Origin of the sequence: Cupriavidus sp. YAF13 (assembly GCF_052113425.1) — a bacterium.
In the GTDB taxonomy this organism is placed as follows: domain Bacteria; phylum Pseudomonadota; class Gammaproteobacteria; order Burkholderiales; family Burkholderiaceae; genus Cupriavidus.
Genome location: NZ_JBFRDD010000019.1, coordinates 1 through 57,128 on the forward strand (window position 1 = coordinate 1; position 57,128 = coordinate 57,128).

51 protein-coding genes, 1 tRNA gene, 1 pseudogene and 2 riboswitches (1 of these 55 running past the window's edge) are annotated in these 57,128 nt (G+C 66.2%); of the genes and pseudogenes, 17 read left to right on the forward strand and 36 right to left on the reverse strand.

The genetic code is table 11. From position 1 onward, the window contains the following. Window positions 1-474 precede the first annotated feature (474 nt). The 3 genes from AB4061_RS16860 to AB4061_RS16870 are packed head-to-tail and all read right to left on the reverse strand — an operon-like array spanning window position 475 to window position 3,267. Complete coding sequence (locus AB4061_RS16860; RefSeq protein WP_174425798.1) at window positions 475-1,338, reverse strand: ABC transporter permease; 864 nt, start codon at window positions 1,336-1,338, stop codon at window positions 475-477. A 47-nt stretch (window positions 1,339-1,385) separates the two neighbouring features. Continuing rightward, complete coding sequence (locus AB4061_RS16865) at window positions 1,386-2,183, reverse strand: ABC transporter ATP-binding protein (protein ID WP_043350663.1); 798 nt, start codon at window positions 2,181-2,183, stop codon at window positions 1,386-1,388. Window positions 2,184-2,241: 58 nt separating this feature from the next. Then, a complete protein-coding gene (locus AB4061_RS16870) occupies window positions 2,242-3,267 on the reverse strand; it encodes an ABC transporter substrate-binding protein (protein ID WP_441635699.1) in 1,026 nt (341 codons plus the stop codon). 245 nt (window positions 3,268-3,512) lie between these two features. On the opposite strand from AB4061_RS16870, the gene AB4061_RS16875 reads away from it, so the two are divergent. Both AB4061_RS16875 and AB4061_RS16880 read left to right on the forward strand, forming a co-directional pair. Further along, window positions 3,513-4,181, forward strand: coding sequence for a response regulator (locus AB4061_RS16875; RefSeq protein ID WP_441635701.1), 669 nt, complete (start codon window positions 3,513-3,515; stop codon window positions 4,179-4,181). Then, complete coding sequence (locus AB4061_RS16880) at window positions 4,178-5,554, forward strand: sensor histidine kinase N-terminal domain-containing protein (protein WP_441635703.1); 1,377 nt, start codon at window positions 4,178-4,180, stop codon at window positions 5,552-5,554. The genes AB4061_RS16875 and AB4061_RS16880 overlap by 4 nt, the downstream gene beginning before the upstream one ends. 200 nt (window positions 5,555-5,754) lie before the next feature. On the opposite strand, the gene arfB is transcribed toward AB4061_RS16880, so the two are convergent. From arfB to AB4061_RS16910, 6 genes are all read right to left on the reverse strand, one after another. Further along, window positions 5,755-6,168 carry an alternative ribosome rescue aminoacyl-tRNA hydrolase ArfB gene (gene arfB, locus AB4061_RS16885; RefSeq protein WP_441635705.1) on the reverse strand — a complete coding sequence of 138 codons (414 nt, stop codon included), beginning with the start codon at window positions 6,166-6,168 and terminating at the stop codon, window positions 5,755-5,757. 55 nt (window positions 6,169-6,223) lie between these two features. Beyond that, window positions 6,224-6,703, reverse strand: coding sequence for a lytic transglycosylase domain-containing protein (locus AB4061_RS16890; RefSeq protein ID WP_441635861.1), 480 nt, complete (start codon window positions 6,701-6,703; stop codon window positions 6,224-6,226). 10 nt (window positions 6,704-6,713) lie between these two features. Further along, complete coding sequence (locus AB4061_RS16895; protein ID WP_441635707.1) at window positions 6,714-7,121, reverse strand: hypothetical protein; 408 nt, start codon at window positions 7,119-7,121, stop codon at window positions 6,714-6,716. A 32-nt stretch (window positions 7,122-7,153) separates the two neighbouring features. Further along, window positions 7,154-7,513, reverse strand: coding sequence for a hypothetical protein (locus tag AB4061_RS16900; protein ID WP_441635709.1), 360 nt, complete (start codon window positions 7,511-7,513; stop codon window positions 7,154-7,156). Window positions 7,514-7,942: 429 nt separating this feature from the next. Next, the gene (locus tag AB4061_RS16905) at window positions 7,943-8,851 is read right to left on the reverse strand and encodes a DMT family transporter (RefSeq protein ID WP_441635710.1); all 909 of its coding nucleotides are present in this window, start codon (window positions 8,849-8,851) and stop codon (window positions 7,943-7,945) included. Between the two features lie 71 nt (window positions 8,852-8,922). Continuing rightward, a complete protein-coding gene (locus AB4061_RS16910) occupies window positions 8,923-9,711 on the reverse strand; it encodes an AraC family ligand binding domain-containing protein (protein WP_441635712.1) in 789 nt (262 codons plus the stop codon). Window positions 9,712-9,806: 95 nt separating this feature from the next. Between AB4061_RS16910 and AB4061_RS16915 the strand changes: the two genes are divergently transcribed. After that, window positions 9,807-10,265, forward strand: coding sequence for a GNAT family N-acetyltransferase (locus tag AB4061_RS16915; protein WP_441635714.1), 459 nt, complete (start codon window positions 9,807-9,809; stop codon window positions 10,263-10,265). Between the two features lie 227 nt (window positions 10,266-10,492). Here the strand turns inward: AB4061_RS16915 and AB4061_RS16920 are convergent, their stop codons facing one another. Further along, window positions 10,493-10,768: a hypothetical protein gene (locus AB4061_RS16920; protein WP_441635716.1), complete on the reverse strand. Its 276-nt coding sequence runs from the start codon at window positions 10,766-10,768 to the stop codon at window positions 10,493-10,495. A gap of 58 nt (window positions 10,769-10,826) precedes the next feature. Beyond that, window positions 10,827-11,033 carry a hypothetical protein gene (locus tag AB4061_RS16925; protein ID WP_441635718.1) on the reverse strand — a complete coding sequence of 69 codons (207 nt, stop codon included), beginning with the start codon at window positions 11,031-11,033 and terminating at the stop codon, window positions 10,827-10,829. A 176-nt stretch (window positions 11,034-11,209) separates the two neighbouring features. On the opposite strand from AB4061_RS16925, the pseudogene AB4061_RS16930 reads away from it, so the two are divergent. Beyond that, window positions 11,210-11,377: pseudogene (locus tag AB4061_RS16930) on the forward strand (tyrosine-type recombinase/integrase); the annotation flags it as partial. A 54-nt stretch (window positions 11,378-11,431) separates the two neighbouring features. Here AB4061_RS16930 and AB4061_RS16935 read toward each other — a convergent pair. Next, a tRNA-Arg gene (locus AB4061_RS16935) sits at window positions 11,432-11,507 on the reverse strand. A 388-nt stretch (window positions 11,508-11,895) separates the two neighbouring features. On the opposite strand from AB4061_RS16935, the gene AB4061_RS16940 reads away from it, so the two are divergent. After that, window positions 11,896-12,765: a c-type cytochrome gene (locus AB4061_RS16940; RefSeq protein WP_441635720.1), complete on the forward strand. Its 870-nt coding sequence runs from the start codon at window positions 11,896-11,898 to the stop codon at window positions 12,763-12,765. A 63-nt stretch (window positions 12,766-12,828) separates the two neighbouring features. Here the strand turns inward: AB4061_RS16940 and hemN are convergent, their stop codons facing one another. Beyond that, window positions 12,829-14,259, reverse strand: coding sequence for an oxygen-independent coproporphyrinogen III oxidase (gene hemN / locus AB4061_RS16945; RefSeq protein WP_441635863.1), 1,431 nt, complete (start codon window positions 14,257-14,259; stop codon window positions 12,829-12,831). A 406-nt stretch (window positions 14,260-14,665) separates the two neighbouring features. On the opposite strand from hemN, the gene AB4061_RS16950 reads away from it, so the two are divergent. Continuing rightward, complete coding sequence (locus AB4061_RS16950; protein WP_441635722.1) at window positions 14,666-15,808, forward strand: ABC transporter substrate-binding protein; 1,143 nt, start codon at window positions 14,666-14,668, stop codon at window positions 15,806-15,808. Window positions 15,809-15,838: 30 nt separating this feature from the next. Here the strand turns inward: AB4061_RS16950 and AB4061_RS16955 are convergent, their stop codons facing one another. Both AB4061_RS16955 and AB4061_RS16960 read right to left on the reverse strand, forming a co-directional pair. Further along, window positions 15,839-17,020 carry an ATP-binding protein gene (locus tag AB4061_RS16955; RefSeq protein ID WP_441635723.1) on the reverse strand — a complete coding sequence of 394 codons (1,182 nt, stop codon included), beginning with the start codon at window positions 17,018-17,020 and terminating at the stop codon, window positions 15,839-15,841. Further along, entirely contained in the window at window positions 16,992-17,723 is a 732-nt protein-coding gene (locus AB4061_RS16960) for a response regulator (RefSeq protein ID WP_441635725.1), read from the reverse strand. Before AB4061_RS16960 ends, AB4061_RS16955 begins: the two co-directional genes overlap by 29 nt. Window positions 17,724-18,152: 429 nt before the next feature. On the opposite strand from AB4061_RS16960, the gene AB4061_RS16965 reads away from it, so the two are divergent. Both AB4061_RS16965 and AB4061_RS16970 read left to right on the forward strand, forming a co-directional pair. Continuing rightward, the gene (locus AB4061_RS16965) at window positions 18,153-18,785 is read left to right on the forward strand and encodes a hypothetical protein (RefSeq protein ID WP_441635726.1); all 633 of its coding nucleotides are present in this window, start codon (window positions 18,153-18,155) and stop codon (window positions 18,783-18,785) included. Continuing rightward, window positions 18,775-19,491 carry an intradiol ring-cleavage dioxygenase gene (locus tag AB4061_RS16970; protein WP_441635728.1) on the forward strand — a complete coding sequence of 239 codons (717 nt, stop codon included), beginning with the start codon at window positions 18,775-18,777 and terminating at the stop codon, window positions 19,489-19,491. Before AB4061_RS16965 ends, AB4061_RS16970 begins: the two co-directional genes overlap by 11 nt. Before the next feature lie 266 nt (window positions 19,492-19,757). On the opposite strand, the gene AB4061_RS16975 is transcribed toward AB4061_RS16970, so the two are convergent. Further along, window positions 19,758-21,854, reverse strand: a complete 2,097-nt coding sequence (locus tag AB4061_RS16975; RefSeq protein WP_441635730.1) for a UvrD-helicase domain-containing protein — start codon at window positions 21,852-21,854, stop codon at window positions 19,758-19,760. Between the two features lie 228 nt (window positions 21,855-22,082). Between AB4061_RS16975 and AB4061_RS16980 the strand changes: the two genes are divergently transcribed. The 9 genes from AB4061_RS16980 to AB4061_RS17020 all read left to right on the forward strand — a co-directional run bounded on the left by AB4061_RS16980 (window position 22,083) and on the right by AB4061_RS17020 (window position 31,224). Beyond that, window positions 22,083-22,313, forward strand: a complete 231-nt coding sequence (locus AB4061_RS16980; protein ID WP_441635732.1) for a glycine zipper 2TM domain-containing protein — start codon at window positions 22,083-22,085, stop codon at window positions 22,311-22,313. A gap of 88 nt (window positions 22,314-22,401) precedes the next feature. Then, window positions 22,402-22,489: riboswitch (glycine riboswitch) on the forward strand. A 21-nt stretch (window positions 22,490-22,510) separates the two neighbouring features. Then, a riboswitch (glycine riboswitch) is annotated at window positions 22,511-22,661 on the forward strand. A gap of 98 nt (window positions 22,662-22,759) precedes the next feature. Continuing rightward, window positions 22,760-23,887 (forward strand): glycine cleavage system aminomethyltransferase GcvT, encoded by a 1,128-nt coding sequence (gene gcvT, locus AB4061_RS16985; RefSeq protein ID WP_441635734.1) that lies wholly within the window; start codon window positions 22,760-22,762, stop codon window positions 23,885-23,887. A 100-nt stretch (window positions 23,888-23,987) separates the two neighbouring features. Next, window positions 23,988-24,368: a glycine cleavage system protein GcvH gene (gene gcvH, locus AB4061_RS16990; RefSeq protein WP_150987481.1), complete on the forward strand. Its 381-nt coding sequence runs from the start codon at window positions 23,988-23,990 to the stop codon at window positions 24,366-24,368. Between the two features lie 100 nt (window positions 24,369-24,468). Next, window positions 24,469-27,390 (forward strand): aminomethyl-transferring glycine dehydrogenase, encoded by a 2,922-nt coding sequence (gene gcvP, locus AB4061_RS16995; RefSeq protein ID WP_441635736.1) that lies wholly within the window; start codon window positions 24,469-24,471, stop codon window positions 27,388-27,390. Window positions 27,391-27,503: 113 nt separating this feature from the next. Then, a complete protein-coding gene (locus tag AB4061_RS17000; RefSeq protein WP_441635738.1) occupies window positions 27,504-28,046 on the forward strand; it encodes a DUF421 domain-containing protein in 543 nt (180 codons plus the stop codon). A 31-nt stretch (window positions 28,047-28,077) separates the two neighbouring features. Beyond that, window positions 28,078-29,454: an L-serine ammonia-lyase gene (locus tag AB4061_RS17005; RefSeq protein WP_441635740.1), complete on the forward strand. Its 1,377-nt coding sequence runs from the start codon at window positions 28,078-28,080 to the stop codon at window positions 29,452-29,454. Window positions 29,455-29,539: 85 nt separating this feature from the next. Next, window positions 29,540-29,863 carry an EthD family reductase gene (locus AB4061_RS17010; RefSeq protein ID WP_441635742.1) on the forward strand — a complete coding sequence of 108 codons (324 nt, stop codon included), beginning with the start codon at window positions 29,540-29,542 and terminating at the stop codon, window positions 29,861-29,863. A 54-nt stretch (window positions 29,864-29,917) separates the two neighbouring features. After that, the gene (locus tag AB4061_RS17015; RefSeq protein WP_441635744.1) at window positions 29,918-30,655 is read left to right on the forward strand and encodes an MBL fold metallo-hydrolase; all 738 of its coding nucleotides are present in this window, start codon (window positions 29,918-29,920) and stop codon (window positions 30,653-30,655) included. Window positions 30,656-30,744: 89 nt separating this feature from the next. Beyond that, window positions 30,745-31,224: an OsmC family protein gene (locus tag AB4061_RS17020; protein WP_441635746.1), complete on the forward strand. Its 480-nt coding sequence runs from the start codon at window positions 30,745-30,747 to the stop codon at window positions 31,222-31,224. On the opposite strand, the gene AB4061_RS17025 is transcribed toward AB4061_RS17020, so the two are convergent. The 20 genes from AB4061_RS17025 to AB4061_RS17120 all read right to left on the reverse strand — a co-directional run. Next, window positions 31,225-32,340: a YbdK family carboxylate-amine ligase gene (locus AB4061_RS17025; RefSeq protein ID WP_441635748.1), complete on the reverse strand. Its 1,116-nt coding sequence runs from the start codon at window positions 32,338-32,340 to the stop codon at window positions 31,225-31,227. Then, on the reverse strand, window positions 32,340-33,554 hold the full coding sequence (locus AB4061_RS17030) for a cation:proton antiporter (protein ID WP_441635750.1): 1,215 nt from the start codon (window positions 33,552-33,554) through the stop codon (window positions 32,340-32,342). Before AB4061_RS17030 ends, AB4061_RS17025 begins: the two co-directional genes overlap by 1 nt. Before the next feature lie 165 nt (window positions 33,555-33,719). Then, a complete protein-coding gene (locus AB4061_RS17035) occupies window positions 33,720-35,633 on the reverse strand; it encodes a tetratricopeptide repeat protein (RefSeq protein ID WP_441635752.1) in 1,914 nt (637 codons plus the stop codon). A gap of 408 nt (window positions 35,634-36,041) precedes the next feature. Continuing rightward, window positions 36,042-37,193 carry a branched-chain amino acid ABC transporter substrate-binding protein gene (locus AB4061_RS17040; protein WP_174426839.1) on the reverse strand — a complete coding sequence of 384 codons (1,152 nt, stop codon included), beginning with the start codon at window positions 37,191-37,193 and terminating at the stop codon, window positions 36,042-36,044. Window positions 37,194-37,338: 145 nt separating this feature from the next. Next, window positions 37,339-41,340 carry a trifunctional transcriptional regulator/proline dehydrogenase/L-glutamate gamma-semialdehyde dehydrogenase gene (gene putA, locus AB4061_RS17045; protein ID WP_441635754.1) on the reverse strand — a complete coding sequence of 1,334 codons (4,002 nt, stop codon included), beginning with the start codon at window positions 41,338-41,340 and terminating at the stop codon, window positions 37,339-37,341. A gap of 181 nt (window positions 41,341-41,521) precedes the next feature. Beyond that, window positions 41,522-43,813: a primosomal protein N' gene (locus AB4061_RS17050; RefSeq protein WP_441635865.1), complete on the reverse strand. Its 2,292-nt coding sequence runs from the start codon at window positions 43,811-43,813 to the stop codon at window positions 41,522-41,524. Between the two features lie 586 nt (window positions 43,814-44,399). Next, entirely contained in the window at window positions 44,400-45,497 is a 1,098-nt protein-coding gene (gene hemE, locus AB4061_RS17055) for a uroporphyrinogen decarboxylase (protein ID WP_043350749.1), read from the reverse strand. Window positions 45,498-45,544: 47 nt separating this feature from the next. After that, entirely contained in the window at window positions 45,545-46,501 is a 957-nt protein-coding gene (locus tag AB4061_RS17060; RefSeq protein ID WP_441635757.1) for an alpha/beta hydrolase, read from the reverse strand. A gap of 83 nt (window positions 46,502-46,584) precedes the next feature. Next, window positions 46,585-47,007 carry a CoA-binding protein gene (locus tag AB4061_RS17065; RefSeq protein ID WP_441635867.1) on the reverse strand — a complete coding sequence of 141 codons (423 nt, stop codon included), beginning with the start codon at window positions 47,005-47,007 and terminating at the stop codon, window positions 46,585-46,587. A gap of 5 nt (window positions 47,008-47,012) precedes the next feature. Beyond that, entirely contained in the window at window positions 47,013-48,128 is a 1,116-nt protein-coding gene (locus tag AB4061_RS17070; protein WP_441635759.1) for an RsiV family protein, read from the reverse strand. Window positions 48,129-48,792: 664 nt separating this feature from the next. Further along, complete coding sequence (locus AB4061_RS17075) at window positions 48,793-49,209, reverse strand: F0F1 ATP synthase subunit epsilon (protein ID WP_043350759.1); 417 nt, start codon at window positions 49,207-49,209, stop codon at window positions 48,793-48,795. Window positions 49,210-49,350: 141 nt separating this feature from the next. Further along, the gene (gene atpD / locus AB4061_RS17080) at window positions 49,351-50,754 is read right to left on the reverse strand and encodes a F0F1 ATP synthase subunit beta (protein WP_150987508.1); all 1,404 of its coding nucleotides are present in this window, start codon (window positions 50,752-50,754) and stop codon (window positions 49,351-49,353) included. A gap of 33 nt (window positions 50,755-50,787) precedes the next feature. After that, window positions 50,788-51,663: a F0F1 ATP synthase subunit gamma gene (atpG, locus tag AB4061_RS17085; protein WP_416049966.1), complete on the reverse strand. Its 876-nt coding sequence runs from the start codon at window positions 51,661-51,663 to the stop codon at window positions 50,788-50,790. Window positions 51,664-51,737: 74 nt separating this feature from the next. Further along, window positions 51,738-53,279 (reverse strand): F0F1 ATP synthase subunit alpha, encoded by a 1,542-nt coding sequence (gene atpA / locus AB4061_RS17090; protein WP_253929172.1) that lies wholly within the window; start codon window positions 53,277-53,279, stop codon window positions 51,738-51,740. 49 nt (window positions 53,280-53,328) lie between these two features. Beyond that, window positions 53,329-53,868: a F0F1 ATP synthase subunit delta gene (locus AB4061_RS17095; protein WP_441635762.1), complete on the reverse strand. Its 540-nt coding sequence runs from the start codon at window positions 53,866-53,868 to the stop codon at window positions 53,329-53,331. Window positions 53,869-53,870: 2 nt separating this feature from the next. Further along, entirely contained in the window at window positions 53,871-54,341 is a 471-nt protein-coding gene (locus AB4061_RS17100; protein WP_043350775.1) for a F0F1 ATP synthase subunit B, read from the reverse strand. Window positions 54,342-54,440: 99 nt separating this feature from the next. Further along, complete coding sequence (atpE, locus tag AB4061_RS17105) at window positions 54,441-54,707, reverse strand: F0F1 ATP synthase subunit C (protein WP_006157246.1); 267 nt, start codon at window positions 54,705-54,707, stop codon at window positions 54,441-54,443. Window positions 54,708-54,769: 62 nt separating this feature from the next. Beyond that, a complete protein-coding gene (gene atpB, locus AB4061_RS17110) occupies window positions 54,770-55,633 on the reverse strand; it encodes a F0F1 ATP synthase subunit A (protein WP_150987512.1) in 864 nt (287 codons plus the stop codon). Between the two features lie 244 nt (window positions 55,634-55,877). Next, window positions 55,878-56,378 (reverse strand): ATP synthase subunit I, encoded by a 501-nt coding sequence (locus AB4061_RS17115; protein ID WP_043350778.1) that lies wholly within the window; start codon window positions 56,376-56,378, stop codon window positions 55,878-55,880. A 377-nt stretch (window positions 56,379-56,755) separates the two neighbouring features. Next, window positions 56,756-57,128, reverse strand: the 3' portion of a protein-coding gene (locus AB4061_RS17120) for a ParB/RepB/Spo0J family partition protein (RefSeq protein WP_043350783.1). The gene runs 530 nt beyond the window's last position; the window shows 373 of its 903 coding nt (coding positions 531-903); the start codon falls outside the window, past its right edge; it ends in the stop codon at window positions 56,756-56,758.

Below are 57,128 nucleotides of genomic sequence, written 5' to 3' on the forward strand. Positions count from 1 at the left end.
TAGGCGACCGTGATCGAGTCCTTATGGACGTCAAGACCCACGTACAAAGTGCTATCGTGTTCCATGCTGGCCTCCGCGCTGGAAATCGCCGGGTGTGGCACTGTCCACACCATGCGGCTCTGGCAGTCATGCTAACCCGCGTTTGATTCYTCGCGGCGGGCCAGCCCTCTTTGCCCCAGGGGAGTCATATTGACTAAGCCCCCCCTCTCCCCGGCCCTCTCCCCCTGAGGGGCGAGGGAGCGACAGCCGTCGTCATGGCGTGCGGTGCTGGCCCATCCGTCGGCTCCGTTCATTGCCACTGATCTGCGCCCCTCTCCCACTTGTGGGAGCGGGGCCGGGGGAGAGGGCGGGCGCTCGCAGGAAGTCTGGCGAACCAAGCAAAAAGGCCCACGCCGACGGGAGTCGGCGTGGGCAAGGGAGATGGCTTCCCGGCGCGTGCGTAGCGCTATTGCGCTGTGCCGCCGCGACGTAAGCTCAGGCCAGGTTGCCCGGCTTCCATTTAAGCAGTCGGTTTTCCAGCGTGGTCAGCAAGAAATCCGCGGCAAGCGCCACCACCGCCAGCACGATCATGGCGGCGAACACGCCGCTGGCATTGAAGGCGCCCTGCGCCGTGGCGATCAGCAGGCCGATGCCCTGCTTGGAACCCAGGAACTCGCCCACCACGGCGCCGACCAGCGCGAAGCCGAAGCTGACGTGCAGGCTGGCCAGGATCCAGCTCAACGCCGACGGCACTACCACGGCGAAGGTCAGCTGCCGTTTGGAGGCGCCGAGGATCTGCGCATTGGCGATCAGGTAGCGGTCGGCTTCGCGCACGCCCTGGAAGGCGTTGCCGAACACCACGAAGAACACCATCACCACCGCCAGCGCCACCTTGGAGGCCATGCCCAGGCCCAGCGCGATCACGAAGATCGAGCCCAGCACCACGCGTGGAATGGAGTTGGCAATCTGGATGTAGATGCTGAACACATCGGCCAGCAGCTTGTTGCGCCCGAGCACGATGCCGCAGATCACGCCGGCGACCGAGCCGATCAGGAAGCCGAGCCCGGTCTCTTCCAGCGTGACCGCCACCTGCTCCAGCAGCGGGCCCTGCGAGGTGCCGTTGACGAACCAGTCGTAGATCTGCTCCGCGATCAGCGAGGGCATGGAGAAGAAGAACGGGTCGATCCAGTGCAGCCGTCCCGCCAGCTCCCAGCCGCCCAGCGCCACCACCAGCAAGGCGATGCGCAGGGTGATGATCAGTTGGCGGCGCCGGCGCATGGCTAGCCTGGCTTCCCGTTCAAAGACGTCGAGTTCGTCGGCAAGGGCCGTGTTTGCTTCCATATTCATTGGTATTGGTATTGGTATTGGTATTGGCATTGGCGTTGGCTACGGTTGGCGGCGCCGCATCAGTCGATGTGGACTTCTTCGCGCAGATCGGCCCAGATCTCGCGCGACAGTTCGACAAAGTGCTTTTCGTAGCGGATCTCCGAAGTCACGCGCGGGCGCGGCAGGTCGATCTCATAGACACGCTTGAGGGTGGCCGGACGCGCGGTCAGCACGAAGACCCGGTCGGCCATGGCGATGGCTTCTTCCAGGTCGTGCGTGACGAACACCACCGAGCCGGCGTTCTGCGACCAGAGCTGCAGCAGCTCGTCCTGCATCAGCGTGCGGGTCTGCATGTCCAGTGCGCTGAACGGCTCGTCCATCAGCAGGATCTGCGGGTTGTTGATGAAGGTCTGCGCCAGCGCCACGCGCTTGCGCATGCCGCCCGACAACTGATGCGGGTAGTGGTTGCTGAACTTGGCCAAGCCGACCTTGCGCACCCATTCCTCGGCCAGGCCATAGGCCTGGTCGCGGCCGGCGCCGCGGAACAGCGGCCCGGCCGCCACGTTGTGCAGCACCGAGCGCCACGGGAAGACCGCATCGGCCTGGAACACGAAGCCGATGCGCGGATCGATGCCGGTCACGCGTTTGCCCATCAGGCGCACCTCGCCGGTGCTCGGCTTGAGCAGGCCGGTGATCAGGCTCAGTGTGGTCGATTTGCCGCATCCCGTCGGCCCGACGATAGCGACGAACTCGCCCTTGCCCACACGCATGGAGAAGTCGCGCAACGCCACGGTGGCAGTGCCATCGGGTGCGATGAAACGGCAGGAGACGCGCTCGAATTCGATGGCCGGCGCATCTTGCGGCACGGTATTGGTCATGATGTTTCCTTGCAGTGCGCGCGCGCCGGCGGCGCGAACCGGTTGATCGCCTGGCGCCTCACTTGGCAGCGCGGTCGACGAACTCGTTGGTAAAGGTGCGGCTCAGTTCGATGTGCTTGCCCTTGACAGTCGGATCGAACGAGGCGAGCACCTTGAGCACCGTTTCGGGGCCACCGGCGGGCATCTTGCCGTCGTCCGTGAACATGGGCAGCGAGGCGCCCAGGGCCTTGACGTAGAGCTCGCGGTTATTGCCGTAGTAGTCCTTGGGCATCTTCTGCGCAATCTCCTCGGCGCTGTGGGTCTTGATAAAGCGCATGGTCTTGACGAAGGCGCGCGCCAGCTTCTGCACCTGCTCCTTGTGTCCCTCCACCCAGGCGCGCTGCATATAGAGGCTGGAGGCCGGATAGAGCCCGCCCAGCGCCTGGGTGGTGCCCTCGGCCGTGCGCATGTCGACCAGCACCTGCGCCTCGCCGGTCTTGAGCAATTGCGAGATGGTGGGCTCGGTGGTCATGCCGGCATCGATGCGGCTCTGGCGGATCGCGGCCATGAAACTGTTATCGGCGCCAACCGGCAGCACCGTGTACTGGCTGGGCGCCACACCCGCCTTGAAGGCCAGGTACTGCGTCAGGAAGTTGGTCGACGAGCCCAGGCCCGTCACGCCGAGCGTCTTGCCTTTCACATCGGCCATGCTCTTGATCTGGCCGGCCGCACGCGTGGCCACCATTTCCACCTCGCCCGGCACCTTGCCGAACACCACCACGGCCTCCACTTCCTTGCCCTTGCTCTGCAGATCGATGGTGTGATCGTAGAAGCCCACCACGCCCTGCACCGCGCCGGCCAGCAGTTCGTTTTCGGCGTCGACCCCGGCCGGTTGCGAGAGGATCTCGACATCAAGCCCCTCTTCCTTGAAGTAGCCCAGCTGCTCGGTCAGCCTGGCTGGCAGGTAGATGATCTTGGTCGCGCCGCCCACCATGATCGACAGCTTTCCATCGGCCGCCTGCGCCGTGTGCGCAGGCGCAAGTGCTGCAAGTGCCGCAAGTGCTGCGCAGGCCACGGCAAGCGCGCCCTTCCTGTGTGCATTCATCTTTGTCTCCCTTGTTTTGCTGGCGCCAGGTTTTGGTGGCCGGGGCATGATTGGGCTCTGGTTACGGCGTGCCTCCGCGCTCGCCGGGGCCACAGCGCGGGGTTCGAAGCATTCTAGGCAACGCAAACCTTCACGCAGCTTTCGCCGCGTCTCAGGGAATATCCCGATGCGGTGCTGTGTCTGCGGCGTGGCGGGCAGTGGTAAAAGGAGACCCCGGTAACAGTAGGTCCTCACCAGAGCGGTTCATGAAGGTATTGCTGATCGAAGACAACGCTTCGCTCATCCACTGGCTCGCGAGGCTGCTGAAGGAAGAGCGCTTCATGGTCGACACCGCGCTGGACGGCGAGTACGCCGATCAGTTGCTGCAGACGCAAAGCTACGACGTGGTGCTGCTAGACCTGCAGATCCCGCGCCTGGCCGGCAAGAGCGTATTGCGCCGGCTGCGTGCGCGCCGCAACAACGTGCCGGTACTGGTGGTGACCGCAAGCGCGTCGATCGACGAAAAAGTGGAATGCCTAGGCCTGGGCGCCGACGACTACCTCGTCAAGCCTTTCGAGGTGCGGGAACTGGTCGCGCGCATCAAAGCCCTGGCGCGGCGGCAGACCGGGGAGAAGCAAGCCGAGCTGGCTTGCGGCGACCTCACCTACAACACCGACACGCGGCAGTTCTATGTCGCGGGCGAGCTGCTTTCGCTGCGCCTGAAAGAGCACACCGCGCTGGAAATCCTGATGATGCGGCTCGGCAAGACCGTGTCCAAGGCAAGCCTCATGTCGGGCGTGTACTCGCTCGACGAGGAGGCTAGCGAGGACGCCATCGAGATTTATATCCATCGCATCCGCAAGAAGCTCGAGGGCTGCCAGGCCACCATCATGACGCTGCGCGGCCTGGGCTACCTGCTGCAGCAAAAGCAATGATCCACAGCCTGCGCGTACGGTTGCTGCTATGGCTGCTGGTGCCGCTGGCAGGCTTTGTGGGCATCAGCAGCTATGCCGCCTACCTGAGTGCGGCCGATACCGCAAACCGCGTGCAAGACCGCGCGCTGCAAGCTTCGGCCGACGTCATCGCGGGCCACATCGCGTGGGCGGACGGACGCATCACGGTGCAGGTGCCACCGTCGGCGCTGTCCCTGTTCGACTCGCCCTATGGCGACCACGTTTTCTACAACGTGGTCGACGATCGCGGCCGGATCCTGGCCGGCAACCCGCGCTTCGAGCAGCCACCGATGGCGGGCGCCGCCAGCCCCGTGTTCTACTCCTCCCGTTTCCAGTCGCAGCCGGTGCGGGTCGTGCAAGCCACCCGCACGATGTTCGATTCCGGCGAGGCCCGCAAGGTCACCGTCACTGTGGGGCAGACACTGATCGGCAACCACGAACTGGTTCGCAGCCTGCGCATGCCGGCGCTGCTGCGCGAAGTGGTGATGCTGGTGCTGGCCGTGGGGCTGGTGATGATCGGGCTCACGGTGGAGCTGAGCCCGCTGCTGCGCGTGAAGGACGAAGTGGCGGGACGCGACCCCATGGATCTGGTACCGGTGAGCGCAATCGACCTGCCGCAGGAATTGCGGCCCATTGTCGAGGCGATCAACCAGTGCATCCAGCGCCTGAATGAATATGTGCGCCAGCAAAAGCGTTTTATTGCCGATGCCGCGCACCAGATCCGCACGCCGCTCGCGGTGCTGGGGGCGCAGCTGGAGTTTGCCGCGCGGGTGGACGATGAAGCCAGGCTGCGCGAGATCCTCGGCTCGATGGAGACCAGCACACAGGCCATGACCAACCTGGCCAACAAGCTGCTGTTGCTGTCGCAGGCCGAAGCCGCGCGCAGTGCCGGTGCCGCGCAACAAGGCGCGGACCTGGTGCCGCTGGTGACCAACGTGCTGGAAGACATGGTGGTGCTGGCGCAGCGCAAGGGCATCGACCTGGGGGCCGAGCTGGCGGTCGACAGTGCACGGGTGAGCGTCAACGAGTGGATGATGGCGGCCGTGGTATCGAACCTGGTCGACAACGCGATCCGCTATACGCCGGCGCAGGGCCAGGTCACCGTGGCCCTGACGCTCGAGGCGAAAAGTGCCGTCCTGGCGGTGAGCGACAACGGTCCCGGCATTCCCGCGGAAGCGCGGCCCAAGATATTCGATCGCTTCTATCGCAACGCACTGCCGAACCAGGAAGGCAGCGGCCTGGGGCTTGCCATCGTCAAGGAGATCGTGCTGACGGCGCAAGGCCAGGTAAGCCTGAGCCCGGGCATCGGCGGGCGCGGCGTCACGCTGACGGTGCGCCTGCCACTGGCCGCCTGAGTGTCGGCGCCTAATCGGCGCCGATGTCAGCTTCGATGCCAGGCGGCGGCGTGAGACAAAGGTGCCAGCGTGGGCGCGCCGCCCTTAGAGGCCGTTTCAAAATGAAGCGCAGCGGTTCTGGCTAGGCGCGCGGCCGCAGACAGTACAAGTGGATCGGCCAAGGCCGCGCAACGACGCCAGCATCTTTTTGAAACGGCCTCTTAGTCCACCACCTTGCCGCGCTGCGCCTTGACCTGGCTGCGCTGGCTCTTGCCTTCGAGGCGCCGCATCTTCGAGCCGAAGGTAGGCCGCGTGGGGCGGCGCGTGCGCGGCGGCGTAGCCACGCTGCGCACCAGGTCGTGCAGGCGTTGCACGGCCTCCTCCCGATTCATCTCCAGGCTGCGGTGTTGCTGCGCCTTGATCACCACCACGCCATCGCGCGTGATGCGGTGGTCGTGCAGCTGCAGGAGCCGCGCCTTGTGCCCTTCTTCCAGCGACGAGGCGCGGACATCGAAACGCAGGTGGACCGCGTTGGACACCTTGTTGATGTTCTGCCCGCCCGCGCCTTGCGCGCGGATCGCGGTGATCTCGTATTCGGTGTGGAGGATGGTGATGTCGGGCAGCATGGCACGCATGATAGCAAGGGCGGGTGCGGCCCGCTCCCATGCGTTCCTATGCGCTACCCATGCGCTAGCGGGCCGACGGCAGCTCGCCCCAGGCCACCAGGATCCGCTGGATGCTGCGCGCGTAAGCGTCGCGTTGCCCCGGCGATTCGGAATGGTAGGCGCCAATGGCGCGCCAGGTGTTGCCATGCCTCACCATCTTTTGCTTTAGCAGCCAGGCGGCGACATAGATGTTGACGCACGAGTCGGTCAGCGCGCGGCTCGGCACCCCGTGGCGTGCCAGGTCGTTGAAATGCACTGAGTTGATCTGCAACTGCCCGACGTCGATCGACCCGTTCGCGTTGCGGTTCACCGCGGCCGGATCGCCCTTCGACTCGAACCACGCGATGGCACGCAGCACCGAGGGATTGACGCCCTGGTAGGTGCCCGCTTGCTCGAAGCAATCCTGYGCGCGGGCTGCACCGTGGAACAGCAACAGCGACAGCAGCAGCGAAACCGCCAGCAAGCTGCCGGCCTGCCCGCAGTGCTGGCGCGGGCCGGCTGCCATCGTATGGGCGTTAGCGGACACGATGGATGCCCTCGCTTGCCAGGCGCTGGCGATGATCTTCAGCCGGCCCGGGCGGGGACGACTGCTGCAAGGCCAGGTCGAGCTGACGTCCGATCGTCTCCAGGTACGCACGCGAGGTGTCGGAAACCACCAGCCGCACCAATGGCGCGAGGCTCTTGCGTTCCGGCGCGAGCGGCGCTTTGATCCTGGCCCTGGCGGCGTGGCCTACGCGCGGCGCGCTGAGCTCGTCACTGCCGCTCGCGGGCGGCAACATGGCCAGGGTAGGCAGCGGTGGATAGACCTTGTCCGGCGCCGGTGCGGCCGCTGGCAAGGCAGGACGGACATCGGCGCCAGGCTCGGTGGCAAGGGCCGGCATGGCCAGCGCCAGGCTGACGGCAAACAGGGTGAGGCGGTGCATCGGCTGCGGCTCCTTGCTGCGGTGTTGCTGTGTTATTGCGATTGCGCCGTCTTGATCGCGACGCTGTACGGCTGGCTTGCGCCGGCCGTCATGTTCTCGAGCTGGACTGCGGTGGTGCGCTGTGCCGGCACGCCTTTCCAGATCGCCTGGTTGAGGTAGGGCAAGTCCTGGCCGAGCGCGGTGACGACGATGGTCGCCGGCTGCTTCTGCCGGGCCGCCAGCGCGCCGGCCTTGGCAAGCACGGCCGCGAGCTGCGCATCGCGCGCGCCAAGCGCATCCGGCGGGATCACGAAGCTCGCAATCGTGCTTTGCGGCGCCGGTGCGTTCGCCGTCGCAGGCAGTTGGGCGCAACCCGCCAGCGCGAGCAGGGCTGCCGCGCCGGCCAGCGGCATCGCCAGGCGCTTTGCCCACGCGCCTGGCGGCCGAGAGTAAGCGACGGCCCAGCGCGTCCGTTCGCGGGGCACTTTGTCTGCGATATTGCACATGGAATGACTTCCCGAGGCGTTGGATGCGGGCCATTTACGCATTGGGCCTATCGGGCGAAAGCGCGCAATTAAGGGGGGAAAATGCTTCTGTTTGCCGATTGACAGTGCCTCCCGCCGGGCAGCCGTAGCGCGCGCAGGCGCGGCTACGCGACGGCCATGGCACTTTCCGGAAAGACACGTGCTCGACAAGCCGCGCGGCGCAAAACTGAAATGCGCCACGCGCCATACCGTGAGCGCCGCCGGAAATCGCCGGCGGCGGTTCCGCCGCAGCCCGAAACCTGCCGAGGCGCGCGCAGCTGTATCAACGGCACAACGCGCGCAGCGCCATGATTGCGCTCAAGGACCCTGCACCGTACCCTGGCTTGCCGGCCGCACCAGTAGCAGGCTAGCCACGGCCACGAGCACGCAACCGACCCCGGCCACCTGGGCCACGCTGACCCGCTCGCCCAACAAGACCGCCGCCAGGACGACCGCCGACACCGGCGCAAGCGCGGTAAACAGCGCTGCCTCGCTGCCGCTCGTGCGCGCCGAACCCGCGTACCACAGCAGGAATCCGCCGACCGTCGGCACGATTGCGTAGTAGATCACCGCCGCCACCGCCTGCGTGGAAAACGCCAAAGTCCACGGCGCCTCGAACACAGCGAACAGCGCGGATGCGACCAGCCCGATGCCGCACATGACCGCCGATAGCGCGAGTGGCGCAATCGCCTGGTCCAGCCGCCGGTTGAGCAGGATGAACAGCCCTTCGCACACTACGGCTCCCAGGACGAGCGCGTTACCAAGCAAGGAATGCCCGCTGCCAGCGCCGTAAGGAAAGGCAACCATGACAATCCCTGCCGTGGCCAGCCCGATCGCGAGCATCAGGAAACGATGGGGCCGCTCGCCAAGCAGCAGGATCGCGATCACCGCCGACACCACGGGCAGCGTACCAATGATGACGCCGGCATCTGCAGCCGAGGTCAGGCGCAGACCGGAGATCAACAGCGTCGTATAGCCCACGCTGCCCGCCGCCGCCTGCACCGCCAGCGTGATCCGGTCACGCCCGCGCGGCCTTGGCCACGATGCGCCGGTCAGTCGCAATGCGCCCAGCAAGCACGGCAAGGCAATCGCGAACCGCAGCGCGGTGGCCGTGAACGGTGGCAAGCCGGATGCAATGACTTTGCTGGCAATCACGGTGCTGCCAACCAGCACCATCGCAAGGGTCAGATAGAAATACCCCAGATAACTTCCCCGCTTGCCCGGCATGCGCAGCCCTCGCTATGGAAAAGCAGCAGGCTAGCCGGGCCGGCACATCGGGTCTTGAACGAAATTGCAGCTCAGGTCACTACAGCCGCGTAGGCGCGCGGCGACACGCCGTACTGGCGCACGAACATCCGCGTCATGTGGCTCTGGTCGGCGAAGCCGCTGGCGGCTGCCGCATCGGCCAGGGCCTTGCCCTGCGCAATCAGCGCGCGAGCCAGATGGATGCGTCGCTGCAAGAGGTACGCGTGCGGCGTCAGCCCGGTTGCCTTGGAGAACGCGCGCAGCAGCTGGAACCGGCTCAGCCCGGCAACCTCGGCAAGTTCGGCCAGCGAGACGGCCGCGGCCGGATCATCGTCGATCAGGCTGCGCGCCCGATTGATCGCCCCCGCCTGCGCGCCTGTGCTGCGCGCAAGGCCGGGCTCCGCCACCCGCGCCAGCAAAGTGAGCAGCATCGCCTCGCGCTGCAGATCCGAGCCAGCGCCGCCGCCGGCCGTGACGAGCAGATAGAGCTGCTGGAAGCTGGCCGCCACCGCGGCATCGCTGACGACCGGGCTAGGGAATTCGCACTGCCTCGTCCTGCCTTCGCTCAGGTCCAGGCTGGCCCGCGCGATGCATGCGGGATCGAAGTAAAGCATCCGCCACGAGCGCCCGGCGTCGCCGATGGGCATGCCATCGTGCACCTCGCCCGGGTTGACCATGATCATGTCGCCGGGGCCCGCCTCGACCATGCCGCGCCCGCTGTGCGACCTGTGCGCGCCCTGCCAGATCATGCCGATGCCGAATTGCTCATGGGTATGCCGCGCAAAGGTGTGGCGCGTGCTCGCCTCGACGGCCTCCACGCCAGGCATCTCGCAGCGAAGCATCCTGAACTGTCCTGAGCGCATTCCGTGCTCCTTTTTGCTCCCTTTGGCGCGACGATATACTCACCCTTCCGCTTTGCGCTACCCCCGGTTCTGACATGGAACACATCCTCTTCCGGTCAGCAGTCTTGGCCGATCTTCCCGCCATCGTGGCATTGCTGGCGGACGATGCGCTTGGCAGCCAGCGGGAGATTGCCGGCACGCCCGTGGACGAAAGGTACGTGACCGCCTTCCACGCCATCGCTGCGGACCCGAATCAGCGTCTCGTGGTAGCCGTGGATGGCGGCACGGTAATCGGCACGCTGCAACTGTCGTTCATACCCGGCATCGCCCGCAGAGGTGCATGGCGGGGGCAGATCGAAGCGGTTCGCATCGCGGCGCCGTTTCGCAGCGCAGGGTTCGGCCAGCAGATGTTCGACTGGGCGATCTCGGAATGCATGTCCCGCGGTTGCGCCATCGTGCAACTCACCACCGACAAGGGCCGTCCGGATGCGCACCGGTTCTACGAAAAGCTTGGCTTCGTTGCCAGCCACGAAGGCTACAAGCTGATCCTCTAGGCCTGCTCAAGCCGGGGAGGCAAGGAAAGGGGGGAGGCTGGGGTGATGCGGCGGCAAGAACTGCCAAGAAGGAATTTCCGAACGTGCCGCAGATTCGGGATCTGCGCCAGATAGCGCCTTGCGGGTATTCAGGAAGTGCAAAGCGGCCTGAATCCCTGCACAAATACGGCCCGCCTCGATGCATTCACGGCCCATGCCTTGAGCATGGGCCCCGCAACTTGTAGCGATCAATGCTTGCGATGCACGTGGGCCTTCCCGTGGGAGGTACGGGTACGCGATTCGCTCCGATCCTCGGCGCGTGCGCGTCCCTTGTCGCGGTCTGCCGCGTCCGGACCGTTGGAGTTGCGCAGGCCGCTGCCGCTGATGTGGCTGTCCGAACGGCCGCCAAAATCGCCTCTGGCCCCGCCGGCCATACCACCACCGCCACGCTGGGCGAAGGCCGCCATCGAGCCCGTCGCCAGGACAGCCGCCGCGATCAGGGATAGTACGCGGGTCTTGTTCATCAGAGTCTCCTCAGTTCAGTAAACACACTGCTCGTACAAGCTGCTGCCCATCGATTGCTCAGCAACGCCCCTTCTTGGCCTGACCCGGTGGGCAGAAGCCCGGCCCCGGGCCTGGATCGACGACCACCGCAGCAGGTGTCTGAACCGCGACACCAGGCGTGTAGACCGTGCAGCCGGTTGCAAGCGTGCCGGCCAGCACCACGCCGAACGCAGCGCCTAGCGCGAGAGTGCGTCGAAATAAGGGGGAGATGCCTTTGCGGTTCATGGTTGCTTTCGGCCAAGTGTCTGGGCAACAGGAGCATAGGTCCCCTCGTACGCCGCACGCTGTAAGTTTTTGTAATGAGGCCGCGGATTTACCACATCCCGCTGCATTCGCGTCCCCCAGCCGTGGGGACAGATACAAGGCACAAGCGCGCATCGGCCGCAGTACCAATGGCGCCGGCTCGCTGGCACGTGCAACGCGGCACGCCCCTGCAGGTGCTCAAGGAGCTGGGGGGCTGGGAAACGATGGAAATGGTCCAGCGGTATGCGCACCTGTCGGCGGACCACCTGGCGCAGTGGGTCAGGCCGCTGACTGAGGTGCCGGCGCTGAAGTTAGCTGAGATTTAGCTACAGTGGGCGTTCAAGGTAGTGGGGGGAAGTGCTGCAATCCCTTGTCAGGATTGGTGCGCCCGGCTGGGATCGAACCAGCAACCCCTGCCTTCGGAGGGCAGTACTCTATCCATTGAGCTACGGGCGCACAGGGTATGACGGGGTACAACGCGGGCAGCGTGCGAGTGCCGCTGCCGGAAAGTCGCATAGCATACCGTGTTTGGCGAAAGACGTCCACGCCGGGCTGAAAAGTGCAGCCAGATGACGTCTCTTGGAAGCCGCTTTTGCCTCCATACGGTAGGTCTTTGAGGCTATAATCGCGAGTTATTTGTGTAAAAACGGGGCTGCGCAACGTCCACATCAGGTCCGGGGATGATGGTGCCGCGCCCTGCTGGCTGGCCCGTTTCGGGGCAGTTGGCACCGGATAATAGTCCGATGCGCGCAATTGGCCAGGGGGAATTGGCCACCGAGCAAGCGGCCACATAAGCAGCCGATCGCGAGCGGCCACAGGTTTCCTGCAAAATTGAGAGTTGAGTATGAGCGACGTCCACAACGCACAAGACGAACACGAGTCTCCCATCAAGACCCCCAAGCAGCTGATCGCTGTGGTGATTGCCGCCTTCCTGGTGCCAATCATCGTGATCATCCTGCTAGTCAACTTTGTCGGACACGGTGCCAAGGAAGGCGCGGGTTCTACCGCTACCGTGGAAGCTGTCAATGACCGCATCAAGCCGGTCGCCTCGCTCGAACTGAAGGACCCGAACGCGCCGCGCGTCTACAAGACGGGCGAGCAGGTCTATAAGGAAGTCTGCGCGGCCTGCCACGCCACCGGTGCTGCCGGTGCGCCCAAGTACGGCACCGCCGGTGACTGGGCTCCGCGTATCGGCCAGGGCTTTGCCGGCCTGCTGAACTCCGTGCTGCATGGCAAGGGCGCCATGCAAGCCCGCGCCGGCACCACCGCCGACGACTACTCCGATTACGAACTCGGCCGCGCCGTGGTCTACATGGCCGACGCCGGTGGCGCCAAGTTCCCGGAACCCGCCGCGCCCGCCGCCGCTCCGGCTACGGCTGCTGCCTCGGAGGCCGCGGCGCCTGCCGCAGCCGCTGCTCCGGCAGCGGCACCTGCAGCCGCAGCACCGGCTGCTGCAGCAGCCGCGCCGGCTTCCGCCGAAGTGGGCAAGAAGGTCTACGAACAAGTCTGCGCCGCCTGCCACGCAGCCGGTGTTGCCGGTGCGCCGAAGTTTGGCGACAAGGCAGCCTGGGCGCCGCGCCTGAAGGAAGGCATGGACGCCGTGCACGCCTTCGCCCTGAAGGGCAAGGGCGTGATGCCGCCGAAGGGCGGCTACGCCGGCCCCGACGGCGACGTGATGGCCGCAGTGGACTACATGGCCAACGCTTCGAAGTAAGCGCAAGCAGCTCTCAACAAAAAGCCCGCGGCATGCCGCGGGCTTTTTGCTTTCCGGTGTGGCTCAAACCACGCGCGAGTAGCGCGTTGGCATTGGCAAAGGCGTACCCGCATCAGCGCTCCGGATGGCAGCGGGCTCCGTGCGCCGGGCATCCTCGCGCAGGAAGCCGTCGAACACCATGGCCAGGCGGCGCACCAGCAAGCGCCCCAGCGGAGTCACCTCGATGCGGCCAGGCTCACAGCGCACCAGCCCGTCTTCGGCCAGCCGCGCCAGCTCCGCAAGCTCGTTGGCGAAGTGCACGGCAAAATCGATGCGGTGGCGCGCTTCGACCGCCGCCAACTCCAACACGCCATTGCACATCAGCGCGCCAATCACATCGCGCCGCAAGTGATCTTCGTCGCGCATGGCGAAGCCGCGCATCACCGGCAGCACGCCGGCGTCGAGGCCACTGTAGTAGTCATCGAGCGTGCGGGCGTTCTGCACGTAACGGCCCGCCACCGCGCCGATTGACGAAACGCCGAAGCCGAGCTGGTCATGGCCGGCATGGGTGGAATAGCCCTGGAAGTTGCGCTGCAGCCGGCCCTCGCGCTGGGCCACGGCGAGTGCGTCGTCCGGCAGCGCGAAGTGGTCCATGCCAATGTAGACATAGCCCGCGCCGGTCAACTGCTCGATCGTGCCGACCAGGATGTCGAGTTTTTCGGCGGCGGCCGGCAGTGCGCTTTCATCGATGCGCCGCTGCGGCTTGAACACGTGCGGCAGGTGCGCGTAGCTGTACACCGAGAGCCGGTCCGGGCGCATCGCCAGCACCTGCTCCACGGTGGCGGCAAAACGCGCCGTGGTCTGGTGCGGCAGGCCGTAGATCAGGTCCATGCTGACCGAGCGGAAACCCAGCCGGCGCGCGGCGTCGACGACCGCCTGCGTCTCTGCCAGCGATTGCACGCGGTGGATGGCGCGCTGGACCTCGGCGTCGAAATCCTGCACGCCCAGGCTGATGCGGTTGAAGCCGAGTTCCGCCAGCAGCGCCATCTGCGCGTCGCCGATGCGGCGCGGGTCGATCTCGATCGAGTGCTCGCCCTCGGGCAGCAGGTGAAAATGCTGGTGCAGCGCGTCCATGACGCGGCGCATCTCGGCGGGATCGAGGAAGGTCGGCGTGCCGCCGCCCCAGTGCGACTGCACCACCTCGCGCCGCGTGCCGAGCTGCTGCRCCACCAGTGCCATCTCGCGCGCCAGGTAGTCCACGTAGCGTGCGCTGCGGCGGTGGTCCTTGGTGATGATCTTGTTGCAGCCGCAGTAGTAGCAGATGTTCTCGCAAAACGGCACGTGCACGTACAGCGAGAGCGGCGCGGCGGCTTTGGCCGTGTTGGCGGCGTGGGTGGCATGGGTGGCGCTTGCAGCGCAATCGGCCAGCGCCTGCTGGTAGTCCTGCGCACCGAAGCCGCCGTGGAAGCGGTCCGCCGTCGGGTATGAGGTGTAGCGCGGGCCGTTGATATCCATGCGGCCCGCCAGCGCGCGAAAGTCCGACAAGGCATGCCGGTCCGGCGCGGCCGCGCTCCGTCCCGCCGGCTTGCCGGTGCAGGCGGCGCCGCAATTGCCGGAGCAGGTGCGGGATTGGCTCGATACGGCAATGGGGACGGACATTGCGTCGGGAAACGGGGCGGGGGCAGTCGCAGCCATGGAGCGGCCTTTGTCGTGGATTCGATGGCCCATCGTAGGGCGCGCCGCCCGCGCCTGCGTTGACCGGGGTCAAGCCGCGGCCCATGACATGCTGCGCGCCACGCACCGGAACATGCCCGGCGTCATGCCAGCGTCACCTGGGCCGTATAGGCTGCGCGGCGCTCTCCCCAATCATGCAATTCCTGCAATTCCTGCAATTGCTCTGCACCTGGCCTGGCGGATTCCCATGCACGCTTCTTCCCTGATCGCCAACCCCGCACGGCCGCCGCGCCGCCGGGTCCTGGCCGCACTTGGCAGCGCCATGCTGGCGCCCGCCTCCTTGCTGGCGCAGGCGCCGCCGCGTCGCCCGCTGGTGATCGGCCACCTGGTGGACCGGGGCGGCGCCCAGGCCGATCTGGCGCGCGACTACCTGGCGGGGGCCAAAGTGATGTTCGATGCGGCCAACGCCGGTGCGCGTGAACCGCGCGTGGTGCATGTGGTGCGCGAGGTCGACGCCGATCCGCGCGCGGCCACCGCGCAGGCGCTGTCGCTGGTCGACGGGGAGCGGGCTGAATTGCTGTTCGGCCCCAGCGATGCCCTGCTGCCGGTGCTGGCCGCCTCGCCCGAGCTGGCCCGGCGCGGCGTGCAGATCGTGGCGCCGTTGTCGGGGCTGTCGCTCGCGGCGGATCACGTCTGGTACACGCGGGCCGACTACCGCAGCGAACTAGATGCGGCCATCCGGCAGTTGCGCAGCTATGGCCTCAAGCAGCTGGTGCTGGCCGTGGTGCCCGATTTTGCGGCCGGCAGCCTGGCTAGCGGCACGCCCTGGCGGCGCCAGGCCGAGCAGGAGGCGGGGCTGCAGGCACTCACGCTGGATGCAGGCCGGGGCAGCGACGCCAGCGCGGTGGCGCTACGCATCGCCGCCGCGCGCCCGGCCGCGGTGATCGTGGCGGGCGATACGCTGGCCTACGGCAATCTTGGCCGCGCGCTGGCGGCGCGGGGCTGGTATGGCTTCCTGGTGGGCTTGTCGGCGGTCAATTCGCTGGCGGCACGCGAGATTCTTGGYGCCGGCTACACCGGCGGCATCGTGCTGACGCAGATCGCCCCGGGGCCGCAGGACCTGACCCTGCGCGTGGTCAAGGAGCACGTGAGCCGGATGAAGCAGTTCCTTGACGAGCCCCCCTCGCCGGCCACCCTAGCCGGCTATATTGGCGCGGCCTGGCTGGTGCGCACGGCGCTGGCCGCGCCGCGCGGGGCCACCCCGGCTGACCTGCGGCGCGCGCTGCAGGCCCGCGTCGACGTGGGCGATTTCGTGCTGGATTTCACGCACGGCGCGCGCGGCTCGCAGTATGTGCAGCTTGCGGCGATGGGTGGTGGCACGGCGCGGTAGCGGCAGCGCTGGCACCGGGCCGCCCGCGGCTCAGGCGCGCGGCAGCACGATGCGCACCCGCAGGCCACCTTCCGCCCGGTTGGCCAGGCTGAGCTCGCCGCCGTGGCGCGAAACAATATCCGCAGCGATCGACAGGCCCATGCCGACCCCGCCGGTGGCACGGTTGCGTGAGGATTCGAGCCGGTAGAACGGCTCCAGCACGCGTGCCATTTCCTCCGGCGGAATGCCGGGGCCGTTGTCGCACACATCGATCACCACCCGCTCGGCGCTGTCTGCCAGTTCGATGCGCGCGCTGCCGCCGTAGCGGTGCGCGTTCTCGACCAGGTTGACCACGGCCCGCCGCAGTTCGGCCGGATAGGCCAGCAGTGGCTCGGCGTCGCCGGACAGGGTGACGTCCTGGCCGATCTCCGTGGCGTCGTCCACCACGGCCTGCAGCAAGGCATGCACATCCACCCGCTGGCGCGGCGCGGCGGCGCCGTCACGCTCGCGCAGGTAATACAGGGTGGCATCGATCAGACCGTTCATCTCCGCCAGGTCCTGGCGCAGGCGATAGCGGACCTGGTTGTCGTCGACACCTTCGATGCGCAGGCTCATGCGGGTAAGCGGGGTGCGCAGGTCGTGGGACACGGCAGCCAGGAAGCGCGATTGCTGCGCCAGCTGGGTACGGATGCGCTGCTGCATGTGGTTGAAGGCCTTGGCCGCGGCGCGGGCCTCGGCCGGGCCGCTGTCTTCGTCCAGTGGCGGGGCATGCACATCCTGCGCCAGCTGGCCGGCACTGCTGGCCAGGCGCTGGACGGGCCTGGCCAGCAGACGCGCGCCCACACACGAGGCGGCCACGATGGCAGCGAGCTGGAACAGCAGCCCCAGGCGGGGCGGCCCGAGGCCATGGGCCCGGCGCGGGCGGCGTGGCGGCACTGGAGCCCCAGCTGTGCCCTGGCCGTTGTCCGCGCGCGCCTCGGCATCCGGCGGCGGCGGGAACGCGCCCCGCTGGCCCTCTTCACCCGGAGGCGGGGGCGGCGGCATATCGTCGCCGGGGACGAAGGTGAACCCGGTATGCCCCGGGCGCGGGAACACGCTCTCGATGACCGTGACGCCGAGCAGGTGCACGGCCAGCATGATCGCGGCCATCACCAGGAACAGCCGGATGAACATGGAGTCGTGGCGGGCCACCCAGCCCGCGCGCTCAGGCTTCGACGGCGCCGGTGAAGACATAGCCCTCGCCTCGGACGGTACGGATCAGCGTTGGGTCGCGCGGATCGTCGCGCAGCTTCTGGCGCAGGCGCGAAACCAGCAGGTCGATGCTGCGATCGAAGACATCGAGATCGCGGCCGCGCGCCTGGTTGATCAGCAGCTCGCGATCCAGCACGCGGTTCGGATGCTCGATGAACGCCAGCAGCAGCCGGAATTCCGCATTGGACAACGGCACCACGGTTTCCTCGCCATCCACCAGCTGGCGCAGCGTGGTGTTGAGGCGCCAGTTGCCAAAGCGCAGTTCATGGCCGCCCGGCACCGCCGGGCGCTTCACGCCGCCGCCTCGGGCACGGCGCAGCACGGTGTGGATGCGCGCCACCAGCTCGCGCATCTCGAAGGGCTTGGTGACGTAGTCGTCGGCGCCCACCTCCAGCCCGACCACGCGGTCGGCCAGCTCGGTGCGCGCGGTGAGCATGATCACCGGCAAATCGCTGCGCTCGCGGATCTCGCGGCACAGCGTCAGGCCGTTTTCGCCACGCAAAGAGAGGTCGAGCACCACCAGGTCGTAGTCGCGCGTGGCCATGGCGGCGCGCATGGCGGCGCCGCCTTCGGCGCCGTCGGCTTCGATGCCAAAGGTGGATAGGTACTCGGCCAGCATGGAGCGGATCTGCGGATCGTCGTCGACGATCAGCAAATGAAGGGGCGAGGCGGGAGAATGGTCCATCGGGTTTCGTCGTGCTTTGCAGCGGTTCGCCGCGTCGTTCGCGGCAGGTTGGTGCGCCGGCAGGCCGGTATTGCCGCGGATTGGCGGGGCGGATCAGGGCGGCCCGGCAAGCCGCCGCCAGGGATTCACTCTACCAGCCCGGCGCGGCGGCCTGATAGGCAGGGTGTGGCCGCTTTGTACCGGGCTTGATACAAAGCGGCGCGCCCGGCGGCCCGCTTTGTACGGCATTGCTTCCGCGCGCTGACCAAGCGCTCAAGCAACGGCGGGCGGGCCTTTCTACTATGGCATGTCGTTATCCCGCCGCTTTTGTGCGTGCCAGTTCCTGACCGGCAGGCCACGGCAGCCCGGCGCCCCCGCTATGCTTGAAACCATCGGCATCACGTTGGCAATCCCGGGCCTCTCCCCGCATGACCTCCATGGAGAATCCTTGTGACCCAGCCCCAAGCCTTGCTGCCCCGCATCCGCTCCTTGTTGTCCCTTGCCGTGCTGTGCGGCGCCAGCGCCTTGACGCTGCCGGCGCACGCACTGCAGACCAGCCCGCAGGCAATTGCCGGCCACGGCCGGCCGGCGGCACCCGCATCGCTGCGCGAAGCGCTGGCGCTCACGCCCGCCCAGGCCAGCCTATGGCAAGCCGCCCTGGACGGGGCGCGGGAAGCGCATGCGCACGCGCTGGAACTGCAGGCGCGCTTTATCCGCGAAGGCGGCGGCCCCGGCCAGCCAGAGGGGCCCGAGTCGTCGCTGCGCGCCCGCGCGGAGCGGGAAGACCGCCTGCACGACGCGCTCGACAAGGATCGCCGCGCTGCGCGCGATCGCTGGATCGCATTTGAGGAAAGCCTGGATGCCGGCCAGCGCAAGCGCCTGCGCGACATGCCGGAGGTCCGCCTGGCGGGTGCGCCGTGGGGCGCATTCGGCCCCGGCCCCCACCCTTTCCCCGGCGCCATGGCAGGCGGCATGCCCAGCCTCGGACCGGCGCCCATGCCCTGCGCCTTCGGCGCGAACGGCCCATTCGGCGTACCCGGCGCTGCGGGGCTTCACCAACAAGGAGCGCCAGATGCCCAGTAAGTCCCTCGACCTCGCAGGCCCGATCGCAGCTAACGGCGGCCGCCGCCGCTTCCTCGGTGGTGTACTGGGAGGATCACTCGGTGCCGGGTTGATCGGGCTGGCGGGCAACGCCGCCGCGCAGCCTGCCGCCTGCCTGCTCACGCCGGCCCTGACCGAGGGCCCGTTCTATATCGACCAGGCGCTGGTGCGCAGCGATATCCGCGATGGCCGGCCGGGCCAGTTGCTGCGGCTCCGGCTGCGCGTGGTGGACACCGACCGCAGCTGCACGCCCGTGGCCGGCGCGCTGGCCAGCATCTGGCATTGCGATGCCGGCGGCAGCTACAGCGGCTACGACCAGGGCAGCATGCACGCCGTGCCCGCCAGCCCCACCCGCTTCCTGCGCGGCGTGCAACCTACCGGCGCCGATGGCGCCGCGCAGTTCCTGACGATCTACCCGGGCTGGTACGCGCCGCGCGCGGTGCATATCCACTTGAAGATCCATCTCGGCAAGACCGAGGTACTGACCAGCCAGCTGTTTTTCGACGATGCGCTCAGCCGCGAGGTGCATCTCCAGCATGCCGCGTATCGCGCCCGAGGCGCTTCGCCAGTGCAAAACGCGCAGGACGGCATTGCCGGCACGCGCCCCAACCTGCTGCGGGTACGCCGCCTGCGGGATGCGGCCGGCACGCTGGAAGGCGAATTCACCCTGGGCATCGCGCGCGCCTGACGGCCACGGGATCTGCCGGATGGATGCCCTAAAAAAACGCCCCCGTACCCAAGTGCGGAGGCGCTGAACAGGGAAGAAGTCGGGCGTGTTGCCCGGCCACGCTGCTCCGAAGGGACGGAACGGCGCGGCGCCTGGTCCATACGTCGGGCCAGGCACCGGCGATGTTAGACAGACATCGGACGGGGGTCATGTCCCGCTTGTAGGCCAATGTATCGACTTTGTACGATTGGCACCGGGATGGGGCACGGAACGCCCGCCGGGGCCAGTCATGCCGAGGTCTTGCCGGGCGTTCCCAGCAAGGCCTTGAGCCCGGCCAGGCGGTCCTTGGGGCTCATGGCGGGCGTCTCGTCCTTGATCGCGGGCGCCTCTTCTAGCTTCATCTCGCCGATAAAGCGCGAGGGCTCGCAAGAGTAGGTATCGCGGGCGCGCTTGCGCTTCTTGCACCAGCTCAGGTGCAGGCTGCGCTGCGCACGCGTGATGCCTACATACATCAGGCGGCGCTCTTCCTCGATCTTTTCGTCGCTCATGTCTTCGTCTTCGCGGCAGTGGGGCAGGATGCCCTCTTCCACCCCGACCAGGAACACGTGCGGATATTCCAGCCCCTTGGAGGCGTGCAGCGTTGACAGGCGCACCGCGTCGGGATCTTCCTCGCGGCCTTCGAGCATGCTCATCAGGGCCACGGTCTGGGTCAGCTCCAGCAGGTTCTTGCCTTCGTCGCCAAAGCCATCGGCGGTGTCGAAGCCGGTGGCCTCCTCGCCCTCGCCCGAGGCCTCGGGCTTGGTGCCCTTGCGCTTGAGCCAGTCGAGGAATTCCAGCGTGTTGGTCCAGCGCGACTGGGCCTGGCGCTCGTCGAAGGTGTCGTACAGGTAGGCCTCGTAGTGGATGCCTTCCATCATGTCGTCGAGCACCTGGGTGGCGGGATCGCTGGCCGCGCGCCCGGCCAGGCGCACCATGGCCTCGCAGAACACCCGCAGCGGCTCCAGCTGGCGCGGCTGGAGCTTGCCTTCGATGCCGCCCATCATGGCGGCCTCGAACAACGACACCTTGGCCTGACCGGCGAAGGTGCCCAGCACTTCCAGCGTGGTGTTGCCCACGCCGCGCTTGGGCGTGGTGATGGCGCGGATGAAGGCCGGATCGTCGTCCGGGTTGGCGATCAGGCGCAGGTAGGCGCAGATGTCCTTGATCTCGGCCTTATCAAAAAAGCTCTGCCCGCCCGAGAGCACATAGGGAATGCGCTCGCGGCGCAGGATCTGCTCGAACAGGCGCGCCTGGTGGTTGCCGCGATACAGGATGGCGTAGTCACGGAATTGCGCGCGCCGCTCGAACTTGTGGGCCGACAAGCGGAACACGACCGACTCCGCCTCGTGCTCCTCATCGTTCATCGGGTTGACGGCAATGGGGTCGCCCATGCCGTGCTCGCTCCACAGCTTCTTGTCGAACAGCTTGGGATTGTTGGAGATGACCGCGTTGGCCGCCTCCAGGATGCGCACGGTGGAGCGGTAGTTCTGCTCCAGCTTGACCACCTTCAGATCGGGGAAATCGGTCTGCAGCAGCTTGAGGTTGTCCAGCGTGGCGCCGCGCCAGCCGTAGATGGCCTGGTCGTCGTCGCCCACCGCGGTGAAGGCCGGCGCGCGCAGGTGCGAGCCGCCGGCGAGCTGCTTGAGCAGCTGGTACTGGCAGGCGTTGGTGTCCTGGTACTCGTCCACCAGGAAGTAGCGCAGCCGGTTCTGCCAGCGCAGGCGCACCTCTTCGTTGCGCGCGAACAGCTCAGCCGGCAGGCGGATCAGGTCGTCGAAGTCCACCGCCTGGTAGGCATGCAGCGTAGCCACGTAGTTGCGGTAGATCAGCGCCGCCTGGTGATCGTCGGGGTTGTCGGCCTGGGCGATGGCGGTTTCGGGATCGACCATGCCGTTCTTCCACAGCGAGATGGTGCTCTGCACGCTGCGGATCAGCTTCTTGTCGGTGGAGGCGAGCTGCTCCTGCACCATGCCGAAGCAATCGTCCGAGTCCATGATGGAGAAGCGCGGCTTCAAGCCCACGTGCTCGGCCTCGGCGCGCAGGATCTGCACGCCCAGCGAGTGGAAGGTGCTCACCGTGATCTGCTTGATGGGGATGCGCTTGCCCTCGCGCGTGGTCTTGCCTTCCATCAGCTTGGCGATCCGCTCCTGCATCTCCTTGGCGGCCTTGTTGGTGAAAGTCACCGCCGCGATGTGCTTGGGCTGGAAACCCTTGTCCTCGATCAGGTGGGCGATCTTCTGCGTGATCACCCGGGTCTTGCCCGAGCCGGCGCCGGCGAGCACCAGGCAGGGGCCGTCGAGGTAGCGAACGGCTTCGGATTGGGCAGGGTTGAGTCCGTGGGTCATGCGTGGCGGGAAGTGACGGATGTGCAGCGTGGAGGCGCGCGCTGGCTGGGCGGAGGGTGGATGCTAACACGCGGCCGAGGCACCTTTGCGGCAATGAAAGTGGCTCGGCAGGGAGGAGGTAACACTTCGTAAGGTCCGGATCCATGGGCATGCCGGCACCGTCTAACTTACATGTCCGCACGTGTGCGCTCCGTGCCGGATGCATGTCACGATACATTGGAGCGAATCATGAAAACCCTGCAATCCCTGGGCAAGGTCGCCTTGATCGGTATCGCGGTAGCGAGCATGGCCGGCTGTGCCGACATGACTCCCAAGCAACGTAACACCGCGATCGGTGCCGGCGTGGGCGCGGTCGGCGGCGCGGTGCTGACCGGCGGTGATGCGCTGGGCACGCTCGGCGGCGCCGCGGTTGGCGGCGTGATCGGTAACGTCACGACTAGCAACCCTCACAGGAGGTAGGCGAGCCGCCCGGCCCTTGCGCCGTTCCCATGGCGCCGGGGTCGGCGCGGACCGCGTTGACAAAGCCTGGGAGCTCCCGTAAATTGCGCGCATCCGACCGGGAGAGCGCGCAGATCTTGCGCCGCCGAAGGGGTATCACCCGAAAACTCTCAGGCACCATGGACTGGTTGGATCGGCTTGCAACATGCACACGATGCACGCCGTACTCTGGAGAGCGGCACCCGCCACTGATCGATCCGTCGACAGCATTGGTGAGCGTGCCCACCGAAGGGGCGCGCAAGGCTAGGGTTTCCAGCAATTGGGATCCCGCCTTGTAATCTCTCAGGTATCGAGGACAGAGGGGTCATCCGCCACAGCGGATCTGGCAGCGCTATGGCGCGCCGAATCCTGCGGCGGATGGCCCTTTTTCGTTTTCGAACCGAGATTTGCCTTCCCCCGAGGATTCCATGACGCTCCAGGCCACGCCCCTCAACGCCATCCACCGCGCACTCGGCGCCCGCATGGTCGACTTCGGCGGCTGGGACATGCCGGTCAACTACGGCTCCCAGATCGAGGAACACCATGCCGTGCGCAGCGATGCCGGCATGTTCGACGTCTCCCACATGTGCGTGGTCGACCTCAAGGGCGCCAATGTGCGCCCCTTCCTGCGCGGCCTTCTGGCCAACAACGTCGACAAGCTGCAAACGCCGGGCAAGGCGCTGTACTCCTGCATGCTGGATGAGAAGGGTGGCGTCATCGACGACCTGATCGTCTATTTCTTCGCCGAGGACGACTTCCGCCTGGTGGTCAACGCCGGTACGGCCAATGACGACATCCAGTGGATCGCGGCACGCAATGCCGCCACCGGCAGTGGCGTGGCCATCACCCCACGCCGCGGCGACAACGCGCCCGAAGGCGTGGAGCCGCTGGCTATCGTCGCCGTGCAAGGCCCGAACGCCCGCGCCAAGGTCTGGAGCGCCTTCCCCTCCACGCAACCCAGCGAAGCCCTGAAGCCGTTCAATGCGCTGGTCGTGCAGGATTCCGCGCTGGGCGAAGTCATGGTGGCGCGCACCGGTTACACCGGTGAAGACGGTTTCGAACTGGTGGTGCCCGCTGCGAATGTGGCTGGCCTGTGGGAAAAGCTGGTCGCCGAGGGCGTGCACCCGGCGGGCCTGGGCGCGCGCGACACGCTGCGCCTGGAGGCCGGCATGAACCTGTACGGCCAGGACATGGATATCCACACCTCGCCGCTCAATGCCGGCCTGGCCTGGACCGTGGACCTGCAAAGCGAACGCGACTTCACCGGCAAGGCGGCCCTGGTCGCCGGTGGCCAGGCCCAGCAGTTCGTCGGGCTGATCCTGCGCGAAAAAGGCGGCGTGCTGCGCGCCCATCAGAAGGTCATCACCCCCGCTGGCGAAGGCGAAATCACCAGCGGCACCTTCAGCCCCTCGCTGTCCCAATCCATCGCTTTTGCCCGCCTGCCGCGCGACGTGGCCATCGGCGCCGAAGTGCAGGTCGAGATCCGCGACCGCAAACTCGCCGCGACTGTGGTTAAACTGCCGTTTGTGCGCAATGGCAAGGCACTCGTGAGCTGAACGCTCGCACCGGTCACAGCGCGCCCGCCGGCGGTTACCCCGTCGAACATCGACATCCCCCGGCTGGCGCTGAATAACAAATTGAATCTGGAGCAATCCCATGAATTTCCCCGCCGACCTGAAATACACCGAGTCCCATGAGTGGGTGCGCGTCGAAGCCGACGGCACGCTGACCATCGGCATCACCGACCACGCGCAGGACGCGCTGGGCGACATCGTCTTCCTGGAACTGCCGGAAGTGGGCAAGTCGGTCGGCGCCGGCGATGCGCTGGCCGTGGTGGAATCGGTCAAGGCCGCATCCGACATCTACGCGCCGGTGGCAGGCGAAGTGATCGCCATCAACGACGCCGCCGCCGCCTCGCCGGAAAGCGTCAATGCCGACGCCTTCGACGCCTGGCTGTTCAAGCTCAAGCCGGCCAACAGCGACGACGTGAACGGCCTGATGTCGGCCGACGCCTATAAAGCCAACGTCGGCGCCTGATGCCAGATCGTCATTCCCGCGCCACGGGAATGACGGATAAAGAATGCCGCGACGCGGACCGGGCCGACCACCCGCCGCACGCTCCCACGAGATTCTTGCCATGAACGCCCCCCTGCCCATGACTGCCGCCCAAGTTGCCCGGCCCACGCTGGCCGAACTGGAGGCGCGCGACGCCTTCGCCTCACGCCATATCGGCCCCGACGACGCCGAACAACAGCACATGCTCAAGGTGCTGGGCTATGACAGCCGCGCCGCACTGATCGACGCCGTCATCCCCGCCGCCATCCGCCGCCGCGACGGCATGCCGCTGGGCGAGTTCACCGCGCCGCTGACCGAAGAAGCCGCGCTGGCCAAGCTGCGTGGCCTGGCCAGCAAGAACCGCGTGCTCAAGAGCTTTATCGGCCAGGGTTACTACAACACGCTGACCCCGGGCGTGGTGCTGCGCAACATCTTCGAAAACCCGGCCTGGTACACCGCCTACACGCCCTACCAGCCCGAGATCTCCCAAGGCCGCCTGGAAGCCATGCTGAACTTCCAGCAAATGGTGACCGACCTGACCGGCCTGGACATCGCCAATGCGTCGATGCTGGACGAAGGCACGGCGGCTGCCGAAGCCATGACGCTGCTGCAGCGCGTCAACAAGCACGCCTCCACCACCTTCTATGTCGCGGACGACGTGCTGCCGCAAACGCTGGAAGTGGTACGCACCCGCGCGCTGCCGCTGGGCATCGAAGTCAAGGTTGGCCCCGCTGCCGAAGCGGCCGGCGCCCATGCCTTTGGCGTGCTGCTGCAGTACCCCGGCGTGAACGGCGATGTGGCCGACTACCGCGCCATCGCCGATGCGGTGCACGCTGCCGGCGGCCTCGTGGTGGCTGCCGCCGACCTGCTGGCGCTGACCCTGATCGCCGCGCCCGGCGAGTGGGGCGCCGACGTGGCGGTTGGCAACTCGCAACGCTTTGGCGTGCCACTCGGCTTTGGCGGCCCGCACGCCGGCTACATGGCGGTCAAGGATGCCTTCAAGCGCTCCATGCCCGGCCGCCTGGTGGGCGTGACCATCGACGCGCAAGGCAACAAGGCATACCGCCTGGCCCTGCAAACGCGCGAGCAGCATATCCGCCGCGAGAAAGCGACGTCGAACATCTGCACGGCACAGGTACTGCTGGCTGTGATGGCCTCGATGTACGCCGTGTACCACGGCCCGCAAGGCCTCAAGCGCATCGCCCAGCGCGTGCACCGCCTCACGGCCACGCTGGCCGGCGGCCTGGAGCAACTGGGCTACGCGCGCACCAACGCCACCTTCTTCGATACGCTGACGCTGGAAACCGGCTTCAACACCGAAGCCCTGCACGCTTCGGCAACCGCCCGCGGCATCAACCTGCGCCACGCCGGCGCCACCCGCATCGGCATCTCGCTGGATGAGACCGCCTCGCGCGAGGACGTCGTCGCCCTGCTGGAAATCTTCGCCCACGGCAAGCCGGTGCCGGGCTTCGATGCACTCGAAGCCGCCGCGCTAGACGCGTTCCCGGCCGGCCTGGCGCGCCAGAGCACCTACCTGACGCACCCGGTGTTCAACACGCACCATGCCGAGCACGAAATGCTGCGCTACCTGCGCATGCTGGCCGACAAGGACCTGGCGCTGGACCGCACCATGATCCCGCTGGGCWSSTGCACCATGAAGCTCAACGCSACCAGCGAGATGATCCCGGTGACGTGGCCCGAGTTCAGCAAGATCCACCCGTTCGCGCCGCTGGACCAGACGGTCGGCTACCGCGAGATGATCGACCAGCTCGAAGCCATGCTGTGCGCCGCCACCGGCTACGCCGCGGTCAGCCTGCAGCCCAATGCGGGCTCGCAAGGCGAATATGCCGGCCTGCTGATCATCCATGCGTACCACGCCAGCCGTGGCGAAAGCCACCGTGACATCTGCCTGATCCCCTCCTCCGCGCACGGCACCAACCCGGCGTCGGCACAGATGGCCGGCATGAAGGTGGTGGTGGTGGCCTGTGACGAGAACGGCAACGTCGACCTGGAAGACCTGGCGAAGAAGGCCGAGCAGCACAGCAAGAACCTCGCCGCGATCATGATCACCTATCCGTCTACGCACGGCGTATTCGAACAGGGCGTGCAGCAGATCTGCGACATCGTGCACCAGCACGGTGGCCAGGTCTACGTGGACGGCGCCAACATGAACGCCATGGTCGGCACCGCCGCGCCGGGCCAGTTCGGTGGCGACGTGTCCCACCTGAACCTGCACAAGACCTTCTGCATCCCCCACGGCGGTGGCGGCCCGGGCGTTGGCCCGGTGGCGGTCGGCGCGCATTTGGCTGACTTCCTGCCCAACCAGGACAGCGTGGGCTATCGCCGCGACGACCAGGGCATCGGCGGCGTGTCCGCCGCGCCGTTCGGCTCGGCCAGCATCCTGCCGATCTCGTGGATGTACATCGCCATGATGGGCTCGGCCGGCCTGACCGCCGCCACCGAGAACGCCATCCTGGCCGCCAACTACGTGGCGCGCCGCCTGTCGCCGCACTTCCCCGTGCTCTACACCGGCCAGCACGGCCTGGTGGCGCACGAGTGCATCCTGGACGTGCGCGCGCTGCAGAAGACCACCGGCATCTCCAACGAGGACGTGGCCAAGCGCCTGATGGATTACGGCTTCCACGCCCCCACCATGAGCTTCCCGGTGCCGGGCACACTGATGATCGAGCCGACCGAGAGCGAGGCCCTGCACGAGCTGGACCGCTTTATCGACGCGATGATCGCCATCCGCGCCGAGATCGCCCGCGTGGAAGACGGCACCTTCGACCGCGAGGACAACCCGCTGAAAAACGCGCCGCACACCGCCGCGGTGATCACCGCCGACGTGTGGGAACACAAGTACACGCGCCAGGAAGCCGCCTACCCGGTCGCCGCGCTGCGCACGCAGAAGTACTGGCCGCCCGTTGGCCGTGCGGACAACGTGTACGGCGACCGCAACCTGTTCTGCGCCTGCGTGCCCATGAGCGAGTACGCTGAAGAGTAGGCGGGCATGAGGCCGGGGCCGCCGCGGGTTGCGGCTGCCCCGGCGCATCGCCCTCGCGCTATGCTCGGTGTGGATGTGCGGCCAGCCGGCCGTGCCCGGAATACGGAGCACGCATGTGGAATCTCAGCGCCCCATGGTGGGAATTCGTCCTGCGCGGACTGATCGTCTACGGCAGCCTGCTGGTGCTGCTGCGGCTGTCCGGCAAGCGCCAGATCGGGCAGCTCACCTCGCTCGACCTGGTGCTGTTGCTGGTGCTGTCCAACGCCGTGCAGAATTCCATGAACGCCGGGGACAACTCCGTCACGGCCGGGTTGATCCTGGCGGTGACGCTGGTCGGCGCCAACCTTGTGCTGGCCTGGCTGAGCTGGCGCAGCCGGCGCTTCGAAAACGTCGTCGAGGGGCGCCCGCAGATATTGATTCACGACGGCATGGTCTTCGGTGACGTGATGAAGCGCGCTTTCGTGACCCGCGACGACCTGCACAAGGCACTGCGCCATGCAGGGTGCGAGCGCGTTGCCGATGTGCATTTCGCGATCCTTGAGAACGACGGCACCATCAGCGTGCTGGTAAAGAAAGACGCGCCGCCCACGCCGCCCGATGCGGCGGGTTCGCTGTGGCGCGCCCCCATCAATCAGGACATGGACGCGCCGGTCTGATCCCGGCGCTGGCCAACCCCAGGAGCCTACCGTGGCTGTCAGCGTCTTCGATCTGTTCAAGGTGGGCATCGGCCCATCGAGCTCGCACACCGTTGGTCCGATGCGCGCCGCGCTGATGTTCGCGCAGGGCCTGGCGCGCGACGGCCTGTTGCCACAGGTGGCCAGCGTGCGCGTGGAGCTGTACGGCTCGCTCGGCGCCACCGGCCGCGGCCACGGCACCGACAAGGGCGTGATCCTCGGCTTGCTGGGCGAAGCGCCCGACACCATCGACCCCGACACCATCGACTTGCGGCTGGCCGCGCTGCGCGCCAGCCGCACGCTCTCGCTGCTGGGCACCCATCCCGTGCCCTTCGTGGAGAAGGAGCACATCGTCTTCTACCGCCGCGAGGCCATGGCCGAGCATCCCAACGGCATGAAGTTCCACGCTTTCAATGCTGGCGGCGAGCGCATCCGCGAAGGGCGCTACCTGTCGGTGGGGGGCGGCTTCATCATCTCCGCCGGCGCAGCCAATACGCATATCCTGGAGGCTGACCAGCAGTTGCCGCATCCGTTTCGCAGCGGGCGCGCGATGCTGGAGATGGCAGCCGCCAGCAAGAAGAGCATTGCGCGGCTGATGATGGAAAACGAATGCGTGTGGCGCAGCGAGGCCGAGGTCAACGCCGGCTTGCTGCAGATCTGGGCCGTGATGCAAGCCTGCGTGGCACGCGGCTGCCGCACCGACGGCGAGCTGCCCGGGCCGTTCAAGGTCAAGCGCCGCGCCCACGACCTGTTCCGCAACCTCACCGAGCACGCCGAGCGCTCGCTGGCCGATCCGCTCTCGGTGATCGACTGGGTCAACCTGTATGCGATCGCCGTCAACGAGGAAAACGCGGCCGGCGGCCGCGTGGTCACCGCGCCCACCAACGGCGCCGCCGGCATCATCCCGGCCGTGCTGCATTACTACGACCGCTTCGTGCCCGGCGCCAACCCGCAGGGCGTGATCGACTTCCTGCTGACAGCCGGCGCCATCGGCATGCTCTACAAGCTCAACGCATCGATCTCCGGCGCCGAAGTCGGCTGCCAGGGCGAGGTCGGCGTGGCCTGCTCGATGGCCGCGGGTGCCCTTGCCGCCGTGATGGGCGGCACGCCGGAGCAGGTGGAGAACGCGGCCGAGATCGGCATGGAGCACAACCTCGGGCTGACCTGCGACCCGGTCGGCGGGCTGGTGCAGATTCCTTGCATCGAGCGCAATGCCATGGCCTCGGTGAAGGCCGTGAACGCCGCGCGCATGGCACTGCGCGGCGACGGCATGCACTATGTCTCGCTCGACTCCGTGATCAAGACCATGCGCGAGACCGGCGCCGACATGAAGACCAAGTACAAGGAAACGGCGCGTGGCGGCTTGGCGGTGAATATCGTGGAGTGCTGAGGCCGCCCCGCCAGCGCAAGCGAATGCGTGCTTTCTGCTACGCTTGCCGGGCATTCACCCCAATCCCATTCAACTGGAGTCCGGCATGATCAAGATCAGCTTTCTCTATCCGCACAGCAAGGGCGGCAAGTTCGACATGGATTACTACCTGCAGCGCCACATGCCGCGCGCCGTCGCGCTGTTCGGCGCGCACCCGGGCTATCGCGGCGTGGCGGTGGAACGCGGGCTGGGCGCCGGCGCGCCGGGTTCCGATCCGGCCTTCACGGTGATGTGCCATTTCCTGTTCGAGTCCGTGCCTGACTTCGTGGCCGCCGCCAAGGCAGCCGGCAACGAGCTGCAGCTCGATATCCCCAATTACACGGATGCGGCTCCCGTGATGCAGATCAGCGAAGTGCTGGCGATTGGCTGATTGCGCCCGCTGGCGGCGCTATCATGTACGGTTTCCCCACTAGCGGGCATGGCCATGCAGACCTTCCATCAGCTGTTTGACGAGACTTCGTCCACCTACACCTACTTGCTGATCGATGCCGCCACGCGCCAGGCGCTGCTGATCGATCCGGTGGACCACCAGCTGGAGCGCGACATGGCGCTGTTGCAGGCCAGCGGTGTCACGCTGGCGTGGGTGGTCGAAACCCATGCCCACGCGGACCACATCACCTCGGCCGGCCATGTTGCGCTGCAAACCGGCGCGCGCACCGCAGCCCCCTCGGGCTGCGACATCCAACCCGCGCAAAAGCAGCTGATCGACGCCGACACGCTCCAGTTCGGCACGCAGACGCTGCGCGCCATCCATACGCCGGGGCACACCGCCGGCAGCATGAGCTACCTGTGGGAGGAGGCCACGCCCGCCGGCCCGGTGCGCCGCGTCTTCACCGGCGACACGCTGCTGATCGACGGTTGCGGCCGCACCGACTTCCAGTCCGGCGATGCCGGCACGCTGTACGACAGCCTCACACAGAAACTCTTCGCCCTGCCCGACGACACCGTGGTCTACCCCGCCCACGACTACAAGGGCCGCACCGCATCCACCATCGGCTTCGAGCGCGCCAACAACAGCCGCGTGGCCGGGCGCACGCGTACCCAGTTCATCGAGATGATGGGGCAGCTGAACCTGCCCAAGCCGAAGCTGATCGATGTGGCTGTCCCCGCCAACCAGCGGCTCGGGCTGCGGGATGGCGAAAGCGTGCCACACGGGGCGTGACGCACGCGCGCGAAGCGATAGGCAATCAACAATCCGCTATCAGCAATGAGCTATCGGCCTTGGCAGGCACCTTAATGGAGAAAGAAGACATGGCCCAGTACACCGCAGAGATCCTCTGGCAACGTGGCGAGCAGGATTTCCTCGGCAACCGCTATAGCCGCAAGCACCTGCTGCGCTTCGACGGCGGCGTGGAAGTACCCGGATCCTCATCGCCCCATGTCGTGCCCTTGCCCATGTCGGACGCCGCCGCGGTCGATCCCGAAGAAGCCTTCGTTGCGTCACTCTCCAGTTGCCACATGCTGTGGTTCCTTTCCATCGCCGCCAAGCACAAGTTCTGCGTCGACCGTTACTTCGATGCAGCGGTCGGCATCATGGCGAAGAACGCGGATGGCCGGATGGCCATGACGGTGGTCACGCTCAGGCCGGAGGTCACCTTCTCCGGCGAGCGCCAGCCGACCCGGGAGGAACTGGCGCACCTGCATCACACGGCGCACGAGGCCTGCTTCATTGCCAACTCGGTAAAGTCGGAGCTGCGCTGCGAGCCGGTGTACGTGGGCGCGCTGGCGTAGTCAGCCAGCCCAGCTGTCGCAGGTCTGCCGTACTGTTTCGCGCAGGCTGCGCGTGGTGCTTTCGATCTGGCGCACGCGCTCTGCGTCGCCATTGCGGCTTTGCGCCAGCGCGCGGATATTGGCCAGCGCATCGAGCGAGCCCAGCGCTTCGGCATGCGGCACCAGCGCGTCGCAGATCGAGATGATGTGGTCGGCGATCGGCCTCCGGGTCAGCTCGTTTGGGTGCACATACTCGCCTTCCAGCCCAAAGCGGCAAGCCTGGAAGCGGTTGAAGGTGTAGACCAGGTAATCGTCTTCCTGCGGCATGAAAGGGCGCGACAGCAGCAGGTAGCGCGCGAGCGCCTGGATGTAGGCGGCGATATCGCAGGCGCGCCCGACGGTCAGCGGCGTGTCCATCACGCGGACTTCGATGGTGCCGAACTCCGGCTTGGGACGGATATCCCAGTAGAAGTCCTTCATGCTCTCGATCACGCCCGTGTTGCGCATCTTGTTGAAGTACGCGGTAAAGGCGTCCCAGGTGAGCAGATACGGCGCGCGCCCGCTCATGGGGAAGGCGGCGACGGAATTCAGCCGTGCCGAGGCGAAGCCGGTGTCCACGCCTTGCACATAGGGCGAGGAGGCGGCCAGCGCGATGAAATGCGGCACGTAGCGGCCAATGGCGTGGAGCAGGAACAGCGACTCATCCGCGCTCGGGCAGCCGATGTGCACGTGCTGGCCGAACACCGTGAACTGCTTGGCCAGGTAGCCATAGAGTTCGGAAATGTACTGGTAGCGCGGCGAATCGGAGATGGTGCGGTCGGCCCATTGCTGGAACGGGTGCGTGCCGCCGCCGCAGATGCCGAGGTTGAGCGAGTGCGAGGCTTCGACCATCAGGTCGCGCATGGTGCCCAGCTCGTCCAGCGCCTGTGCATAACTTTTGCAGATGCCGGTGCTGATCTCGATCATCGAGGGGCTGATCTCGGGCTTGATGTCGCCGGCGTGCTGCGCGCCTTTCAGCGCACGCAGCAAATCCGGCGCGAACGGCGCCAGGTCGTAGTCATGCCGGTTGACGAGTTGCAGCTCCAGTTCCACGCCAAACGTCAGCGCCTCGGAATGCTTGAACGGTTCGAGTGACATCAGCGCCCTCCTCCATTGCTTCTGACCTCGCCCGCATAGCGAAGTGCCCAGCCCGCCAGCGTGGGCCCGAGCAACTGCTCGACCGCCAGCGTGCACAGGATGATGGCCGCCAGCGGCTCACCCGTGGCGGGATACAGCAGCGCGACATCGTTCATCAGCAAGTACGCGAGGCCCGACATGGGTGCCAGCGCAAGCCCGAGGGCCACGCACTGCTTCATGCTCAGGCCCGAGAACGAACCCAGCGAGACGACGCCCACCAGCTTGGCCATGTGACGCAGCAGTACCAACACACAGGCGGCACCACCACCGATGGCCCAGTCGTGCGCCGTCAGCGGCAGGCCGAGCGAGACCACCATCACGATGATCAGCAAGCTGCCCGCGCTGCCGAAGTGCGCCGGCCATACGCGCGGCTGGCTGTCCTGGTGCTTGAACACCACACCGGCCAGCATCAGCGTGAGCGGCATCGACAGCTTGAGCACGCGCGTGAGCGCCAGCGTGAACAGAACCAGCCCTACCAGCACGAGGAAGCTGTAGTGATCGTCCGTTTCCATGCGCGCATAGATCGCGTGGCCGAGCTTGCCGACGCCCCAGGCCAGCAGGCAGGAACCCACCAGCAGGTAGAGCGGATGCAGCAGCGCCGCCCCCAGGTTGCCATATTCGGAATGCAGCCAGCCGGTGGCGACCTGGACAATGGCGGCGGCGTAGATACTGTTCAGCGCGGCCATGGCAAGCAGCCGCTCGGTCACCTGCCCTTCGGCGCGCAGCTCGTTCTTGAGCTGCAGCACGATGGTGGGCGAGGTGCTGACGGCAATGCCGCCGGCCAGGATGGCAACCGCCGGGCTCACGCCGATCCATTGCAGCACGGCGGCGACCAGGCCCCAGGTCAGCAGGCTTTCAAAGGCGCTGGTGAAGAGCAGCCAGCGATTGGCCCGCAGCCAGGTGAGCGAGAGCCGGTGCCCGAGCTCGAACAGGGCGAGCGCCAGCGCCATGTCGATCAGGATGCGGGTCTGCGCGATCATGTCCTCGTCCACGATGCCGTGGCCGAGCATGCCAGCCGCGAGGCCCGTGGCAGCGTAGCCGACGATGCGGGGCAGCCGCAGGTACATGCGGCATACCTCGCCCGCCAGGCCGGCGCCCACCAGCGCCAGCCCGACCCAGAAAAGCCCGCCCGGTGCCAGGGGCAGGCTTGGAAACAATTGGCTCAGTCCATTCATGGGCTATATGGTAACGGAGCCACATGACATTCCATGTCGGAGTTTGTCCGACAGAGGCACGGAATTTCCCGTCAACGTGACGCGTTCACACGTAAAAAAACGCCATCTTACAGGGATGGCGTTCTTTTATCGTGACCGGGCCGAGGATGCGGCCCGCCCCGCCGGCTACACGCCCCAGAACTTCCATCCCGGACGCGTTGCACGCAGGCCGGTTTCCATGCGGGCATAGAGTGAGCGCGTCTTGCCCTGCGCGGCGCCGCTCGCGCGAGCCTTGTCGAAGTAGCCCAGCGCGGTCTCGCGCTGCTCCAGGCCCAGCGCGGCCTCGACGGCGCCGAGGTAGGCCTCGCCGTCCCAGCGGTCGCGCGCGGCAAATGCCGCCTCGAAATCCGTCAGCGCTTGCGCGTATTGCTTCTCGCCGTTGCGGATCAGCGCGCGCTGCAGGCGCGGGAAGGCCTGGTCCGCAGGATCGTCGGCGGTCAGCGCGATGGCTTGCTCGAACAGCGGCAGCGCGCGCTCCGGCGCGCCCAGGCCGCGCCAGATCATGCCGAACTGGTTGCAAAGCCACGCGTCCTCGATCAGCAGCGCGCGGCGCTGCAGTGCCTCGATCTCGGCCTGCGCGTCGATGCGGTCGTGCTGGTCCATGCTGTCCATGGCATTGCGCAGCAGCCCCGCGAAATGCGCGCGGGCGTGGGCCAGCGCGTGCGCGGTCTGGCTGCGCTCCTCCACCGGCAAGGCATCGGCGCGCGCATCCATGTGCGCCAGCGCATCACGGGCCGCCGACGTCACTTCCGTGCCACCGATGGCCTTCCAGGTGCTCATCAGCCGGCTGAAGATCCAGCCCACGTTGGCGGGATCGCGCTCCAGCGGATAGCGGTTGAGCACGTCGCCCGCGACTTCCACGGCTTTACCGTGCTGGCCGGCTGCCTCCAGGCATTCGAGCAGGTCGATCCAGTGCTCGATGAACTCGCTGACCGCGATGCCCTTCTCGTGCAGCGCGATGCGCTCCGCGCGGTTGCCGTCGCCTTCCAGCCGGGTGGCAAGGTTGTGGCACAGCAAGGAGTAGATATGGGGATCGGCGTCGTCGTAGCCGCCCTCGCCGGTGGCGAAGTAGGCTTCGAAGCGCGCCAGGCCCAGGCGATAGGCCTTGATCAGGTGCGGCATCAACGCCGCCTCGGCAGCCGGCACCGCGTCCATGAACTCAGCCAGCGCCACGCCAGCGTTGTAGTAACCGGTCGCATCCGTCGCGCCCTCGACAAAGGCAAAGCGCAGCCAAGGCTCGGCCTCGCCGGACTGGTGGCGCCATTCGAGCTCGCGCACCTGCGCCTTGGGGTCCGGGGCCTTGCGCTGGTAGGTGGCGAAGTCGTCCCAGGCACCATCGAGCTCGCCCGCGCGGTAGCGTAGCGGCGCGCGGATGCGGCGGGCATGCGGGTGGTCCGGCTGGCTGGCCAGCACGATGGCCGCCTGCTCGGCGGCCAGGGCATCGCCCGCGGCTTCGTCGAGCTCCAACAGGTCGGGGTTGTCCAGGCCGATCCGCGCCAGGCACAGGCGCAGCATCGGCTCGGCCTTGTCGCCGGCGGCATTCACGTGGGCCAGCGCCTGGCCCAGGATGTCTTCGGCGCCGAGATCCGGCGCGCGATAAAGCAGGTCATACCAATAAGCGCCGGCCGCGGCGACATTGCCCAGCCGGTAATGCACCAGCCCGGCATGCAGGCGGGCGCTCCACTCGCCGGAGGACAAGCCGTTGCGCAGCGCGGCTTCTTCCAGCCAGGGCAGCGCCTCGGGCAAGCGCTCCATCCCCATCAGCAGCATGCCGTAGCGGCGCGCGATCACGCCGCGCGAGGACCAGCGGTGCGCCGGGTGCAGCGGCAGCCCGGGCAGCTTGGCCAGCGCCGCATCGAGCACGGCAAAGGCAGCCTGCGCGTCGCCGCGGTCGAAATGCAGGCGTGCCCGCAGGCAATCGAAATCCACCACTTGAGGCTGCGCCTGCGAAAGCTGGTCGAGAATGACCAGCGCTTCATCGTAGCGCTCTGCGTTGGCTAGCTCGATGGCGTGGTCGTAGCTGACTTCCTGCACGGACACGGACTGCTCCTTCGGGGTGGATGTGCGAGTGCGGGATTATGCGCCATCGTGGCCCCCTCCTGCTCGTGAGAAAAAGAGGCGATTCCCGCCGCAGCCGCAACGCTGGACAACGGCTTTGCACCGATGTATGCAGAAACGGCATCGCCGCCATCCGGCCAGCCGCCCAGCAACGGCTCGCCGGGCTGGCACGGGGTGCGCCCAATGACGTCACCGCACTGCGCATGATCGAAGAGGCTCGAAACCGCATCGCGCAAGGACGCCCGTAGCCCGGCGCCAGGCCGGCGCGCCTCGCCGCCTGACGAGTCCTGGCGAATTCGCCTGCGGCAAAAACAAAAACGCCATCCCACCGGGATGGCGTCAGATGCAGGACGCTAATGGTGCCCTGCCGGGGGCACCGGGGGCAATCGCTTACTTGCCGCCTACCGTCTCCAGCACGGTCCACTTGCCGCCAACTACCTTGTAGACGGTGATGCCGCCGTCCTTCAGGTCGCCGCGCGCGTCGTAGGCCAGGGTCTTGGTGGTCACGCCTTGCATGTTGGTGGCTGCCAGCACCGGCAGGTAGCGCGCCGGATCGGCCGAGCCCGCCTTGATCATGGCGGTCATCAAGGCGGTGGCGCCGTCATAGGCGTACGGCGAGTAGGTCTGCACCTTGCCGCCGAAGCGCTTCTCGTACTTCTTCTCGTAGGCGGTGCCACCGGGCATCTGCTCCAGCGGCAGGCCGGCCAGCGATACGACCGTGCCCTCGGCGGCAGGGCCCGCCAGCTTGAGGAAGTTGTCGGTCTTCGACATTTCGCCCGACACCACCGGCGACTTCATGCCGAGTTCCTTGACCTGCTTGGCCATCGGCGCGGATTGCGTCTCGGCGCCGCCAAAGAAGATCACGTCCGGGTTGCTGCGCTTGATGTTGGTCAGCACGGCCTTGAAGTCCACCGCCTTGTCGTTGGTGAACTCGCGGCGCACGATCTTGCCGCCGGCGGCCTTGGCGGCCTTCTCGAACTCGTCGGCCAGGCCTTGGCCGTAGGCGGTGCGGTCGTCGACGATGGCGATGTTCTTGGCGCCCAGCTTCTTCACCACGAAGGCACCGATCACCGAGCCCTGCTGGGTGTCGGAGGTCATCATGCGGAAGGTGGTCTTGAAGCCCTGGCGGGTGTACTCAGGCGCCGTTGCCATGGCGATCTGGGGGATGCCAGCGCGGTTGTAGACCATCGACGCCGGGATGCTGGTGCCCGAGTTGAAGTGACCCAGCATGCCCTGGATGCCATTGTCGACCAGCTTTTGCGCGACCACCGAGCCGGTCTTGGGGTCTGCCGCGTCGTCTTCAGAGAGCAGTACGAACTTGACGTCCTTGCCGCCGATCTTGGGCTTGGTCGCGTTCATTTCCTCGATGGCGAGGACGACGCCGTTCTGCATGTCCTTGCCGTATTGCGCCTGGCCGCCGGTCATCGGCGCGGCAAAGCCCAGCTTGATTTCCTGCGCCTGGGCGAAGGCGGCCGAGGTGGCGCACAGGCCAGCGACGGACAGGGCAACGGTGAGGGCCGTCTTGTGGAAAGTCGAGTTCATCTGTTCTCCTTGGTAGCTATTCTCTATAGCCTTTGCTGCGTTTTTGGACGCGTCCGGGTGTGGCGCGAAACGCTCCCCGATTTTCAAATACGCGAGGTTTGCGGGATCACCGCTGCCTCGCGTCGCTTCGATCGACGCCCGGCGGTTAGCCGATCGTCATCAAACTCGCATTGCCGCCCGCTGCCGCCGTATTGACGGACAGCGAACGCTCGATCAACAAACGCTCGATGGCGATATTCGGTTCACCATGTGCCAGGCCTTGCACCGAAATGATCGGGCCGGGGCGCGTGGCCAGCTGTTCGCACACAGCGCGCAGCTGGTCGGAATCGCCATGGTGGAGGACCGCGTCGAAGCCGGTGTCGCTGGCCGACCAGTCGGCCACCAGGCTGACGCGCGATTGTACTGCCTTGGGCAGGCGCGCAAACAGGGCCCGGGCCATGGGGCTTTCAACCCACACGGCCTGGCTGCCAGCCGCCAGTACCGCCGCCAGCTGTACCGCCAGGTCGGTCTCCTGCTGGGCCAGGCACAGCACGGCGGCGCGCGGCAGCAGCGTGTAGGTGTTGCGCTCGCCGGTGGGGCCGGGCAGCGTGACCGACAGGCCGGCCGCCGAGGCCGCGGCAAAGCGCTCGCACGCCGCCGCCAGTTCAGGCGGCGCCGCGCTCTCGCGCTGGGCCCATGCCTTGAGCGTACCCAGCGCCTCGGTCAGCGTGCGGCGCACCGGGCCGGTCTCGTCGGCGCCGCCGACGGTGTCGGAGCCGCGCACCACGCGGGCCACGGCGTCCTGCGGGCAGACCGACAACAGGCGGTGCAGGTACAGCGGGCCGCCTGCCTTGGGGCCGGTGCCGGACAGGCCCTCGCCGCCGAAGGGCTGCACGCCCACCACCGCACCCACGATATTGCGGTTGACGTAGAGGTTGCCCACTTCCGCGCGCTCGACGATGTGCTCGATGGTTTCGTCGATGCGGGTGTGAATGCCCATGGTCAGGCCGTAGCCGGTGCCGTTGATCTGCGCAAGCAGCGTGTCGAGGCCAGCTCGCGGGTAGCGCACCACGTGCAGCACGGGGCCAAAGACTTCGCGCTGCAGCTCTTCGATGCTGTCGAGCTCGATCAGCGTTGGCGACACAAACGTGCCATTGCGGCAGGCCGCGCTGGCCGCGCCGTTCGGGTCGGCCTGGTGGACGCGGCGGCCCTTGGCGCGCATGGCGTCGATATGGCGCACGATGTTGCCGCGCGCCTCTTCGTCAATGACCGGGCCAACGTCGGTGGACAAGCGGTCCGGGTTGCCCATGGTGAGCTCGTCCATGGCGCCCTTGAGCATTTCCAGCACGCGGTCGGCCACGTCCTCCTGCAGGCACAGCACGCGCAGCGCGGAACAGCGCTGGCCGGCCGAGTCGAAGGCGGAGTTGACCACGTCGCCAACCACCTGCTCGGCCAGCGCGGAGGAGTCCACGATCATCGCGTTCTGGCCGCCGGTCTCGGCGATCAGCGGCACCGGGCGGCCAGCCGCGTCCAGCCGGCCGGCCACGCTGCGTTGCAGCAGGCGCGCTACTTCGGTGGAGCCGGTGAACATCACGCCCTTGACGCGAGCGTCGCCTACCAGCGCGGCGCCCACGGTTTCGCCGCGGCCCGGCAACAACTGCACGGCGCCAGCCGGCACGCCAGCCTCGCGCAGCAAGCGCACGGCCTGGGCGGCAATCAGCGGGGTCTGCTCGGCGGGCTTGGCCAGCACGGTGTTGCCGGCGGCCAGCGCTGCCGCGACCTGGCCGGTAAAGATGGCCAGCGGGAAATTCCACGGGCTGATGCAGACCACCGGCCCGAGCGGGCGGTGGGTGTCGCTGGAGAAGGTTTCACGCACTTGCGCAGCGTARTAGCGCAGGAAGTCCACCGCCTCGCGCACTTCRGCGATGGCATTGGAGAACGTCTTGCCGGCCTCGCGCACGATGATGCCCATCAGGGACTGCATCTGCGCTTCCATCAGTTCCGCGGCGCGTTCCAGCGCGGCGGCGCGCACATCGGCCGGGGTCGCCTGCCAGATCGGCGCGGCGTTCACCGCGGCCTGCAGCGCGGCTTCCACCTCGGCCATGCTGGCTTCGGTGACATGGCCGACCACGTCGCGCAGGTCGGACGGGTTGCGCACCGGTGCGGGCTGGCCGGCATCCGCGCCAGCGGCGGCTTCCACGCCCAGCAGCGGCACGGCACTGACGGCCTCGCTGGTACCGGCCAGCAGCGCCGACGACAGCGAAGCCAGGCGATGCTCGTTGGACAGGTCGATACCGGCGGAGTTGGCCCGCGATTCTCCATAAAGGTTGCGCGGCTGCGGGATACGCGGGTGCGGCAAGCCAAGCGCGCCTTCCTCGGCGTGCATGCGCTCGACCACGGTGACAGGATCGGCCACCAGTTCGTCCAGCGAGATGGTGTCGTCGGCAATGCGGTTCACGAAGGACGTATTGGCACCGTTTTCCAGCAGGCGGCGCACCAGGTAGGCGAGCAGCGTCTCATGCGTGCCGACCGGCGCGTAGATCCGGCACGGACGGCTGAACTTGCCGTCGGCCAGCGGGCCGACCACCTGGTCGTACAGCGGCTCGCCCATGCCGTGCAGGCACTGGAACTCGTACTGGYCGGGGTAGTAGTTGTGGCCGGCGATCTGGTAGATGGCCGCCAGCGTGTGGGCGTTGTGGGTGGCGAACTGCGGGTAGATCACGTCCGGCACCGACAGCAGCTTGCGCGCGCAGGCCACGTAGGACACGTCGGTATAGACCTTGCGCGTGTAGACCGGATAGCCCTCCAGCCCGTCCACCTGGGCACGCTTGATCTCGCTGTCCCAGTATGCGCCCTTGACCAGGCGGATCATCAGGCGGTGGCGGCTGCGGCGGGCCAGGTCGATCAGGTAATCGATCACGAAGGGGCAGCGCTTCTGGTAGCCCTGCACCACGAAGCCGATGCCGTTCCAGCCGGCCAGCTCGGGCTCGAAGCACAGGCGCTCCAGCAGGTCGAGCGAGATTTCCAGGCGGTCGGCTTCCTCGGCGTCGATGTTGATGCCGATGTCGTACTGCCGGGCAAGCAAGGTCAGCGACTTGAGGCGGCCGTAGAGCTCGCTGATGACGCGCTCATGCTGCGCGCGGCTGTAGCGCGGATGCAGCGCCGAGAGCTTGATCGAGATGCCAGGGCCTTCATAGATGCCGCGCCCGCGCGAAGCCTGGCCGATGGCGTTGATGGCCTGCTCGTAGGAGGCCAGGTAGCGCTGCGCGTCGGCCTCGGTCATGGCCGCTTCGCCCAGCATGTCGTAGGAGTAGCGGAAGCCCTCGGCCTCGTACTTGCGCGCATTGGCCAGCGCCTCGGAAATGGTCTCGCCGGTGACGAACTGTTCGCCCATCAGGCGCATCGCCATGTCCACGCCCTTGCGGATCAGCGGCTCGCCGCCCTTGCCGATGATGCGGGTCAGCGCCTTGGACAGGCCGGCTTCGGTATGCGTGGCCACCAGCTTGCCCGTAAACAGCAGGCCCCAGGTGGCGGCATTGACGAACACCGACGGGCTCTGGCCCAGGTGCGACTGCCAGTTGGCGCCGCTGATCTTGTCGCGGATCAGCGCGTCGCGGGTGGCCTTGTCGGGAATGCGCAGCAGCGCCTCGGCCAGGCACATCAGCGCCACGCCTTCCTGCGAGGACAACGAGAACTCCTGGATCAGGCCCTGCACCAGCCCTTCGCGGCCGGTGCCGACCTTGCGCTCGCGCAGCCGCGTGGCCAGGGTCCGGGCCATGGCGAGAGCGGCTTCGGCCTGCTGATGTGGCAGGCGAGCCTGCTCAAGCAGCACCGGCACGCACTCGGACTCGGGGCGGCGATAGCCAGCGGTGATGGCCGCGCGCAGCACCGATTGCGGCTGCACGCTCTGCGCAAACTCCAGGAAAGGCTGCATCGCGCCGTCACCAGCCGCGCCGTCAAAGGCGTCGGCACCGTCCGCCGCACCCTCGCTCCCCGTACCGGCGGCGCTGGTCTCATGCGGGATGTTGCCCCGTTCGACTTGCTCCAGATACGTGAAGATCGCCTGCTTGATCAGCCAGTGCGGTGTGCGGTCGATCGACTGCGCAACGCGCTTGAGGCGCTCGCGGGAGGCGTCGTCGAGTTTGACGCCGAGGGTGGTGGTGGCCATGCGCTTGATTCTCCGTAAGACGCGGACGCCGGTTTCCTGACTGCGGGGAAACCGGCAGATTGGCGCGATCATACTCCCGGGCAAACCAAAGGTGCAACTAGGTACAACCACTCAGATACATCAGGAAAAGTGGTTGCACCGTACCTTGCGCTGCGCGGCCCGTGGCGCAACCGGACCCCACTCAGATACGCAAGGGATCAATCTCCAACTGCCAGCGCACGCCCTTGGCATCGCCCAGCGCCTCGCCAAAAGTTTGCACCCACTCGCTGATAAATCTTTGCAGTGCAATGCGCGAGGTGCTTTCCACCAACATTTGCGCGCGCTCCCGGTTAGCCACCCGCACCATCGACATCGGCACCGGGTCATGGAGTTGCACCTCCGGCGCCATCCGGCACGCATCGGCCCGATTCCGCGCGCTCTGGAGGAAGGCCAGCGCACGCTCCAGTTCGGCATGGTCGGCCGTGACGAGCACCTGGTAGGCAAACGGGGGCAACCCGGCCTGGCGGCGCTCGCGCAACTGGGTAGCCGCGAATCCATCATAGTCATGGCGTACCAATGCCTGCAATGCCGATGCATCGGGATAGCGGGTCTGGATCAGCACCTCGCCCGCCAGCCCTGCCCGCCCGGCGCGTCCGGCCACCTGCATCAGGGAGGCAAACAAATGCTCGGCCGCGCGGAAATCGTGGCTGAACATGGCGGCGTCCGGATGGACGATGCCGACCAGGGTCACGCGCTGGAAGTCGTGCCCCTTGGCCACCATCTGCGTGCCGACCAGGATGTCGACCTCGCCCGCATGGACCTCATCGAACATGGCCTGCGCGCTGCCCTTGCGGCGCGTGGAATCGGCATCGATGCGGGCGATGCGCGCTTGCGGAAAACGGGCAGCCAGGGCCTCCTCGATGCGCTGGGTGCCCCTACCAAGTGGTGCTACATCCACATTTCCGCAATCCGGGCAATGATGGGGCACCGGGGATTCCAGCCCGCAATGGTGGCAGCGCAGTCGGCGCTCCGGCCGGTGCAGCACCATATAGGCCGAGCAGCGCGGGCATCCGGAGAGCCAGCCGCAGCTATCGCAGGCCAGCACCGGGGCGTAGCCGCGCCGGTTCAGGAACAGCAGGCTCTGCTCGCCACGCTGCAGGCGGGCCTCGATGGCGTTTAGCAACGGCACCGACAGCCCTTCGTAGAGGGCGCGCTGGCGTTGGCGTTCCTGGTTGATGTCGATCAGCCGCACCGTGGGCAGCGTGGCATCGGTCTGGGCCCGCTCACGCAGCACCAGCTTGCGGTAGGTGCCCTGCTCCGCACGCCACCAGGACTCCATGGACGGCGTGGCGGAGCCCAGCACCACGGCCGTGCCGAGCTGCTTGGCCCGCCATACGGCCAGGTCGCGTGCGGAGTAGCGCAGGCCTTCCTGCTGCTTGTAGGACGTGTCGTGCTCCTCGTCGACCACGATCAGCGCCAGGTGCGGCAGCGAAGCCAGCACCGCCAGCCGCGTGCCCAGCACGATGCGGGCCTCGCCGCGGTGCGCCGCCAGCCATTGCAGCGTGCGCTCCTGGTCGGCCAGGCCGCTATGCAGCACCGCCAGCGGCAGATGGGGAAAGCGCGAGGCAATACGGCCCTGCAGCTGCGGCGTGAGATTGATTTCGGGCACCAGCATCAGCACCTGCGCCTGCGCATCGCGCGCCAGCACTTCGGCCATGGCGTGCAGGTAGACTTCGGTCTTGCCGCTGCCGGTGACGCCGTGGAGCAGGAACGGCGCGAATCCCTTGGCCTGCGCGATCGCTTCCACGGCCACGCGCTGCTCTTCGTGCAGCGGCGGCGCGGTGGACGGCTCGGCAGCCGAGGGCGCGCCCAGCAAAGGCTGGTCGGCCCGCTCGGAGATCACCCAGCCGGCCTCGGCCCACTCCGCCAGGCGCGAGGGCGCCGCGCTGCAGAGCGCACGCGCCTCGGCGGCGGATACCGTCCGCACTTCCCCGGCGGCAGCCACCAGCGCCCGAGCCAGCGCCAGCACGGTGCGGGCGCGCGGCGGCACCGCCGCCAACAGCGCCTCGCCCTGCCCCGGGGCCACGCGGTAGTGTTCGCTGCGGGCTCGCAGTGCCAGCCGCGCCCAGCCGTCGGCCTCGCGCAGGGCCGGAGGCAGCGCGGGCAGCATGACTTCGCCCAGGCAGCGGTGGTAATAGCGAGCGGCAAAGCCTGCCAGCGCGATCCAGTGGGCGCCAAGCGGTGGCAGCCAGTCCAGGCGCTGTGCGACAGAGCGCAGCTTGCCGGCGGGTACATCGGAGTGCGCGCAACGCGATACGGCCACGCCGACCAGCGTACGGCGGCCGAACGGCACCGTGACCAGTTCGCCGGGCTGGACTTCCGGGCCAGCAAGGTAATCGAAGACATCGTCAGCCGGCGTATCGAGCGCCACCCGCACGACGGCCAGCGGTGCGCCGCCGGTGGGCGCCACGGCCAGCGCGGTTTGCTCGGGGATCCCCGGTGACGTCACACCGCGCCTCCCGGGCCGATCATCCAGCGCAGCGGTGGGTACGGTCCAGAATGGGGCGAGAAAGCCCAAAGCAAGTGCAGGCCGAGGCTGAGCCTCTTCCCAGACAAATTCAGTGTGCGGTGCAACATCAACTTAAAGTAACGCTTCAAATGTGCCCCTAAGTCGATGATAGATGGCTGGTTTTCCCGGCCCCGGGCACCGCCTGTGGATAACTTTGTTGAAAACTCGCCCGGAGTTCCCGCCAAGCCCCGTGAAACAAGGCTCCCACGGGCATTCCAGCCTGTGTGTGACCAGATGCAATGCCTTGTAAATCAAGGACTTGGCGACCTCCCTCAGATGAGTTAGGGACTAACCCGCTCTTGCACTGCGGAAAACCCATTGATGTGCATAAGTCAAGCCTTGACAAGCGCGAACCGGCACCGAAAGGGCGAAATATTGCAAAATAGTTTACTTGACAGCGCTTCGGGCAAGCCTCCCCCGGCACCTGCCCGTCTGGGTGCGGCGCGCGAGGCCGGCTCGCTGCGCCGCACAGGCGGTACCCCCTGATGGGAGGGAAGACGTGCACCGGCTGTCACCTTGCCGCGGTGCGCAGCTGACGGCTGTAGCGATGCACCTCGTCCACCAGCACCGTCACATTCTCGGGCGGGGTGAACTGGGAAATGCCGTGGCCGAGGTTGAAGACGTGTCCGTCGCTGCCGCCGCCGGCGGCATAGCTGTCGAGCACGCCACGCACCTGCTCGCGAATCGCGGCTTCCGGCGCAAACAGCACATTGGGGTCGATATTGCCCTGCAGTGCCACTTTGCCGCCAGTGCGGCGGCGCGCCTGCGTCAAATTGACCGTCCAGTCCAGACCAAGCGCGTCGGCGCCGATCTCGGTGAGCGCCTCCAGCCACAAGCCGCCGCCCTTGGTAAACACGATGGCTGGCACCTGCTCGCCGTTGTGCTCGCGCTTCAGGCCGGCCAGCACCTTGCGCATATAGGCCAGGGAGAACGTCTGGTACATGCCGTCGGCCAATGTGCCGCCCCAGGTGTCAAACAGCATCACGGCTTGCGCACCTGCCTCGATCTGCGCATTCAGGTAGGCCGACACGGCCTGCGCGTTGATCTCCAGGATGCGGTGCATCAGGTCGGGGCGGCTGTACATCATCGCCTTGACCGTGCGGAAATCGGAGGAGCCCGCACCCTCGACCATGTAGCAGGCCAGCGTCCAGGGGCTGCCCGAGAAGCCGATCAGCGGCACGCGCTGGCGGCCATCCTGCACCAGTGCCCGGCGGATCTCGCTGACCGCGTCGAACACGTAGGACAGCGAGGCCATGTCCGGCACCGCCAGCTTCTTGACGTCGCCTTCGGTGCGCAACGGGTGGGCAAAGCGCGGACCCTCGCCCTGGGCAAACGACAGCCCGAGGCCCATGGCATCGGGCACGGTCAGGATGTCGGAGAAGAGGATGGCCGCGTCGAGCGGATAGCGCTCGAGGGGCTGCAGGGTAACTTCGGTCGCGTAGGCCGGGTTCTTGGCCAGGCCCAGGAAGCTGCCGGCGCGAGCGCGCGTAGCATTGTATTCGGGCAGATAGCGCCCCGCCTGACGCATCAGCCACAGCGGGGTGTACTCGGTCGGTTGCCGGCGCAGCGCGCGCAGGAAGGTATCGTTCTGCAATGCGGTCATGGTCATCCTCGTAAGACCGCCATTTTACGGGATGGCCGGCCGCCGCCGGCAGCTTAGATGTCCGCCGCCAGTTCCTTGAAGGCCTGCGCTGCGCGGCGCATCCATTCGCGCGCGCGCGGGGCATCGGGCTGCAGGCGGGCAAAGCCATGCGTCATCCCGCTCGCCTCCAGCGTGATCACCGGCGCGCCGTAGCGCACCAGATAGTCAGCGTAGGCCAGGCCGTCGTCGCGCAGCACGTCGTGGGCGGCAACCACCACCACGCTGGCCGGAGGCAGGTGCTGTGGCGCGGCGCCCATCAGGTGGATGCGCGTGTCTTCGATGGCGGCGCCAGCGGCAAGGCGCTCGGCGCCGATGAACTCCGTCCAGAACCAGGCCATCTCGTCGCGGGTGAGGCCGGGGCCATCCGCAAAGGCGCGATAGCTTTCGCTGGCCAGCACGGGCGCGGCCACGGGATAGATCAGCAACTGGGCGTTGACCAGGCCGGGACGCCCATGCGCATTGGCCCAGCGCGCGGCCTGCGCGGCCAGGTGCCCGCCCGCGCTGTCGCCCGCCACGGCCAGGAAGCCTGCATCCAGGCGCAACCGGACGCGTTGCTCGGCGAACCACAGCACCGCCTGCAGCGCGTCGTCGCACGGCGTGGGGAACGGATGCTCCGGTGCCAGCCGGTAATCCACACTGGCCACCGCGCAGCCGGTGTCGGCGGCGAGCAGCGCTGCCACGCTGTGATGCGTGTCATGCGAACCCACCACCCAGCCGCCGCCATGGAAATAGACAATCAGGCGCGGCTCGGCCACGCCTTCCGGGCAGAACAATCGCGCCGCCAGCGTGCGGCCGGGTAGCGCCAGCTCCATGTCGGTGGACTTGATGCCCTCCGGGTCGGGCACGACCGAGGTCGCCGCGATCTCGGCGAAGCGCGCGCGGCGGCCGGCGGCACCGGCCGGCTCGGGCTGCCCGGCGTAGCGTTCGGAGAGCCGGCGGTAGTAGTCGAGAAGCTGGGGATCGATGGCCATGGCTGCTTGAGGCGGGGTTGAGGGTGAGATTGGGAACTAGATTCAGAGCTAGATTCGGAGCTAAGGTGACTAGTTTAGCGGGATCAGGCGGCCTGTCGCATCAGCTCGATCTTGCTGCAGCGGTCCTGCACCGCCAGCAACCCGGCGGCGGCGGCCCGGGCAAAAGCCGCATCATGGACAATGCCGAGTTGCAGCCAGACGCCGCGGGCGCCGATCGCGATGGCATCCTCGACCACCGGCGGCACATCGGCGGCGCGGCGGAAGATATCGACCCAATCAATGCGCTGCCCGGACTTGGCCAAGGCCGCGGCGGCGTCGGCGAGGCTGGCGTAGCAGGTCTCGCCCAGGATGCGCTCACCCGCATGGCGCGGATTGACGGGGACAATGCGATAGCCGTGGCGCTGCAGGTAGGCGGCTACTTCATGGCTGGGCCGGTCCGGGTGCCCGGACAGGCCGGCCACTGCTACCGTCTTCATCGCCAGCATGCCGCGAATGGCTGTCTGCATCTCGCTCACGTCGATTCCTTCTCGTTGGGTTCGGGGGACTGGTCGCGGCCGGCACCGGCCGGGCGGGCGCAACTGCCCAGCCGCGCGAACGGCACCGCTGCCTGGTAGGCGCCCTGCGCAAATGGGCCGACCGCGTAGGGGGCGTAGTGCAGCACCACGCCGCCGCGGTACAGGGTAAACGGAACGCGCGATTCCTGCAGCGCTTGTGCATCAAGCGCGCCACGCGCGGGCTCGGCCGCGCCCTGCCGCTTCAGTGCGGCTTGTAGCTCGTCGTTAAGTTTTTGCAAGCAGGCCTCGCCCGGCTGCAGGAGATCGGCAAGCCCGACCCGGCGATAGACCGGCGGGGCAGTTGGCGCGGATGCCATTGCACCCGCCGGGCCGCGACGCCGCCACGTGCCACTCACGAAGTCAAGGCTGCCATGCGCGCCACCGCTGTAGCGCCAGGTGGTGCGCAGCAGGCTGACGTTGCCGGCATCCAGCCGCATTACCTCGATCGCGCTACGGCATTCCTGTTCGCCCTGGCCGCAGCCGCTGGCACGGAGCGACGTAATGAGCGCATCCACATGCGGGCGGCCGGTTTCGGGATAGCGTTCGGTAAGACGTGCACCAGCCACATTCACGGTGCGCTCGCGATAGATTGCCTTGCGCGTGAGCGTCAATGCCTGGCGGCGGGACCCGTCGGTATTCATCCATTCCCCACTGACACTCAACCCATCGGAGGAGACGGTGCCCTCGAAACGTGCACCATCGCGGGCTTCGGGATACTCAACAGGCGCCTGGCCAGTGGCACGCTCGCGCACGCTCAGCCGTCCGTCGGATGTCAATTGGCCATCGAGTTGACGCGGTGCGGAGGCAAGCATTGAATCGTAACGGGCCGTGCCGTCGACTCCACCAGTGCCCGCGCGCGGAAATATCGTCAGCGAGACCTGTATGTGGCCGTCGAGCTCGCCTTGCCAGAGCGCGCCAGTGGGGGCTTGCGGCTCAGCCGCGCCAGCCTGGCCAGCCGCCATGAAAGACGTGGCCAGCAGCGCCGCCAGCCTATGCTGGACAAGGCCTCTCGCGATATCGACGGAGGCCTGGGCAGAGCGGTAAAAAGGGGGAAAGGGGAAGGAAAGCGGCATGGCAGTGGATGGCCGGACCGCAAGGCGGATGGCAGGATCAGCGAAAGCTATCGGACCCGCGCCGCGCAGTGATGTTCCCGCCGCCTGGCGGCGAGTGCGGTGGCACGTGGTCTAACGTGCCCATTTATGCCTATTTAGACGCTTATTTAGTTACCGCGCTTTCAACTTCTTGCAAACCGATACATTTTGTTACTGCCATCCCCAAAAGTTTCCCCCACAATGCTTCAACACAATCAGTTTTTGTGAAAGGCGTTCCCTCCCCCAGCAGAAAGGGAGGGCGTCATGGAAGAAAGCCTAAGGAAGCATTCCCACCCAGATTGACCGGATCACAGGCGATGCCTGTGATCGGTGTACCAGGTTGAGATGATGTTGGCGCTTGCCGGTTCCGGCTGGTTGGATCGTCTGAATGCGATCAATACCGCCTGACCGAGTGCTGGACCACCAAGAATGTGGTTAGCGTCTGTTGGTTGACCTGGACCTTACCCGTTCCTTCGAATTGACCCCTCGAAGGGATTTTCCCGTCCGCGCGGTGCCTCCCCGGCCCGCGCGCTTTTTTTTTGTCCTGAGCCGACAGAATAGTCGTTGGCATAAAAAAAGGCAGCCTCGCAGCTGCCTTTTTTTCGCCGCCGCCAAAAAAACAACAGCTGCGGCGGCCCTGCTTTTCTTACCGTTTCCGGCGCAGGCGCGCGATGGCGGCCAGCTGTGCTGCTGCCACGGCAAGCTCGCTCTGGGCACGTGCCAGGTCGAGATCGCTGCTCTGGTTCTGCATCAGCTCTTCGGCGGCGCGCTTGGCTTCCTGCGCCTTGGCTTCGTCGAGGTCGCTGCCGCGGATAGCGGTGTCTGCCAGCACGGTGACGTGCTTGGGCTGGACTTCGAGAATCCCGCCGGCCACGAACACGAACTCTTCGCTGCCGTCTTCCTTCTCGATGCGCACCGCGCCCGGCTGGATACGCGTAATCAGCGGCGTATGGCCCGGCAGGATACCCAACTCGCCCGACTCGCCCGGCAGTGCCACGAACTTCGCCTGACCGGAGAAGATCGACGATTCGGCGCTGACGACGTCTACAAGAATGGTTGCCATGTGAATTCCTTTAGTCCCTGAAAGCTTCGGCTTCCCGTTGCCAGGAAGCAAGTATTCCGCTGCCGTGCTGAGCGCGGCCGCCCCGGACATCGCTGTCCGTGGCTAGGCCGCCACTACGGCGCTGGCAGCGAAAGACGCCGCTTACTGGAGCTTCTTGGCCTTCTCGAAGGCTTCGTCGATCGAGCCGACCATGTAGAACGCTTGCTCCGGCAGGTGATCGCACTCGCCGTCCACCAGCATCTTGAAGCCGCGGATGGTTTCCTTCAGCGTGACGTACTTGCCCGGCGAACCCGTGAACACTTCCGCAACGTGGAAGGGCTGCGACAGGAAACGCTGGATCTTACGAGCGCGCGACACCGACTGCTTGTCTTCCGGCGACAGTTCGTCCATGCCCAGAATCGCGATAATGTCGCGCAGTTCCTTGTAGCGTTGCAGCGTTTGCTGCACGCGACGGGCCACGTCGTAGTGCTCTTGACCCACGACTTGCGGGTCCAGCTGACGCGAGGTCGAGTCGAGCGGATCGACTGCCGGGTAGATACCCAGCGCGGCGATGTCACGCGACAGCACGACGGTCGAGTCCAGGTGCAGGAAGGTGGTAGCAGGMGACGGGTCGGTCAAGTCATCCGCAGGCACGTACACGGCCTGGATCGACGTGATCGAGCCAGTCTTGGTCGAGGTGATGCGCTCTTGCAGCTTGCCCATTTCCTCGGCCAGCGTCGGCTGGTAACCCACTGCGGAAGGCATACGGCCCAGCAGTGCGGACACTTCGGTACCGGCCAGCGTGTAGCGGTAGATGTTGTCGACGAAGAACAGGATGTCACGGCCTTCGTCGCGGAACTTCTCGGCCATGGTCAGGCCGGACAGTGCCACGCGCAGACGGTTGCCCGGCGGCTCGTTCATCTGGCCGAACACCATGGCCACCTTGTCGAGAACGTTCGAGTCCTTCATTTCGTGGTAGAAGTCGTTSCCTTCACGGGTACGCTCGCCSACRCCGGCGAACACCGACAAACCGCTGTGCTGCTTGGCGATGTTGTTGATGAGCTCCATCATGTTCACGGTCTTGCCGACGCCGGCGCCACCGAACAGACCCACCTTGCCGCCCTTTGCGAACGGGCACACCAGGTCGATCACCTTGATGCCGGTTTCGAGCAGGTCAACCGAAGGCGACAGTTCATCGAACTTCGGGGCCTTCTGGTGGATCGAGCGCAGCTCGTCCGAAGCGATCGGGCCGGCTTCGTCGATGGGACGACCCAGCACGTCCATGATGCGGCCCAGCGTGCCGTGACCGACGGGCACCGAGATCGGGGCGCCAGTGCCCTTCACTGCCATGCCGCGGCGCAGGCCGTCCGACGAGCCGAGGGCAATGGTACGCACCACGCCGTCACCCAGCTGTTGCTGCACTTCGAAGGTCAGGCCCTTCTCGGCGAACGAGGCTTCGTTGCTGTCTTCCAGCACGAGCGCTTCGTAGACCTTAGGCAGCGCGTCGCGGGGGAACTCGATGTCCACCACGGCGCCAATACACTGCACAATATTTCCGATACTCATTTCGTATCTCCGATAGCTTGAATACTTGACGCCTTAGACGGCTGCGGCACCGCTGACGATTTCCGACAGTTCCTTGGTAATCGCTGCCTGACGGGTCTTGTTGTAGACCAGTTGCAGTTCGCCGATCACGTTCTTGGCATTGTCGGATGCCGCCTTCATGGCCACCATGCGCGCCGATTGCTCGGACGCCATGTTTTCGGCCACGGCCTGGTACACCAGCGCTTCGACGTAGCGGACCAACAGTTCTTCCACTACGGTCTGTGCGTCGGGCTCGTAGATGTAATCCCACGAGTAGGCGCGCTTTTCATCTTCGGTCTGGGCAAACTTGTCGGCGGGAAGCGGCAGCAGCTGCTCCACCATCGGCTCCTGCTTCATCGTATTGATGAACTTGGTGTAAGCCAGGTACACAGCATCGACTTCACCATTGGTGAAGGCGTCGAGCTGGACCTTAATGGCACCGATCAGTTTTTCCAGATGCGGGGTGTCACCGAGGTGCACCACGTGCGAGAGCACCTTGGCGCCGATGCGGCCCATGAACTGCAAGCCCTTGGAACCAATGGCGGTGCTCTGCACCTCCACGCCGCGGCTTTGCAGCTCACGCAGCTCATTGGTTACCGCACGCAGCACGTTCGTGTTCATGCCGCCGCACAGCCCCTTGTCCGTCGTTACCACGATCATGCCGGCGCGCTTGATGTCGCGTGCCACCATGAAGGGGTGCTTGAACTCGGGGTTGGCCGCAGCCAGGTGCGCCGCGATATTGCGCACTTTCTCAGCATAGGGACGGGCGTTGCGCATCCGTTCCTGCGCCTTGCGCATCTTGGACGCGGCGACCATCTCCATCGCCTTGGTGATCTTGCGCGTGTTTTGCACGCTCTTGATCTTGGTTCGAATTTCTTTCGTTCCGGCCATATCTTCCTCTCCATTCGTGCCGCACCGGCACCGTCATGGCAACGGTGCCGGCGCAGTTTCGTGGAATTGCGCGGTTAGAACGCGGCGGACTTCTTGAAATCCTCGATCGCGGCACGCAGGGTGGCTTCGTCTTCCTTCGACAGATCCTTGGAATCTTCGATGCGGCTGACGAGGTCGGCGTACTTGGTCTTCAGATGGTCGTGCAGGCCCTTCTCGAACGGGAGAATGTCCTTCACTTCCACGTTGTCGAGGAAGCCGTTGTTGGCTGCGTACAGCGACGCGGCCAGCTGCCACACCTGCAGCGGCAGGTATTGAGCCTGCTTGAGCAGTTCCGTCACGCGGCGGCCGCGCTCCAGCTGCTTGCGGGTGGCATCGTCCAGGTCGGAAGCAAACTGCGCGAACGCAGCCAGTTCACGGTACTGGGCCAGGTCGGTACGGATACCGCCGGACAGCTTCTTGACGACCTTGGTCTGGGCGGCACCACCAACGCGCGACACCGAGATACCGGCGTTGATTGCGGGGCGCACACCTGCGTTGAACAGGTCGGTTTCCAGGAAGATCTGGCCGTCGGTGATCGAGATCACGTTGGTCGGCACGAAAGCGGACACGTCGCCAGCTTGCGTTTCGATCACGGGCAGCGCGGTCAGCGAGCCGGTCTTGCCGGTCACTGCGCCCTTGGTGAACTTCTCGACGTAGTCGGCGTTCACGCGGGCTGCGCGCTCGAGCAGACGCGAGTGCAGGTAGAACACGTCGCCGGGGTAAGCTTCGCGGCCCGGCGGGCGGCGCAGCAGCAGCGACACCTGGCGGTAGGCCCAGGCTTGCTTGGTCAGGTCGTCATAGACGATCAGCGCGTCTTCGCCGCGGTCGCGGAAGTACTCGCCCATCGTGCAACCAGCGTAGGCAGCCAGGTACTGCATGGCGGCAGAGTCCGAAGCCGTAGCAGCAACGACGATGGTGTACTCCATCGCGCCCAGTTCTTCGAGCTTGCGCACCACGTTGTTCACGGTCGAAGCCTTCTGACCGATTGCCACGTAGACGCAGAAAACGCCCTTGCCCTTCTGGTTGATGATCGCGTCGACAGCAACGGCGGTCTTGCCGGTCTGGCGGTCGCCAATGATCAGCTCGCGCTGGCCACGGCCGATCGGCACCATCGCGTCGATCGACTTCAGGCCGGTCTGCACTGGCTGGCTGACCGACTGACGTGCGATCACGCCAGGGGCAACCTTTTCGATCACGTCGGTTTCTTTGGCGTTGATCGGGCCCTTGCCATCGATCGGCTGACCCAGCGTGTTGACCACGCGGCCCAGCAGTTCCTTGCCAACCGGCACTTCCAGAATGCGGCCGGTGCACTTGACCGGGTCGCCTTCGGAAATGTGTTCGTAGTCGCCCAGCACCACGGCGCCGACAGAGTCGCGCTCGAGGTTCAGTGCCAGACCGAACGTGTTACCGGGGAATTCCAGCATCTCGCCCTGCATCACGCCAGACAGGCCGTGCACGCGGCAGATACCATCGGTCACGGAAATCACCGTGCCGGTGTTGCGCACTTCAGCGTCGGCGCCAAGACCCGAGATGCGGGACTTGATCAGCTCGCTGATTTCTGAGGGGTTCAGTTGCATCACAATGCTCCTAATTCTTCAATCCGTCGGCTGGTGCGCTTCTCGCGCATCATGCGGTCAGCGCCACTTGCATTGCTGCCAGGCGCGCACGCACGGAGGTGTCGAGCACTTCGTCGCCGACCTTGACGCGCACGCCGCCAATCAGCGACGGGTCCACCGCAACCGAGGGCTGCAGCTTGCGGCCGAACTTGCGTTCGAGCGCGGCGACGAGGTCGGTCAGGCTTGCGCCCTCAATGGGGAAGGCACTCGTGATCTCGACATCAGCCGACCCTTCACGGTCGTTCTTGAGCGCATGGAACTGCTCGGCGATTTCCGGCAATACCGACAGGCGGTGGTTATCCACCAGCAGGCTGACGAAGCGCTTGGCTTCGTCGTTGACCGGAGACTTCAGGGCCGACAGGAACAGTGCGCCCAGCTTGTCGCCGTGCACGTTCGGATCGCCAGCCACCGCCTTCATGTCGGGATTGGCGGCAACTTGCCCCATTTCCGACACCAGCTCGGACCATGCATCCAGATTGCCGCTCGATTCGGTCGCGACGCGGAACAGCGCCTCGGCGTAGGGACGGGCAATGGTTGCGGTTTCAGCCATGATTAGAGCTCAGCCTTGAGTTGATTGAGCAGATCCGCGTGGACCTGCGCGTTCACTTCGCGCTTGAGGATCTGCTCGGCACCCTTGACGGCCAGCACGGCGACCTGGTCGCGCAATTGCTCGCGCGCGCGGGTAACTTGCTGTTCGGCTTCGGCCTTGGCCTGGGCAATGATGCGTGCGGCTTCTGCCTGGGCGTTTTGCTTGATCTCGTCAGCGGTCAGCTGAGCGCGCTTCTCGGCGTCAGCGACGCGTTGAGCGCCTTCGGTGCGGGCTTCGGCCAGGGCCTGGTCCACACGCTTGTTGGCGAGTTCGAGCTCAGCCTTGCCTTTTTCGGCGGCGGCGAGGCCATCGGCGATCTTCTTTGCGCGTTCGTCGAGCGCCTTCACCAGCGGCGGCCAAATGAATTTGGCAACTACCCACCACAGGATGAAGAACACGACCATCTGCGCAAAAAACGTTGCGTTCAGATTCATGGTGTGTTCCTTTCGGTAATCAAACTACAGATAAATGCGCAAGGGCGGCCAGGCTAAGTGGCCCGCGCCGCCCGTCAGCATCATGCAGACCGAAAAGAATTACTTGATGACAGCCAGCAGCGGGTTGGCGAATGCGAACAGCATTGCAACGCCCACGCCGATCAGGAATGCTGCGTCGATCAGGCCAGCCAGCAGGAACATCTTGGTTTGCAGCGGGTTCATCAGTTCAGGCTGACGTGCGCACGCTTCGATGTACTTGCCACCCATCAGGGCGATACCCAGGCAGGCGCCGATTGCGCCCAGACCGATGATGATGCCGATACCGATGGCGGTCAGACCCTGGATGTTGGCGAGATATGCTTGCATGACTACTCCTTTAATTGAGAAGAGACTTAGAACCAAAAAACCGAAAAACCGAAAAACTTAAATCAGTGGTGATCGTGTGCCTGGCCGATGTACACCAGCGTCAGCATCATGAAAATGAAAGCCTGGAGCAGAACGATCAGGATGTGGAAGATCGCCCATACCGTACCGGCCAGCACATGACCGACGAAGCCCAGCGCGGAGAGGTCCGCACCGAACGTCCAGATGGAACCCAGCAGCGCGATCAGCAGGAACACCAGTTCGCCGGCGTACATGTTGCCGAACAACCGCATGCCCAGCGAAACCGCCTTGGCCAGGAATTCAATCAGGTTCAGGATCAGGTTGAACGGGGCCAGGTACCACTTGGCGCCGAACGGGGCCGACAGCAGTTCATGGGCGAAGCCGCCCACGCCCTTGATCTTGAAGCTGTAATAGATCATCAGCACCAGCACTGCGCACGACATGCCCAGCGTACCGTTCAGGTCAGCCGTGGCAACCGCGCGGTGGTGCGGCAGATGGATGTGGAAGATGCCCAGCAGGCCGTTCAGGCCGGTAACCCAGTCGACCGGGATCAAGTCGATGGCATTCATCACCGTGATCCAGCAGAACACCATCAGTGCCAGCGGCGCGATGAAGGAACGGTCGCCATGGATGATGCCCTTGGCCTGGTCGTCGACCATCTCGACGATCATTTCGACGAAAGCCTGGAAGCGGCCCGGCACGCCAGCGGTCGCGCGGCGCGCGGCGGCGTACAGGAAAATCACGGCGATGGCACCGCACAGCACCGACCAGAACACGGTGTCGTAGTTAAGGACGCTGAAGTCAACGACGGAGGCTTGCTTGCCGCCAACCGTGTTGAGGTTCTGCAAGTGTTCGGCGATATAGCCGGAGGGGGTGAGGGCCTGTTCGGCGCCTTGAGCAGCTGACATGTCGAAACGAACCGTAATATTGCGAAACCAGTTGCCGGCATTTGCCGGTACGCTTCTTGCACCGCCTTCAGCACACTTTGCTGGTCACCGCGGGCAAGCTCGTTTGAACCTTATCCACGCCGCGCTTCACTGTTGTGACGCGCCACGCAAAAACATCTTGATATTCTGTTTTCGTGCCCCACTTCGACGAGAAGCACACTTATCCGACCTACCGCGCCTGGCCGGCCCACCCTGGGGCACAACCTCAGCGAATCGCCAGCGCGACCCAGTAAGTCTTGAGCACAAGCAGGAACGTGACCAGCATCGGTACCCAGCGCAACTCGCTGTACAGCACCACCACCAGGACGAACAACCCGGCGGTGGCAAACACCTTGATCGCCTCGCCGACCACCAGTCCGCTGATCGAGGGACGTTCGCGCGCCATCCAGAGTCGCAGCGCGAAGAAACCGCTGGGCACGAAACACACCGTGCCACCGAATAGTGCCGACCAACCCGCCGCACCGGCGTTGCCGCCAGCAAAGAGTCGCCAGGCAATGGCCGACAACAAGGTAACCGCAACCTGCGCCAGCACGACCCTGCCGGGCGTCATGCGCGAAGGGCGCAGCGCGCGCTCGCCGAACAGCGTTTCCGCCTCGACGCGCGACAGCGGATCGACCGCCTCTTCTTCGCGTTCTGCCTCGTCTTCCCAGGCATCACGCGTCTGCCAGTCGGTTTTCCGGCCGGCATCCTGACGATCTGAAACCACCTGCTATTGCCTTTGCTCGTTGCTGCTTGTTGTTTAATCCGCCCCGGAACTTTTCTGGACCGGCCGGAATTCAAACCGCACGATTTTACGAGGAATGCACCATGCGAGTCAATCTGCTTACAGACGCCTTGCAACAGTCCGCATTTCACTTGCAATCGCCACGAACCCATATTGCGTGCGCGGCCGACGCCCAACAATAACGCGCCAGGTAATTGAGCTGCCTAGGGCTGGCGGCGCACCATGATCGTTTATCGGCCTTGCACAGACCTTACACAGGCGTGCGCGCGCCGAGCCAGAACCGGCCGGCACCAAATTGCACCAAGCCGCTGCACAGCCGCACCGACCGTTAATCGCGCACTATTTTTGGGAAATCCCGCTCAGGCGGGTGACTGGCTTTCGCCGGGCTCGCGCAGGCGTGTCAGCACACCGTCGAGCGCATCATTGCTGGTGAAGTGAATGGTGAGCTGGCCTTTGCCCCGCACGCCCAGCTTGATCTGCACCGGCAGGCCAAGCACGTCGGATAGTTCTTCCTCAAGACGTGCCACGTCGCGCGCCGGCGCGCCGTTGTTCGGCTTCTGCAACCTGAGGTCAAAGGGCTTGAGGGTGGAGGCTACCAGCTTTTCGGTCTCGCGCACCGATAAACGTTTGTTAACGATCTGATTGGCGAGCGTGATCTGGTTGGCGCCGTCAGCGGAGAGCAGCGCACGGGCGTGGCCCATGTCGAGGTCGCCCGCCATCAGCATGGTCTGC

Coding starts and splice junctions, on each gene's coding strand:
- AB4061_RS16865 (WP_043350663.1), bottom strand. CDS start 2,183: ATGACCAATACCGTGCCGCAAGATGCGCCGGCCATCGAATTCGAGCGC.
- AB4061_RS16870 (WP_441635699.1), bottom strand. CDS start 3,267: ATGAATGCACACAGGAAGGGCGCGCTTGCCGTGGCCTGCGCAGCACTT.
- AB4061_RS16875 (WP_441635701.1), top strand. CDS start 3,513: ATGAAGGTATTGCTGATCGAAGACAACGCTTCGCTCATCCACTGGCTC.
- AB4061_RS16880 (WP_441635703.1), top strand. CDS start 4,178: ATGATCCACAGCCTGCGCGTACGGTTGCTGCTATGGCTGCTGGTGCCG.
- arfB (WP_441635705.1), bottom strand. CDS start 6,168: ATGCGTGCCATGCTGCCCGACATCACCATCCTCCACACCGAATACGAG.
- AB4061_RS16895 (WP_441635707.1), bottom strand. CDS start 7,121: ATGCACCGCCTCACCCTGTTTGCCGTCAGCCTGGCGCTGGCCATGCCG.
- AB4061_RS16900 (WP_441635709.1), bottom strand. CDS start 7,513: ATGCCGCTGGCCGGCGCGGCAGCCCTGCTCGCGCTGGCGGGTTGCGCC.
- AB4061_RS16905 (WP_441635710.1), bottom strand. CDS start 8,851: ATGCCGGGCAAGCGGGGAAGTTATCTGGGGTATTTCTATCTGACCCTT.
- AB4061_RS16910 (WP_441635712.1), bottom strand. CDS start 9,711: ATGCTTCGCTGCGAGATGCCTGGCGTGGAGGCCGTCGAGGCGAGCACG.
- AB4061_RS16915 (WP_441635714.1), top strand. CDS start 9,807: ATGGAACACATCCTCTTCCGGTCAGCAGTCTTGGCCGATCTTCCCGCC.
- AB4061_RS16920 (WP_441635716.1), bottom strand. CDS start 10,768: ATGAACAAGACCCGCGTACTATCCCTGATCGCGGCGGCTGTCCTGGCG.
- AB4061_RS16925 (WP_441635718.1), bottom strand. CDS start 11,033: ATGAACCGCAAAGGCATCTCCCCCTTATTTCGACGCACTCTCGCGCTA.
- AB4061_RS16940 (WP_441635720.1), top strand. CDS start 11,896: ATGAGCGACGTCCACAACGCACAAGACGAACACGAGTCTCCCATCAAG.
- AB4061_RS16955 (WP_441635723.1), bottom strand. CDS start 17,020: ATGTCTTCACCGGCGCCGTCGAAGCCTGAGCGCGCGGGCTGGGTGGCC.
- AB4061_RS16960 (WP_441635725.1), bottom strand. CDS start 17,723: ATGGACCATTCTCCCGCCTCGCCCCTTCATTTGCTGATCGTCGACGAC.
- AB4061_RS16970 (WP_441635728.1), top strand. CDS start 18,775: ATGCCCAGTAAGTCCCTCGACCTCGCAGGCCCGATCGCAGCTAACGGC.
- AB4061_RS16975 (WP_441635730.1), bottom strand. CDS start 21,854: ATGACCCACGGACTCAACCCTGCCCAATCCGAAGCCGTTCGCTACCTC.
- AB4061_RS16980 (WP_441635732.1), top strand. CDS start 22,083: ATGAAAACCCTGCAATCCCTGGGCAAGGTCGCCTTGATCGGTATCGCG.
- gcvT (WP_441635734.1), top strand. CDS start 22,760: ATGACGCTCCAGGCCACGCCCCTCAACGCCATCCACCGCGCACTCGGC.
- gcvH (WP_150987481.1), top strand. CDS start 23,988: ATGAATTTCCCCGCCGACCTGAAATACACCGAGTCCCATGAGTGGGTG.
- AB4061_RS17000 (WP_441635738.1), top strand. CDS start 27,504: ATGTGGAATCTCAGCGCCCCATGGTGGGAATTCGTCCTGCGCGGACTG.
- AB4061_RS17010 (WP_441635742.1), top strand. CDS start 29,540: ATGATCAAGATCAGCTTTCTCTATCCGCACAGCAAGGGCGGCAAGTTC.
- AB4061_RS17015 (WP_441635744.1), top strand. CDS start 29,918: ATGCAGACCTTCCATCAGCTGTTTGACGAGACTTCGTCCACCTACACC.
- AB4061_RS17020 (WP_441635746.1), top strand. CDS start 30,745: ATGGCCCAGTACACCGCAGAGATCCTCTGGCAACGTGGCGAGCAGGAT.
- AB4061_RS17025 (WP_441635748.1), bottom strand. CDS start 32,340: ATGTCACTCGAACCGTTCAAGCATTCCGAGGCGCTGACGTTTGGCGTG.
- AB4061_RS17030 (WP_441635750.1), bottom strand. CDS start 33,554: ATGAATGGACTGAGCCAATTGTTTCCAAGCCTGCCCCTGGCACCGGGC.
- AB4061_RS17040 (WP_174426839.1), bottom strand. CDS start 37,193: ATGAACTCGACTTTCCACAAGACGGCCCTCACCGTTGCCCTGTCCGTC.
- hemE (WP_043350749.1), bottom strand. CDS start 45,497: ATGACCATGACCGCATTGCAGAACGATACCTTCCTGCGCGCGCTGCGC.
- AB4061_RS17060 (WP_441635757.1), bottom strand. CDS start 46,501: ATGGCCATCGATCCCCAGCTTCTCGACTACTACCGCCGGCTCTCCGAA.
- AB4061_RS17065 (WP_441635867.1), bottom strand. CDS start 47,007: ATGCAGACAGCCATTCGCGGCATGCTGGCGATGAAGACGGTAGCAGTG.
- AB4061_RS17070 (WP_441635759.1), bottom strand. CDS start 48,128: ATGCCGCTTTCCTTCCCCTTTCCCCCTTTTTACCGCTCTGCCCAGGCC.
- AB4061_RS17075 (WP_043350759.1), bottom strand. CDS start 49,209: ATGGCAACCATTCTTGTAGACGTCGTCAGCGCCGAATCGTCGATCTTC.
- atpG (WP_416049966.1), bottom strand. CDS start 51,663: ATGGCCGGAACGAAAGAAATTCGAACCAAGATCAAGAGCGTGCAAAAC.
- atpA (WP_253929172.1), bottom strand. CDS start 53,279: ATGCAACTGAACCCCTCAGAAATCAGCGAGCTGATCAAGTCCCGCATC.
- AB4061_RS17095 (WP_441635762.1), bottom strand. CDS start 53,868: ATGGCTGAAACCGCAACCATTGCCCGTCCCTACGCCGAGGCGCTGTTC.
- AB4061_RS17100 (WP_043350775.1), bottom strand. CDS start 54,341: ATGAATCTGAACGCAACGTTTTTTGCGCAGATGGTCGTGTTCTTCATC.
- atpE (WP_006157246.1), bottom strand. CDS start 54,707: ATGCAAGCATATCTCGCCAACATCCAGGGTCTGACCGCCATCGGTATC.
- atpB (WP_150987512.1), bottom strand. CDS start 55,633: ATGTCAGCTGCTCAAGGCGCCGAACAGGCCCTCACCCCCTCCGGCTAT.